The following is a 57,671-nucleotide window of genomic DNA, read 5'->3' on the forward strand; positions in this document are numbered from 1 at the left end:
TGAATCGCCCCTGGTTTTCTAGACACTTTGTTGCTGAAAAATAAACTGCCTTTCAAACTCTACCGGCGACAGCCCATCATTGGAACCATGACGCCTGATTGGGTTGTAAAACATCTCGATATAATCAAACACATCGCTGCGGGCTTCGTCTCTTGTCGCGTAAATCCTGCGCTTGATCCGCTCCCGTTTGAGCAACTGAAAGAAGCTCTCGGCGACCGCGTTGTCGTGACAGTTACCCCGTCGGCTCATGCTGCAACGCAGGTTGTGGGCCTTCAGAAAGTCCTGCCATTCACCACCGGTAAACTGGCTGCCCTGATCCGAATGCACCAGTACCGGCTGCTTGGGTTTACGCCGCCAGACGGCCATCAATAACGCATCAACCGCCAAGTCTGCCGTCATGCGTGACTTCATCGCCCAGCCGACGATCTGGCGAGAGAACAGGTCGAGCACCACCGCCAGGTACAGCCACCCTTCTTGAGTGCGAATGTAGGTAATGTCAGTCACCCAGGTGATGTTGGGGGCTGGCACCTTAAACTGACGTGCCAGCGTGTTTGGGGCAGCTTGCGTGCTCTTGCCTCCATAATGCCCCTTGCGGCGTTGATAGCCCGTTTGCGAACGCAGTCCCTCCCGCTTCATTAATTTGGCCACACGGTGCTTGCCGCAGGCTTCCCCTGCGTCACGAAGGTCGCGATGGATCTTGCGATAACCGTAGACAGCACCACTTTCCAGCCAGGATTGCTTGACCAATCCGGTCAGTCGTTCGTCCTCCTGCTGTCGTGGCGATGTGGGCTGTTTCAACCACGCGTAGAAGCCACTTCGGTGAACCCCCAGGGTTTGGCACAGGGTAACGACACTGTACCGGTCGAGTCGGGAGGTTATGAACGCGTACCTTTCCTTGACTCGCTGGCAAAGTACGCGGCGGCCTCCTTTAGAATATTGCGCTCCTCGGTGACCTGGCGCAGTTCAGTTTTCAGGCGGCGGATCTCGGCTTGCAAGGCAGACTCTTCTATTTGCTGGTCAGCAGGCTTACCGTACTGCTTGAGCCATGCATACAGGCTGTGGCTGGATACCCCGATGGCACGTGCAACGTCAGCCACCGGCCGCCCGCGCTCGGTGATTTGTTTAACGGCTTCGATTTTGAATGTTTCTGGATAACGCTGACGGGTCATAACACCTCCAATAGTTGCCTCATTTTAAGGCTGTGAGGTGTCTAGGGAACTGAGAGCGATTCAGTCGCCATGAGTTCCATCATCGGCGATTACGATGACGCAGACCTGGTACCGGAATGGCAATGGGTCAAGCAAATGGCCTCCCATGAACATGTCGGCGTGAAGGATGACTCCACCTACGAGCACACCCTGAACCTGGCCATGGCTCTCGATACGATCCCGCCAGCGCTGCAACCCTTGATCACTGCAGCCCAGCTGGTCGGTGTGAACTACATCCTGTTTTACAACGGCTAGCCACCGCGACCATCTCATCACTCATCAACAAACAACATAAAGGGCCAGCCCTCACAGGCTGGCCCTTTGCATCATTGGAGTCACCGAACATGACCCGTTTTATCACAGGGCTCGAGGTGCATCGCTATGCCCCCGAGCTTAACAAGCTGCATCTGCGCAACCGGCAGACGTTACCCGCTCCCGGAATCACCACAATCAAAGAGGCGAAAGCCCGCCTGTTTAGCCGCTGGCTGCCTGGGCATCAGGTGACCATCAACGTGAGCCATCCCGACTACGTCAACCTATCCCGGATCTACCGAGGGCGGCTGGCAAGCCTGACAGACCTCCCCGAGCACCTGGCCAGACTACGCCAGCGCTACAACGTGCCAGGCACCATTATCGACATTCAACTGAGGTATAGTCGAGCATGACCCACACGGCATTTCTGCTGTACCGACAGAGCCAGCTTTATCGGTGAGTGGTGCGCAAAAGAGATTGGCAGACTTGGCAATGTTTTCCGACCATCATCAACACGCTGGAGAACAAGCAGCTGACCGTTTGAAATCAACAGGGAAACAACTCGGCCCCCTCCGGTTTCATCTATGAATGTTCACATTGATGTGAACTACATGGATCAGCTCTTCACTTGTATGCTTGTGGCTACTCACATACGCCCATTTCATCGGGTGGTCATTCGTCTTTCCTTGTTGAAACACAGGAAAGTCTTCATCAGCTTTATTACGAAGCTTAACCACGATGTTGGAAATTCCTGGTTTTTTTACATATTCGACAACATAACCACGGCTTTGCCGTCCCGTGGAATATCGAGAAATCAATTGGTCGATAGCTTTTGCATGATAACTCGGTCCTGAATATAACTTTGCCTCTGCCAAACGCCGCTGGGGGAATTTAATACTCTCAGATTTGATTGTTAGATCGACTCGCCCATTGCTGTAGCCTTCGCGAACAACAGAAAGTCCGGGTATGCTTAACGCCGCAGCCAGAAAAGCAGAGAGCTTTTCTTCGCAGTCTCCCTGTAAATGATGTGCTTCGGCCTCCATTCGCTGGACAGACTCCTCAAAATGGCGATCAAGAAATTCGTCAAATGCCTTAGCAGTCCTCGCCTCGAAAAGCCTCCTTAGAACCGGAAACCAAACAAACAACGTTTTCAGACTATCACCCATGTACGTAACCCTGTGTTTTAGACAGCGTCCAACGGATAGACACCCGCTCAGCCCAATCATGTTCCGTCTGCATTTCTGCGCTCATCCGCAGCACCTCGTCAAAATTGATTGCGCATTGCGTACTAGATAGAAACTCACGATGTAACAAACCGACGTCATCAGCGGACAATAGATTTAAGACTGGGAATAAGATATGGCTGACAGAGAGCCCACTTTTTCTCTCAATTATTGCCAGGTCAGAAAGACCAATGCTGCACCCATTCACAGTCAACTGGTCTAGTAAATGGCTTACCGCGTTTGACCATATCTGCGCCTCCCCGAATCTGTCACGAACCACGACCTGTGCTCGCTTCTTTAATTCATCACCAACTCGCTGCTCAGACTGATTCTTCTGGTAGGTCACATCAAAAACCATGTCGGTCAACCAGCGCTTGAAATTCTGGTTATCGCTGAACTGCTTAAATAATTCTGTGTGATCAGACAGAAGTTCAAGCACAACGCGGTGGAGTGCCTTGTCATGCTCAAGCCGAGCGTTTTGCTTGTCAGAATTAGCCTGCGCATTCTGGTAGGCCTTATCACGAGCAACTCGTGCCGGGATTTCCTCGATAAGGACCTTACGAACCTGATCTTCATTTTTCCAGTCGATATTACCGAACAGGTCGTTGAAGGTTTTGATGATCGCGGAGAGCTTGTCGATTTCTACCTCGCCCTTGCCGCCACCGCCGCCCTGCGGCACTGGCTCAACAGTGGCATCGGCGTCGACCATCCCCATCTTCAGCGCCGCTTTGACCTCCACCCTGTAGCTGTCCATGTCGATGGTCTCCAGCACCCCTTTGGAATAGTCTTCCTCTTTGGGGGCGGGCAGCTTGGGGATGAGGAAGTTCAGGAAGATAGACAGCTTCTCCCACGTCGGATAGCCGTAGCTCAGGATAGCGGCGAGAAAGCCGTAGCTGCGAACAAAGGCCTTGGCTGTGCCTTTGAACTTGACCTGATCATCCTCGCCGAGCGAGTCTGTGTATTCGGCCACGCAAGTATCGAGGATGGGATCGAGCTTGTCCCGGTCTGCGCCACCCAAGTACAGCGCAACCAAGTCTTCTACCTGCTGCCAGCTATACACCTGCTGCCCATCGAGTTCGGCCTTCAGATCGTGCAGCTTGTTGGCGTCGGTTTCGCCGGTCTGGATCGTGGCGCGGTAGTAGTCCTGGAACGCCGCCTTCACCGCCTCGGCGTTGTCGGCGAAGTCGAGCACGAAAGTGTCGTGCTTCTGCGGATGTGCCCGGTTTAAGCGTGATAGGGTTTGAACCGCGAGCACGCCCGCCAGCGGCTTGTCCACGTACATCGTGTGCAACAAGGGCTCATCGAAGCCGGTGACGAACTTGTTGGCGACAATGAGGAATCGATAAGGATCCTGCTTGAATTTCGCCGGAATGTCCTTGCTAGGGAATTTGTTCAAGTCAGCTTCGTTCTTCTTCTCGCCTGCGATCTCGAAGTCACCCGAGTACGCCACGATGGCCTTATACGGGCTCTTGATCTGTGCGAGGTAGCCCGATACCTCACGCCAGTAGTCGATAGCTCGCGCGATGCCGTTGCACACGACCATTGCCCGCGCCTTGCCACCAATCTTCTGCTTACCCACCACCTGTGCAATGAAGTGGTCAACCATGATCTCGGCCTTGCGGCGGATGGCCTTGTCGTGTGATTCGACGTAGTGGCGGATTTTCTTCAGCGCCTTCACCTTGTCGAATTCCGGATCGTCAGCCACCGTCTTGGCCACTTGGTAGAAGCTGTTATAGGTGGTGTAGTTCTCAACCACGTCGAGAATGAATTTCTCCTGGATAGCCTGCTTGGTGGTGTAGGTCAGTTCCTCCGGCGAGCGGAACTGCACCTTGTCGCCGACCAGCGTCTTCTCGCCGAACAACTCCAGCGTCTTGTTCTTGGGGGTGGCTGTGAACGCGAAGTAACTGGCGTTGGCCAGCAGCTTGCGAGAGGCGATGCGCTTCTCGATTTCCGCGTTGACCGCATCCTGCGTGCTGTCTTCCTCGAATTCCTCCTCGGAAACCTTGTCGGTTGTGACTGTATCGGTGGTTTTGCCGCCGAGGGCTTCGTGCATCCGCGCAGTGGTCTTGCCACCTTGACTGGAATGAGCCTCGTCGATCAACAGCGCGAAGCGCTTGCCAGACAAGTCGCCCAGCTCATCGAGGATGAACGGGAACTTCTGCACCGTGGTGACGATGATCTTCTTGCCCTTCTGCAAGAATCCTCGCAGCTCCTGCGCGTTGTCGGAGTGGCCGAAGATCGCCGCTACGTGGTCATAACCCTTGATGGTGCGGGCGATCTGCGTGTCCAACGCACGTCGGTCGGTGATGACAATGATGGAGTCGAACTGCACCGCCAATGGGTCGTCCTTGCAACGCAACTCCACTAACTGGTGCGCCAGCCAGGCGATGGTGTTGCTCTTTCCGCTGCCTGCTGAATGCTGGATCAGATAACGCTTGCCCACGCCGTCGTTGTGGGCTCGGCGTAGCAGGGCTCGTACCGTACGCAACTGGTGGAAACGCGGGAAGATCTGTTTGCGCTTCTTGCGTTTCTTGCCGCTGGCACCGGTTTCTTCTTCCTCCACCACCTGCGCGTAGCTCTCGATGATGTTGGCCAGCGACTTCCGAGTCAGCACCTGCTTCCACAGGTAATCTGTCTTCAGACCATCCGGGTTGGGCGGGTTGCCCGCACCACTGTTCCAGCCCTGGTTGAACGGCAGGAACCACGACGCTTTGCCCTTCAGCTCCGTGCAGAATGCGGCCTCCACGTCATCGACCGCGATGTGCGCCACACAACGTCCCAACTGGAACAGTAGCTCCTGCGGGCTGCGCGTGGTCTGGTACTGAACGATGGCGTCGGCCAGGGTCTGCTTGGTCAGCGAGTTCTTTAACTCGAAGGTCAGCACTGGCAGACCGTTGATGAAGATGCCCAAGTCCAGTTCGTTGCCGGAAGCGTTGCTGTAGCGCAGTTGTCGGGTGACGCTGAAGATGTTCTTGGCAAAGTTTTCCGCTGCGGCAGCATTGCCCGGCGTGGGCAGCAGCTTGTAGAGATCGACGTGTACCGGCCCGTGACTCACGCCCTTGCGCAGCACGTCCACCACACCGCGCTTGGTGATCTCGCCTTGCAGGCGGTGCAGGAACTGGGTGCGCTTGATGCCATCCGTTGCCAGTTCCAGCGTTTCCACCGCCTTGGGCTGGGTGGCCTGCAAGAAGGCCAGCAACTGAACCACATCCAGCGCCACGTCGCGGTTGTAGTCGGTGGGCTTGCCTTGCACGTAGCCGTTGTGGGTGGCAGCGAAGTCCGTGGGGGTCAGCTCATGGCTGTACTCCGGCTGCGGCACACCAGTCAGGCCACGCACCACGCGCGCCTCGAACCAGCGCTCACTGGTGTCACTCTTCGCCATCGCCATCCTCCTCTTCAGTCATTCCCTCTTGGTCATCACCCAACGCGGCCAACGCCGCGTCATCCACGACATCCTCCAGACTGGGCTGCCAGCCGCGCACGTCCACTTGGCCGGTGACCACATCGGCAATCAGGCGGTCGCGGTATTCGCGGATCAAGGCGATTTCCTTTTCTATCTCTCGGCGCACCGATAGTTCTTCGTAGTAGAAGTTGGAAACTTCACGTTGCAGATGCAGCGGCGGAACCGGAACCTTCTCTTTCAACAGCGAGCGAGGATTCAACGGGCGGTTACGCCCAGCAGCGCCGCGTGAATGATGGTTGAGAATTAGGTCGCCAGCCTTGCCCAAGAAGAATGTGTAGAGATACTCCGGCGTGACGGCATCACATTTACATTTAGCAATCGGGTAGCGATGGGATGCAATGCACCCCTCATCTTCATCGCTGGCAACGGCTACCGCACCTTCCCAGGCAAACTGACCGCTAAATATTAGGTCTCTTTTTTCTATGCGGAAGAAGGTCGAATCTCCAAGATGTTTTCCTTCTGTAGGCAGCTTGTGGAAAATGCCACGACCACGATTGAACATGCCAATCGGCGTGTAGGTTACTTCCGGCTCTCTGGCGATAGGTGTTGCCAAAAGCGAAACGACCCGGTCAAGTCGAAGGTATTGGGTTTCCGAAGATGAAATGGCCCTCTCTGCAAGAACACCACGTTGCTCTGCCATCAGCGCGATCAACTCGCGCTTGGCCTTGATAAAGCGAGCGATGTGCGCGTCCTGCGCGCGCAAGTAGGCTACGATCTGGTCTTGCTCGGGGCGTGGTGGTTGGATCAACGCGATGTCGAGGAACTGATTTGGATACAGGCGCAGGCGCGAGGATTGAATACCGGTCGACCGCCCAATGTATTCGGCAACGTAGGCTCGAGTACGGAGCAGGTAGTCCAAGTACGCAGGGTTGAAGCTGTCGGCACTGTGTGGACGGTACACGCCATACGCGGGACTAACGATACCCACGTGCCTACTCGCACCAAGTGCCGCCATCCACGCCCATAGCGTGTTGATGACGATGTCACCAGGTTGACACAGCTTGGAGCCGACGTAGCTCGCCGCCTTGAACATCGTGACCTTCTTCTGGCTGCGCGGGGTAACGCCGGTAAGGTGAGACACCGACAGCAGCTCTTCCTGCCCGGTCTTCGAGCGCTCATCTACCTCGCGGAAAAAGGTCTTGGCGCGTTGCTCGTTCCAGTGTTCCGGTACTGCGGGCAACCAGCGCATCTTCGGCTGCCTGTAGTTCGGGTACGCGCTTGTCACCGTCATTGCGCGCCCCCCACGATTTTTTGCAGCAACCCCTCGCTCTGCTGTTCCAGCGCGAGGATGTCGGCACGGATTTCGGCAAGCGTGCGCAGTGGTGCGGGTTTGTAGAAGTAGCGAGCGAAGGAAATCTCGTAACCGATCTGGGTCTTGTCCATGGCGATCCAGGCGTCTGGCGTATGAGGAAGTACTTCACGCTCGAAAAAGGCGTCAATACCACCTTTTTCCTTCAGTGGCACCTGTTCAGTGTCGCGCAGCTCGCTGTCTGGCTCGTACTCGACAATGAAGCGATCCTTGCCCACCGTTTCTAAATATGCACCGTCGTAGCCAGGCTCAAAGTATTCGTTTTTAGTGATCTTGCTACGCTTGGCGATGACCGGCGGCGCCGCATCGTCGCGCCAGCTCACCGCCTTGTAAATGACCTTCTTCTCGGGCGCGCTGAGCTTTTCGCCCTCTGCCTTCAACGCAGCATCGAAGCAAGTACGAAACTCGTTGTGGTCGTCGTATATGGTGCTACCTAGCCTCTTTTGCACCCGTTGCGCCATTTCCATCAAAGACTTGTCGCGCAGCCAGGTCGCTGCATCGAGCAGCTTCTTGCGGCGCTTGGCAGGTACAGCCTTGCGCGCAGTGGGTGCTTCGCTGTCATCGTCACTGTCTTGACTGTCGTCATCCTCGTTCTCATCTTCGCCTTTCAACCATGCCTCAATGGCCGGTTTGTGCTTGGCGAACTCGGTATAGAGTGCCTCGCCGTGGGTGGCGTAGATCTCGGCTCGCAGCGCCTCGTCACCAGACGCAAAGCGCAGGGGCTCGATGCGTTTGTCAGAGAGCTGGCTTTTCAGGCGCAGTGGGCGTTCGACAGTGATTTTCCAGTAGCCGAAGTCCTGGGTGTCAAACCACTTTGATTCAGCCGTTTCCTGCTCGCCGTCCAGATAGAGGTCAAGGATCCGGGCAATATCGGCCTCACTCAGTTCGCAGTTCTTCTTGCCGAGGTTGCGGCGTAGCGGCTGGAACCAACCACTTGCATCGATCAATTGCACTTTGCCACGACGGGCTTCGGCCTTCTTATTGGCCAGCACCCAGACGTAGGTGGCGATGCCGGTGTTGTAGAAGATGTTGAGCGGCAGGGCGATGATGGCTTCCAACCAGTCGTTTTCCAATACCCAGCGGCGGATGTTGCTCTCGCCTTGGCCTGCATCGCCCGTAAACAACGCGGAACCGTTATGCACCAGCGCGATGCGGCTGCCCAGCGGCGTGTTGTGCTTCATCTTTTGCAGCTTGTTCACCAGGAACATGAGCTGCCCGTCACTGGAACGAGTCAGGAGTTTGAATTCTGCATTGCCCGCGTGGTTGACGATGAAGCGCGGGTCGTTGAATTCCTTCTTGCCACCCATGCGATCCAGATCGGTCTTCCAACTCTTGCCGTAAGGCGGGTTGGAGATCATGAAATCGAATTCGCGCGAACGGAACTGGTCGGCGGACAGGGTGGATTTGTCAGCACCACCGACGATGTTCTCTGCCTCTTCGCCTTCCCCCTTCAAGAGCAGGTCGGCTTTGCAAATGGCGTAAGTTTCGTCGCTTATTTCTTGGCCGAAAAGGTGGATGGAGACGTCCTTGCTGTGCTCCTCAGCCAGCCCCAGCAAGGTTTCTTCGGCAACGGTTAGCATCCCCCCCGTACCACAGGAGCCGTCGTAGAGGGAATAGGTGCTGGACTCAATTCGGTCGGCCACCGGCAGGAACAGTAGCTTGGCCATAAGCTGCACCACGTCGCGCGGGGTATAGTGCTCACCAGCTTCAAGGTTATTGTCTTCATTGAAACGACGGATCAGCTCCTCGAATACGGTACCCATGCCATGGTTATCCAATGCCGGAAACTTGATGCGTCCGTCAGTATCCTTGACCGGCAGTGGCGAAAGGTTGATCTCGGGATCGAGAAAGTCCTCGATCAAATATCCAAGCACCTCAGAATCAACGAGCTTCTGGATCTGATTACGAAAGTTGAAATTAGCGAGGATCTCCTGAACGTTGGGCGAGAAACCGTCCAGATATACAATGAAGTCATCTCGCAAACGTTGGCCTGCCGCACTGGCCTTCAGCTTAGCTAGGGTGAATTCTGAAACATTGTAAAAGGCTTGGCCTGCCGCCATGCGCAGCGCGCCGTCCTGTTCGGCCACCTTGTGGGTGTCAAGGAACGTCTTGCGAGCCAGCACAGCTTCCTTCGTGGATTCCAATACGGAATCCAGGCGTCGCAGCACCGTAAATGGAAGGATGACGTCGCGATACTTGCCTCGCACGTACACATCGCGCAAACGGTTATCGGCAATATTCCAAATAAAGTCAGACACCCATTTGATCTGGCTTTGGTCTTGTTGTCTCTTTTGCATTAAATCGTTCCTCAACTCGCCGCCAAGCTCGTAGCAACTTCGTCAGTGACAGCGAGATTCCAATGTTCTTTGAGTACGCCTATAAGGCGTAGTTGGCGTGTAGCCAAAATCGCGGGCGTCCACTCGTCTTCTGATCTGGCTTCTTGGGTTAGCACGAATGGAGACGCTATACCTTTTCCCTTGAAGTAAATGTTCTTCTTGGTTGCAAAGTCATAGTTGCTGGCAGCTGGGTTCTTGCGGATATGCAAAGGTACCAGATTAGCGAGACGATGTGTCCAATTGTCTCGCTCATCATCGTCAGGAAACCAGCTAAGCCACTCTGAAGCTGGTGGCGGGTTCTGGGGAAGAACATGCTCCAGAGAGAGGTGGTCGAACGCCTGCTTTTTACTGCCATCACTGACCAGCGCTTCGAGGCGGAGGGTAAGCGCCATTCGAGCCTTTGTTAGTTTGCGGTAAATGTCACCATCAAGTGCCGTGAGAAATTCTTTCTTTTGAGCGTCTGTCAGGTCTAGCGTCTTGACGTCGGCAAGCTCTCCCTTAAAGCCCTCCGGTTCGATCTCTTTAATTAGTGCGGCGTAAGTCTCAATACGCTCATTAATCCCTACCTTAGTGACAAGCAGGAAATAGGTCAGACGTTCCAGTGCTTGGAAAAAGAGGGCAAGCCTTTGGGGCTGCTGTCTGAAACGTTTGAAATAGACCAAGGCCGGAGGGACCCAATCTTTGAAATCCACGCGGTTGAGCCACGAAAGGTATTCATTGATCGTCTCAGCGTGTTCAGTTGCCTCAAAATCTGCATTGCGCACAAAGTTCCACATTTCTGCATAGGGCTTAATGACGTAGTCAATCAACACCATAGGGCTCTTATATTCGGGAACATGCTCCTGAAACTCTTTGACCAGGGTATATTTTTGTTTCTTCTTGGCATAAATGCTACGGATGTGGCCAAACAGGTCGCCAAAAGCATCACGCCCCAACGAGCTTTCAATGCGACTCCACTCCTTGGCATAGATACGACTCTGAGTTTCACCTTCTATTGAACGGATAAGTCCGAGCACTTGTGCTTTGATGATATCGATGGGAGCTAGATCGAGCCCCCTGTTGTTAAGCACAGAAAAGATACGGTACGCAGCATCGAGGTCTGGCGTTGAAATGACAACCAACGAGCAGTCGTTGGCGAGAAATTTCCACAGGGCAATAAGGTCAGCTGGTGGCAGCACCTTGGCCTTATCGAGGAGTAGGATGGCGTTTTCACGGTACCTCAGGCGACTATCTTCTAGTTTATCTGTGCTGGCGACTAGCTGTGAAATACCACCTGGCTCCTGAATATAGGAGCGAAAGAAATCTGCGTCTTCTTCGCGGGCAATCAACCGATACTCGTTTTTCTCACCCAGACTGGCCTTTCCCCTCTTGTAGAGGAAATCAGTGATATCATCTGCTGCCTCTGGCATTACTGTGCGAAGCACAGCGAACAGCATAGTCAGTGTGGACAAACGTTGTTGACCATCAACCACGAAGGATTTCGGTTCTCGATCGTTCTTGATCAGAACAATGCTACCTAGAAAATACTGACTGCTAGCCCCAGAGATACGCGCATCCTGCATTGCCGAGTACAAGTCATCGAACAGCTCTGTGGCCTGCTCGGTTGTCCAAGCGTAGGGACGCTGATAGTCCGGTATCGAGAACTGATAACTGCCTTCGAAGATCTCACGTATCAACTTATCATGGGCTTCAAGTGTCTTGGCCATTTGCTTTCATTCCTGTATTTCCTTCGAGCCGTTCAGGGCTTGGCTACCGGATACCTGTTTGGCACACCCAGTGCCGTACAGCGTCAGCGGGATCGCACGATCATCGGTAGTGCTGTTTGTCTTGAGGCTGGTGAGAGCTCCACACTTCAGCACAACAGCATGAAACTAAAAATTGCCGAAGAGTTTACCCAATTGGCCCCGCAGCAACCACGCCTGACATCACACCAGTGGGCTATGCTCGAGTCGTTTGCTGTAAAAGCCATCATTTACCTTCGAACAAAGCTGGATACATGCTCTCGCTGCTGTATTTGAGTTGCCTCAATGCGTTGGTTCGATAGGCGGTGCCATCGGAGTTGTGCAGGATACCGAGACTATTTTTATACCAAGTCACTTGCTCGTAGGTTTTGAGGTTACTGCCGCGTCTATTGTGCTAGCCAAGGCATCTACGTGATAAGTGCAACTAGCCAACTAGCCAACTAGCCAACTAGCCAACAGGCCACGCAGGCGCCAGTCTCTCCACTTCGACTCGCTCTGGCTGCGCCTTGGGCGCGCAGGTTGTGGCTTATCACATCTCATTGTCTGCAACTGATGTGTTATCAACTGAGGCCATGCTCCGCCTGACTGGCTAACAGGGCTTGCGTTGCTTCAAGGAAGGTACGCTATAATTACTGTATATAAATACAGGTGTCGTTATCATGAAGCTGTTAACCCCAGACCCATCACCCGCCGAGGTGACCATCCCGCTGTTCTTGCACCGCGCTTCTTGTGGCTTTCCCAGCCCAGCCAGCGACTATCTGGAAGGGAAGTTGGACCTCAACACCCACTGCGTGCCGCACCCTGCAGCAACCTTCTATCTGCGTGCCGAGGGGGAGAGCATGACCGGGGTCGGCATCTTTCCCGGTGACTTGCTGGTGGTCGATAAGAGCATGACCCCGCGCCATGGTGATGTGGTGATTGCACTACTCGATGGCGGCTTCACGGTAAAGACCTTGCAGCTCAAGCCAAGGTTGCGGCTGTTGCCAGCCAATCCGGCGTTCGCGCCTATCGACCCTTGTATGAGCCTCTCCCTGGAGTTGTTCGGAGTGGTCACCCATGTGATTGGCAATCTGAGGCAGCGTGATGGCTATAGCGCTCGTTGATGCAAACAACTTCTACGCCAGCTGTGAGCGGCTGTTTCGCCCTGAGCTGCGTGGCCGCCCGATCGTGGTGCTCTCCAATAACGATGGATGCGTGGTGTCGCGCAGCCCCGAAGCCAAGGCGATGGGTATCAAGATGGCCGGGCCCTACTTCAAGATCCGCGAGCAGTTCGAGGCGCATGGCGGTGTGGCATTCAGCTCCAACTACGCGCTCTATGGAGATATGTCTAGCAGGGTGATGAGCACGTTGGAGACCATGGCTCCCGAGCTGGAGGTCTACTCCATCGATGAAGCATTCCTGTCACTGTCGGAGTCGTTTGCCGGGGACCTGACAGCCTATGGGCAACAGATCCGGCAGCGAGTGTGGCAGTGGACCGGCCTAACGGTAGGGGTTGGGATCGGCCCCACCAAGACCCTCGCCAAGCTGGCCAACTATGCAGCCAAGAAGTGGCCTGCCACTGGCGGCGTAGTGGACTTGCGTGACGAGCTGCGCCGTGCCCGGCTGATGGCTATCACCCCGGTGTATGAGGTGTGGGGCATAGGACGGCGCTTGGGGGCCAAGTTGGTGGCACAAGGTATCAACACCGTAGCAGACCTGGTGGCCAGTGATGCCAAAGGGTTGCGTTCGCAATACGGCGTGGTGGTCGAGCGGATCGTACTGGAGCTGCGTGGCCTGCCTTGCGCAGAGCTGACCGTTGAGCCGGTGGCGAAGCAGCAGATCCTTTCGAGCCGTTCCTTTTGTGAGCGCGTGACCGACAGTGAGGAAATGGCCCAAGCGTTGTCAGGCTTTATGGCTCGCGCAGCCGAGAAGCTGCGGGGCGAGGGGATGTGTTGCCAGCGGGTGCACCTGTTCGTGCGGACCAGCCCCTTTGACGAACGAGCCCCTTACTACAGTGAGCAGGCTGGAGTTCGGTTGGTCTGCCCTAGCGATGACACCCGGTTGCTGCTGCAGCAAGTGAACGTGCTGCTACCGCAGATTTGGCGCGACGGCCACCGCTATCAAAAAGGTGGGGTCATGTTGAGTGAGTTCACCCCCAAGGGGCAGCAACAGGCCGACCTGTTTGCCCCGCCATCAGCTCAATCTGATGCGCTGATGGCAGTGATGGACCAGATCAAAGCCAAGGGATTGGGGCGCGTAGATTTTGCCAGCCAAGGCACGGGATCGCCTGAGTGGATGATGCGACAAGAGCACCTGAGCCCTTGTTACACCACCCGCTGGGAGGACCTGCCGGTAGCGAGGTAAGTGGATACAGTAATGTTCCTACCGTTTGCTAGATGTGGTACCCCACGTGGTACCCCAAGCCAAAAAACACAAATGGCTAGCTTCAATGAGAAGCTAACCATTTGTTTTATATGGTGCCGATAAGGGGAATCGAACTCCTGACCTTCGCATTACGAATGCGCTGCTCTACCAACTGAGCTATACCGGCGGTTTGATGTTCAGAGTCGTGAAAAAAGTCGGACAAGTCAATTGAGCCAACTCGATTTTATGAGTTGGCTCATGATGTTAAGGCATATCAGAGGTCAACGAACTCCGGGATGTGAGCACGGCCGCGGCTCTCGAGAAAATCGAGCAGGGCACGGGGAGAGCGGGCCAGGATCCGCTCATGTGGGAAGTTGGCTTCGGTGACCAGACGATGGCAGTGATCAAAGTCGCCGAGGCTGAATGCCACGTGGGAGTCGGAGCCGAAAGTGAGGTAGGCACCCAGATCGCGCGCCGCCTCGACGATGGCGCGGCAGTTGCTTTCGCTGCCTGCACGGGAGTGGCTGAACGAGGAGTTGTTGACCTCCAGTGCCACTCGATACTCTGCCGCTGCCTTGACCACCGCCTGAATATCGATGGGGAAGGCGGGATTGCCGGGGTGGCTTATCATGTCGACCCGACCACTTCGAATGGCGTTGATCATGGCCTGGGTGTGGGTCGCCTGATCGCAGGGGGGGAACACCGGTTCGTGAAAGCCCGCCATGATCATGTCGAGCCGCGATTCGTAGCGCTCGGGGAAGTCTATTTCACCGTCGATGTTCTTGATGTTGGCTTCGATGCCGCGCAGGATACCGACCCCGTCCACAACCCTGGGCAACACGTGCAGATTGACGAAATGCCAGTAATGCGGGGCATCTGCCATGTCCGGGCCATGGTCCGTGGTGGCGAACAGCTTGATCCCCTTGGCTTTGGCGATGGGCAGGTAATCGTGAATGGTGCTGTAGGCGTGGGTGCTGGCGACGGTGTGCGTGTGGGTATCGACCGTATACTTCATCTTCTCTCCCCTCTGGCATGAGGCGACAGCATAGCAAGATTGGCGAAGCCGGGCCATGTGGCTGGTTGCCATACTTTGTCACAATTTGGGTCTGTGCTGACAAAGTCTGATGACGTTTCACTGCGAGGATGGCGACATCGATGCAAGCCTGAACACCCATCGATGGGTCGACACTGGATGGTCAGACCCGTTTTCCCCGCCGTCGCCCCTGCGACGGTTTTTTTTGGTTCTCTGTCGGCGCATCGGGTGACGGCAGGACAAAAAAATGCCCAACTAGCATGACGCAGGTTGGGCGAGACTTAATGTTTAATTGCAGTGGCATAGATATAGAGTGCCGTCTCGCCGCGAAGTTCCCGCCATCTTCCCTCTTTTTTGATTAAAAACATTTAGCCAACACTTGTTCACATTCTCTTGACATGGGTGGGCGTGAAACGTACTTTTTAAACATTCGTTTAAGTGAGGTGTCCAGTGAGTAAAATCGATACCAAGAACCGTATTCTCGACGCCGCCGAGGTGCTGTTTGCCGAGCGGGGGTTCGCCGATACCTCGTTGCGTCTGATCACCAGCGAGGCCGATGTGAACCTGGCTTCGGTCAATTATCACTTCGGCTCCAAGAAGGAGCTTATCCAGGCGGTGCTCGACCGCTATCTGAGCCTCTTCATGCCGGCACTGGACGGGCGGTTGCAGACGTTGATGGCGCAGGATCAGCTGACCCTGTTGCAGGTGTTCGAGAGCTTTGTCGAACCCCTGATGAAACTCTCGGCCGTCAGGGCGAATGGCCCGGCGCTCTTCATGCAGTTGCTGGGGCGCGGCTATATCGACAGTCAGGGCCACCTGCGCCGCTTTATAACCACCCATTATGGGGCGACCCTGCACGGGATCACCCAGGCCATCTCCAAGGCCAATCCGGATTTGTCGCCAGCGGATCTCTTCTGGCGCCTGCACTTCACCCTGGGCACCGTCGTCTTCACCATGGCCTCGGCCGATGCCCTGCGTGACATCGCCCAGGCCGATTTTGGCCAGCAGCTCGATGTGGAAGGGCTGGTGCGCAACGTTATTCCTTATCTGGCGTCCGGTGTCGGGGCGCCCGTGGAGTCGACCAGGCTCTCCCTGGCCGTGTAACACCTAACAATAATCAACGGAAACAGTGAAATAGAAGGAACTTCGGTATGATCACATTGCTTGTCCTGCTGGTGCTGGCGATAGCCGTGGTGCTCGGTGTCCCCGCCATCCGTAAAAAGGTGGTGACCCGCCCCGTGTTCGGCATCTTCAAGAAGATACTGCCGCCCCTGTCGGCCACCGAGCGGGAGGCCATGGAGGCCGGCTCCGTCTGGTGGGACGGGGAGCTGTTTCGCGGCAACCCGGACTGGAAGAAACTGCACGGCTACGGCAAGGCCGAGTTGAGCGCAGAAGAGCAGGCCTTTATCGACAACCAGGTCGAAACCCTGCTCGCCATGGTGGACGACTTCAAGATCGTCAACGAGACCAAGGACCTGCCGGAGCCGGTGTGGGACTATCTGAAGAAAGAAGGCTTCTTCTCCCTGATCATCCCGAAATCCTACGGCGGCCGCGAGTTCTCGGCGATTGCCAACTCCACCATCGTCACCCGTATCGCCACCAAGAGCCTGAGCGTTGCGGTCACCGTCATGGTGCCCAACTCCCTCGGCCCGGGCGAGCTGCTGATGCATTACGGCACCCAGGCCCAGAAAGATTTCTGGCTGCCGGGGCTGGCCAACGGCAAGGAGGTACCCTGCTTCGCCCTGACCGGGCCGGAAGCGGGCTCCGATGCGGGCGCCATCCCGGACAAGGGGATCGTCTGCAAGGGGATGCACAAGGGGGAAGAGGTGCTGGGCATTCGCCTGAACTGGAACAAGCGCTACATCACCCTGGCGCCGCGCGCCACCGTGCTGGGGCTGGCGTTCAAGCTCTATGACCCGGAAAAACTGCTGGGTGACAAGGAAGAGATCGGCATCACCTGTGCGCTGATCCCGACCAGTCACCCTGGCGTGCGCGTTGGCGATCGCCACTACCCCATGGGGTTGGCGTTCCTGAATGGCCCGACCTTCGGCAAGGATGTGTTCATTCCGCTCGACTGGATCATCGGTGGCCCGGATTACGCCGGCCGCGGCTGGCGCATGCTGGTGGAGTGCCTCTCCGCCGGTCGCGGCATCTCGCTGCCAGCCCTTGGCACCGCCTGCGGTCACATGGCGAGCCGCACCGTGGGCGCCTACTCCTATGTGCGCAAGCAGTTCGGCATGTCCATCGGCAAGTTTGAAGGGGTGCAGGAAGCGCTGGCCCGCATTGGCGGCCTCACCTATCAGCTGGAAGGGGCTCGTCGCATGACCGCAGGTTCCCTGGACTTGGGTCAGGCACCGGCCATCGTCACTGCGATTTCCAAGTACCACATGACCGAGATGGCCCGCCAGGTGATGGATGACTCCATGGACATCCACGCCGGTCGCGCCATCCAGCTGGGCCCGAAAAACTACACCGGCTACGCCTACATGGGCATCCCGGTAGCCATCACGGTGGAAGGGGCCAACATCCTGACCCGCAACCTGATGATCTTCGGGCAAGGGGCCACCCGCTGCCATCCGTATGTGTTTGCAGAGCTGGAAGCGGCGGCCGACACCGATGTGGAGCGCGGTCTCGAGAAGTTTGACGCCCTGTTGATGAAACACATCGCCTTCGGTACCGGCAACTTCTTCGGTGCCCTGTTCCAGGGGCTGACCCTGGGCCAGTTCAACAGCGCGCCGGTAGCTGGCGAAACCGCCCGCTACTACAAGCAGCTCTCTCGCATGAGTAAAGGGCTGGCCCTGTGCGCCGACGTCTCCATGCTGATGCTGGGCGGGGATCTCAAGCGCAAGGAGATGATCTCTGCCCGTCTGGGTGACGTGCTGAGCCATCTCTACCTGGCCTCCGCCACCCTCAAGCATTACGAGGATCAGGGCCGCATGGTCTCTGACCTGCCGTTCGTGCAGTACGCGGTGGAGCGCAACCTCTACCTGATTGGCAAGGCGTTCGAGGGCTTCTTCCAGAACTTCCCGAACAAGGTGGTGGGGGCCGTACTCAAGCGGGTGGTGTTCCCGTTCGGCGTCGGTTACAAGATGCCGGCGGACGATCGCTGCCATGCCATCTGTCTGGCCATGATGACGCCGGGCGAGTTCCGGGATCGTCTTACCGCGCTCTGTTATGTGGGCAAGGACGAGGCGGATCCGGTGGGGCTGATGGAGCGTGCCTTCCAGGCCATGGTCTCGGTGCAGCCCATCGAGAAGAAGCTGGTGCAGGCCCAGAAAGAGGGCAGACTGCCCCGCAAGCTGGCGCTGCCTGAGCTGGTGGCTGCGGCCCTGTCCCAGTCCATCCTCGGCAAGGAGGAGGCGGACAAGCTGCTGGCCGCCGATGCCCTGCGCTACGAGGCTATCCAGGTGGACAACTTCGCTCCTGGCGAGCTGGAAGGATTGTCTCAACCGAACCCGGTCGAGCATGCAGCCTGACCCCGAGCGTAAACCGACAACCGGCCCTAGTGGCCGGTTTTTTTTGTTGTTTAACCAGGCATTTACAAGGTCGATTAATTCCAGTTTAATGCAATGGCCCCCACCCTTGGGGCAGGAAGCAAGGCCATCGGAATGGCCGATAACAACAACTCAGGAAGAGTGAATGAACCTCGCCAAAACGGCGATCGAACGCCCCATCTGGGTGGCGGTCTCGGTCGTGCTGATTTTTTTGCTGGGCCTGCTCAGCATCCGGGGACTGCCCGTCCAGCTGTTTCCCGACATAGACCGTCCTCACCTCAATATCACGGTGGACTGGCGCTCGGCCTCGCCCCAGGAGATGGAGTCGGAGATAACCGATCCCATCGAGCAGGAGATGCAGGGGGTACAGGGGCTCAAGAGTCTCAGCAGCAACAGCTACCCCGGCTTCACCGAAATCGACATGGAGTTTGCTCTCGGCACCGACATGCAGCGGGCCCAGCTTGACGTCATCTCCCGCCTGAACCGGGTCTCGGGGCTGCCGGACAACATCGGTGGTCCTTACGTCAACAACTACAGCAGCAACGACACCCTGACCTTCTTCTTCATCCAGCAACTGCCCGGCGCCAAGGGGGAGATAGACGATCACCAGGCGCTGATCGAGGCGAGGGTCAAGCCCGAGCTGGAGCGGATCCCCGGGGTGTCCACGGTCGACATCGAGGGGATCAACGAGCGCCAGATCCAGATCCGCTTCGACCCTTACCGCGCCGCCGAGCTTGGGGTGGAGATCCCGGTGCTCGCCAGCCGGGCAACGACGGGCTGGGATGTGTCGGCCGGGACCCTCGACATTGGACGCTGGGAGTACAAGCTGCGCTTTGCCGGTCGCTATGACGTGGCGGCCCTGGGGGACAAGGTGGTGGACTGGCGTGACGGCCTGCCCATCTATCTGCGGGACGTTGCCGAGATCAGAGTGGCCCGGGAGGAGAACCCGGTGCTGCGCATCCAGAACGGCAACACCGCCATCGCGGCGCAGATCTTCAAGGAGAGCGGCGCCAATGCCCTGGCGGCGCTCGAGGGGATCAAGGCCAAGGTCGGGGAGCTCAACCGGGAGGTGCTGGAGCCGGTCGGCCTGCACATGGAGCAGTCGTTTGACGCTTCCCTCTACATCAACCGGGCGGTGAGCATGGTGACCGCCAACCTGGGGCTCGGGGTGCTGCTCTCCTGCGCCATCCTCTGGGTCTTTCTACGCCAGCTCAAGGCGACCCTGATGATTGCGATCGCCATCCCCATCAGCATCATGCTCACCTTCTGCCTGCTCAAGGTGATGGGGCGGACCCTCAATATCATCTCCCTTGCGGGCATTGCGTTTGCGGTCGGCATGGTGCTCGACGCCGCCATCGTGGTGCTGGAGAGCATCTACCGGCGCCATGAGCGGGGTGACATCAGCAAGGGAGAGGCGGCGCTGGAGGGCACCCGCCGGGTGTGGACCGCTCTGGTGGCGTCCACCCTGACCACGGTCGCCATCTTCCTGCCTGTGCTCCTGCTCAACGACGTGGAAGGGCAGTTGTTTGCCGATCTTGCGCTCACCATCGCCTGCGCGGTGACCGTCTCCATGGTGGTGGCGGTGACTGTGTTGCCTGCGGTGGCGGCGCGCTGGATGGGGCACGAGCGGCTGATTGATCCCTTTGAGCGCCTGTGGTGCCGCGTCACCCGTCATGTGATCCGCTGGACTGCCACCGCCCCCAGGCGCTGGGCCATCATCGTCCTGATGATGACGGGGCCTGTGCTGGTGAGCTGGTTGATGTTACCCAAGATGAACTACCTGCCGGATGTGAAGCGGGACGCCATCGACGTCTGGATGAGTTTCACCCCCGGGGTCAATCTCAAGGCCCAGCGGGAGGAGGTGATCGATACCCTGATTGCCCGCCTCGACCCCTATATGAAAGGGGAGAAGGAGCCTGTCCTCAAGAACTACTACATCCTGCGCTACCCGGGCGGTGCCCAGATCGGGGTGCGGCCAAAGGAGGATAACCAGATCAAGGTGCTGGAGCAGCTCTTGATGAAGCAATTGCTGGTGGGCATTCCCGACACCCGGGTGTTTGGCGGTCAGGGGTCCCTGTTTGGCGGTTTTGACAGTGAAAACAGCATCTCCCTGCTGATCCAGGGGGGTGGGCTACCCGAACTCTATCAGGCGGCCAGGGAGAGCATGACCATAGTGCAGCGGGACTTGCCCGGCGCCCAGGTCAGGCCAGAGCCCGGACTCGATTTCACCGCTCCCGAGCTTCGGCTGGTGCCCCAGGACAGGCGCCTGGCCGAGGTGGGCTGGGATCGCTCCCCCATGCCCGCCATCATCCAGACCTTTGGCGATGGTCTGCGGGTCGGCGAATATTTCGACGGGGATGAGCGGCTCGACATCCTGCTGATGGGGCAGGCCTCCGCCAACCCAGACGAGCTCAAGGCGGTGCCGCTTGCTACCCCGTCCGGGCGCATCGTTCCCCTTGGGGAACTGCTGCGGGTGGAGCCGCAACTCGGGCCTGAGAGCATCTTCCGATCCGATGGGCGGCGCAGCATCAGCCTGCAGATTTCCCCCCCTGCGGGGATGAGCATGGAGCAGGTGCTCGACACCCTGCAGCACAAGAGCTTTGCCGCCATCCGGCCGTTGCTGCCGGCCGGGGGGGAGCTGCGGGTCGCCGGCAATGCCGACAGCCTGCAGCAGGCGCTCGGCAACCTCGGCAGCATCTTCCTGTTCGCCGTGATGATACTGCTCATTCTGTTGTGGGGGGTCTTCGCCTCCCTCAAGGATGCCGTGCTGGTGCTGCTCACCTTGCCGCTCGCCACCGTCGGCGGCGTGCTGGCGCTGCACCTGAGCGGTCTGGTGGCGCCGCTGCCGATGGACTTGCTCACCATCATCGGCTTCGTCATCCTGCTCGGGTTGGTGGTCAACAACGCCATTCTGCTGGTGCACCAGACCAGGATGGCCGAGCGGGAGGGGATGAGCCGACAGTCGGCAGTCACCGATGCTCTGCAAAGCCGGATGCGTCCCATCGCCATGACCAGCCTCACCAGCATCTTCGGCATGCTGCCCCTGATGCTGAGTCCGAGCGAGGGGAGCGAAATCTACCGGGGGCTGGCCACCGTCATCGTCGGCGGCATGAGTTGCAGCACCCTCTTCACCCTGATCCTGTTGCCCGCCTTCCTGCGGTTGGGGGAGCAGACCGACATACCGCACGCCCTTCGGCAGCGTGCCTGAGCAAGGAGCTCATCGATGACACAAGGTTTCACAAGGATAGTGGTGGGGGCTCTGCTGCTGGCTGGCGGGCTGCCTGCGCTTGCACAAAGCAAGATGGTGACGCTGGCGGAGGTGGCCCAGGGAGAGGCGGGGGCCAGCATCTGGGTCAGCGGAACGGTGGCAAGCCGCCAGCAGGCGGCGCTCAGCGCCGAAGTGAGCGGTCGGGTGGAGTGGATAGCCGAGTTTGGCAGCCGGGTGAAGACGGGGGACGAGTTGCTGCGCCTGGACAGCGCGACCCTGCGCCTCTCGCTGGAGCAGGCGAGGGCGGAACAAGCCAGAGAGGGGAGCAACCTGCGTTACGCTCGCGCCGAGTTCCAGCGCCTGGATCGTTTGCACCAGCAAAAGAGTGCCTCCCAGAGCCAGTATGACAAGGCGCGCTATGACGTGGAGCAGGCTGAGCTGGCCGATCAGCTGGCGCGGGTGCAGGTGCGCCAGATTGAGGAGCAGCTGCGCAGAACCCGCATCTTTGCCCCGTTTGACGGAGTGGTGAATGAACACTTCATCCAGCCGGGGGAGCATGTGGATGCGGGCGAACAGGCGCTTGAGCTGGTCAATCCGGACCAGCCGGACATCCGGTTGCGTGCGCCTATTGCCTGGGCCCGGCAACTGGCCACCCAGGCCCGGTTGCGGGTGGAAGGGGAGCAGCTCAGCAGCCACGCCATCTATTACCAGCGGGCGGCGAGCGCCGATCCCAAGTCCCGGCTCATCGAGCTGCGCCTCAAGCCGGAAGCGGGTACCTTCATCATCGGCTCGCCGGTGCGGGTGGCGCTGCCGATGGGAGAGCAGCACACCATGCTGCTGCCACGGGATGCCCTGGTGCTCGGCACCGAGGGAAGCGTGGTCTATCAGGTGGAGCAGCACGGCGAGGCGCTCACGGTGAACCGGGTGCCGGTCACCGTGCTGTTCGGGGACAGCCGGGAGGTGGCGGTGAGTGGCGCCCTCAAGCAGGGAGACAAGGTGGTGGTGCGCGGCGCCGGCAGCCTGCAGGATGGGGACAAGGTGGAGCTGTTTCGCGGTTGAACCTGGGGCTGATCCCATAAAAAAACGGCTCCCGCGGGAGCCGTTTTTGTTGCAGGGAGGAGGGGCGATTACTCGACCATCATCACCTTGCAGGTGTTGGTGCTGCCGACGGTCTCCATCTTGTCGCCGTGGGTGAGCAATACCATGTCGCCGCTTTGCAGCAGTCCCTTGGCCTTGAGCACGTCCAGCGCGTCGCGGCACACCTCGTAGACCGGTTTGGTCTCGTCGCCATCAAACAGCACGGGGGTGACGCCGCGGTAGAGGTTGGCCCAGGCCAGGGTCTTGTTGTGAGGAGACATGGCGAAGATGGGCAGGCCGGAGCTGATGCGGGACATCAGCAGCGGGGTGGTGCCCGACTCGGTCAGCGCCACGATCGCCTTGACCCCTTCCAGGTGGTTGGCCGCATACATGGTGGACATGGCCACCGCCTCTTCCACCGAGGTGAAGGTGTAGCTCATGCGGTGGTTGGAGACGTTCAGGCTCGGGTGCTTCTCGGCGCCCACACAGACGCTGGCCATGGAGGTCACGGTCTCGATGGGGAACTGGCCGGCGGCGGTCTCGGCGGAGAGCATCACCGCATCGGTACCGTCCAGCACGGCGTTGGCCACGTCCATGACTTCGGCACGGGTCGGGAGAGGCGCGTTGATCATGGACTCCATCATCTGGGTCGCGGTGATGACCACGCGATTCAGGCGGCGGGAGTGGCGAATGAGCTTCTTCTGCACACCCACCAGTTCGGGGTCGCCGATTTCGACACCCAGGTCACCACGGGCCACCATGACGGCATCGGAGCCGAGGATGATGTCTTCCATCGCCTCGTCGCTGGCGACGGTCTCGGCGCGCTCGACCTTGGCCACGATCTTGGCGTTGGAGCCGGCTTCGCGGGCCAGTTCGCGGGCGTAGCGCAGATCATCGCCGCTGCGGGGGAAGGAGACCGCCAGGTAGTCCACGTTCATGCGGGCGGCGGTCTTGATGTCTTCCTTGTCCTTCTCGGTCAAGGCCGGGGCGGAGAGGCCGCCACCTTTCTTGTTGATGCCCTTGTTGTTGGAGAGAGGGCCGGCCACGGTCACCGTGGTGTGGATGCGGGTGCCTTCGACCTGTTCGACCTTCAGTTGCACGCGGCCATCGTCCAGCAGCAGGATGTCACCGGATACCACGTCCTGCGGCAGGCTCTTGTAGTCGATGCCGACCTGCTCCTGGCAGCCTTCGCCCTTGCCGAGGGCGGCATCGAGAATGAACTTGTCACCGATGGCGAGGTAGATCTTGCCATCCTTGAAGGTGGAGACGCGGATCTTGGGGCCTTGCAGATCGCCCATGATGGCCACGTGGCGGCCCAGCTTGGCGGCGATGTCACGCACCTGGTTGGCGCGCTGGATATGATCTTCAGGAGTGCCGTGGGAGAAGTTCATCCGCACCATGTCGGCACCGGCGCGAATGATCCCCTCGAGAATGCCGTCGCGATCGGTCGCCGGACCGAGTGTGGTAACAATCTTTGTACGTCTTGGCATGAAAGACTCCAATGTGAAGTTGATATGACTTGAAATACTGCCCCGTCAAGCATGTGGCATGGCGCCAACTGGCAGGCCATCTGGGTGGCCTTGTTTGATTGAATTTCGATACTACACCAAGCCCGTTGGCATAGACAGTCGGGGGCGGACCCCCGAATGATCAGGAGGAGTGCGGGGTATCAAAGCGGGATTCGCGCAAACCTTCTTTGACTTTCTTCAGGTTTTCGCGAAATTTCATGCCACGGCGCAGGGTGAAACCGGTGGCCAGCACGTCCACCAGGGCGAGCTGGGCGATGCGCGAGGCCATGGGCATGTAGACGTCGGTGTCTTCCGGCACGTCCATGGAGAGCACCAGGTTGCATTCGCGGGCCAGGGGAGAGTCCTTGGCGGTCATGCCGATGACGGTGGCATCGTTTTCCCGGGCCAGCGCGGCAATTTCCACCAGGGCCTTGGTGCGGCCGGTGTGGGAGATGAGGACCACCACGTCCCCTTCACTGCTGTTGATGCAGCTCATGCGCATCATGACGATGTCATCGAAGCTCACCACCGGGATATTGAAGCGGAAGAACTTGTTCTGGGCATCCCGGGCGACGGCGGAGGAGGCGCCCAGACCAAAGAAGCTGATCTTCTTGGACTGGGTCAGAATATCGACGCAGCGGTTGATGGCCGAGATGTCCAGGCTGTTCTTGGCGGCATCAAGGCAGGCCATGGTGGATTCGAAGATCTTGGCGGTATAGGTATCCGGGCCGTCTTCCGCTTCCACGTGGCGGTTCACATAAGGGGTGCCGTTGGCCAGGCTCTGGGCCAGGTGCAGCTTGAAATCGGGGAAACCCTTGGTATCGAGGCGACGGCAGAAACGGTTGACGGTCGGTTCGCTCACATCGGCCAGCTTGGCCAGGGTAGCAATGCTGGAGTGAATGGCGGTCTGGGGTGAGGCCAGGATCACTTCAGCCACCTTACGCTCTGATTTACTGAAACTTTCCAGATTGTTCGTAATTTTATCGAGGGTATTCATCATTACCACCAGGCATTTTTGTAATTTAACTTCAGTGTCTGTGCACTAAATTCACAGCTCAAGCAGGTTTCCAGTCTCCGCGATGACTATACAAGACAAGCGCTTATCGGAACTAATCTCGGCCCTGCAAAGTATGACTCATGTCTAATTATTTCGTGTTTTTAGTTGCAAACTTCCATTTGCGTCTTGAAAACGCTTACAAATGTTGCAAAGCAACAACACTGTGAGCGGGCGCACACTTGTCTGCATAAATCGCGCAGCTCGGCTGCGGGCTCGAGTAGTATTGCAGCCAAATAATAATGTCGGGACGGTAAGGGCCGCCCCGAGTCGGTAACGAAGGAGTTTGTTATGCAGCATACCCATGCGCTGGTGGGCGACGTTGGCGGTACCAATGCCCGGCTGGCCCTCTGCGAACTGGCGACGGGCGCCATTTCCCAGGCAAAAACCTATTCGGGGCTGGCCCATCCCAGCCTGGAGGCAGTGGTGCGCCTCTATCTCGAAGAGCACGATGCCACCGTGGGCGAGGCGTGCATCGCCATCGCCTGTCCCATCAACGGTGACTGGGTCGCCATGACCAACCACAGCTGGGAGTTCTCCATCCGCGAGATGCAGGCCAACCTCGGCCTGGCGCGCCTGCAGGTGATCAACGATTTCACTGCCGTCTCCATGGCGGTGCCCGTGCTCGGCGAGAGCGATCGCATCCAGCTCGGGGGCGCGGCTCCGGTAGCCGGCAAGCCCATCGCCATCTATGGCGCAGGGACCGGCCTTGGGGTCGCCCACCTGGTGCAGGCCGGTGAGCAGTGGCTGAGCCTGCCAGGTGAGGGCGGTCACGTAGACTTCGCCGCCAACACGGAAGAGGAAGATGCGGTGCTGCAGGTGATGCGCGGCGAGCTGGGCCATGTGTCGGCAGAGCGTTTCCTCTCGGGCCCCGGGCTCGTCAATCTCTATCGCGGCCTGGTCAAATCCGATGGCCGCGAGCCCGAACCCTTTGCCCCCAAGGACATCACCGAGCGCGCGCTGGCGGGGGATTGCCTCGATTGCCGTCGCACCTTGAGCCTGTTCTGCGTGCTCATGGGTCGCTTTGCCGGCAACCTGGCCCTCAACATGGGCACCTTCGGCGGTGTCTACATCGCCGGTGGCATAGTGCCGCGCTTCCAGGAGTTCTTCATCGGATCGGGCTTTCGGGTCGCCTTCGAGGACAAGGGGCGCTTCAAGCCTTATCTAAAAGACATTCCGGTCTTCCTCATCACCCATGAAGGGCCGGGGCTGCTCGGGGCGGGAGCCTATCTGCGCCAGTCGCTTGGGATCCGTCTCTGAGCCTTGCCAGGGTGAACATGGTTCAGTCCCGATTCAGTGACTAGGGCGTAAAGTGAACCTACGTACTCAAGAGGACGGGGCTTCATAGGGAATTGAAACCGGTCTTCATCCGCTGGGTGCGCATTGTCACCTGACAAGCCTGAACTGTTTTACCGGCCCTCGCGGCCGGTTTTTTTATGCCTGTCGTTTCTGCGCGAGCATGGGGCTGAGGGGAGCGGCAGGCCAGCTTCTGATGGGGGAGCAAGCTCGTCAGCCTCGCTGCCATGTGCTTGGCCTGGTCGAAGCATAAGGAGTGAGGCGTGAGACAGAGAAAGCACCGGGATGGCAATGTCCGAATGCGGCAGGAGCCAGGTACTGGCTCCTGCGCTGTCAGGGGAGGGTGATGTGGAATCTCGCGCCGCCGAGCGGGGAGTCATCCACCCGGATCTCGCCGCCGTAGCTGTGCACGATTTCGGTCACCACGGCGAGGCCAATCCCCTGGCCGGGGGAGCTGTCAGCCCGCACGCCGCGCTGGAAGATCTGTTGCGATTTGCCGGGGGCGATGCCGGGGCCGTCGTCTTCCACCACGATGAGCAGACCGCTCTCCCGGTGGCGGACATGAACCCGGATCTCGCTGATGGCGAACTTGCAGGCGTTGTCCAGCAGGTTGCCCATCAGCTCCATCAGATCGCCCTGCTCGCCGTGAAAGAAGACATCGTCGTCAAACTGGAAGCCGGTCTGCAGCTTCTTGTGGCGATAGACCTTGGCGAGGCTGGCCAGCAGCTTCTCGATGAGGGGAACCGGTTCGGTGCCCTTGCTCGCGAGGCGCTTTCGCCCGGTGACGGCGCGGCGCAACTGGTACTGGATGATCTGATCCATGGTGGTGATCTGTTCATTGATGTTGTCATGGATGTCGTGGCCGAGCTTGAGCTCCTGGGCGGTGATCTGGATGAGCGCCAGCCGGGTTTTCAGGCTGTGGGCGAGATCGTTGAGGGCGTGCTGGTAGCGCTGGGTCTGCTGGCGTTCGTTCTCCAGCAACTGGTTGACCGAGCTTGTCAGGGGAGTCAGTTCGCGCTCGTAGTCGTTTGACAGTGCCTCTCGCGTACCGGCGCGGATCTCGTCAATCTGGCGCGCCATGGTACGCAGGGAGGAGAGGCTCCAGAAACTGGTGAGCAGCAACAGAGCGCCCAGCAGACAGTAGGCGAGCAGCGCCTGGCGAATGCAGCGGTAGAGGTAATCGCGGGTCTGGGCCTGATAGCGCCTGGCGGAATCGACCATCACCACGTAGTAGGTGGTGGGGCCGGCGCCATGATTGCGCAGGAAACGCAGGCTGTAGATGAAGTAGCTCTCGCCGTTCTTGATGGTATGCAGCTTGAAGAAATAGTCCTGATCCAGTCCCCCTAGGTATCTCATCAGATCCCGGCAGATGGTCTCCTTGATGGAGACCACCTCCGGCATGTGCAGGCTGGACCAGCTCAGCTCCCCGTCGGCGCGGCAGATCAGGGTGTCGAGATTGGGATCGATGGCATCCGGGGTGAGCTTGCCAAGATCCGTCATGGCATGGGGCTCCGGCTGCTTGGACGAGAACAGCTTGGAGAGGTTCTCCTGCATGCGGACACTGGCTTTCTGGGCCTGCTCCTCGGCATGGCCGAGGTAGAGTATGTAGACGGAGAAGGCCATGATGAGCGCGATGACCAGCATGGCACTCAGCATCAGCTTGAGGTGCAGGGAGCGGCGGATCAGGGTCAGGGGATGCAACATGGCAAGGCGCATCAGCTGCAGGCGAGGTTGAAGATGTAGCCTTGGCGGCGGATGGTGGAGATGGGCTGGATGCTCCCTTCCGGATCCAGTTTTTTGCGAAGCCGGCTCACCATCACCTCGATGGTGTTGGGATCCCCTTCACCATCCCCATAGAGCTGATCCAGCAACTGCTGTTTGGAGACCACCTGACGGGCATTTCGCATCAGGTATTCCAGGATCAGATATTCGAAACTGGTCAGCACAGTGACCTCGCCGGCGATGGTCAGCTCCTTGCGGGAGAGATCCAGCTCGTAGTCACCCGCCTTCACTCTGGGGGAGATGAAGCCGGCGCTGCGGCGTACCAGCGCATTGAGGCGGGCCAGCAGCTCGTCCTTCTGGAAGGGTTTGACCAGGTAGTCGTCCGCCCCGGCCTCCAGTCCTTCCACCTTGTCCTGCCAGTTGCCTCTGGCCGTCAGCACAATGATGGGAAAGGGGATCTGCTGCTCGCGCAGGCGGGTGATGAGCTGAAGGCCATCCATGTCAGGCAGGCCCAGATCGATGATGGCGACATCGATGGGGTAGTCGGCCGCATAGTGCTGCGCCACCTGGGCATTGTCCGTGCTATAAACCTGGTTCTGGGCCTCGGTCAACAGGGTGGAGAGGTGGTGATTGAGCAGCTTGTCGTCTTCAACCAGTAGGATTTTCATAAGATGCATGATGATGAGGGTCCAGGCTGCAATTAGAGGGTCAACAAGAGGGATAGTCAATCCGGATCCTACCTGACCCCGCTGTATCGGGACTGAATCATCCCTGTCTTCTTTCCTCATGCATTTCCCATGATGCAACGCTGTGTCATCAGCCTCGTGTTCAGGCTCGCTATCCGTGCCTGCCGGTTTCTGGGTGTTGAGGGTCAGAGCCGGTGCAGGGGCTGGTCGCGACCATTCTTATCGCACAAGCGGCTTGCCGCTTTCAGCCTGCCGGTACACAGGGGCGGGGGGCCTTGTTGGCGTCAGGCCATCCCCGAGTGCCTGCAAGCGCTTGAGGTATGAATTTAATTGTTTGAAATTAAACATGTTTACATTGCCTTGCCTGGATGCTGGAACAAAGCAGGGCAATCCCCGGCAACGGCTGAGTGGATTCATGGAGGGCGGTATCACATGAATGGTTTTTTTTGAATCCTGATTTCAATAGGCGCTTTCCTATTGTTTTGACTGTTCATCTTTGGGTTAAACAAGATAGAATCTGACCCCGAATCGGGTTTGGGGCGCAGATTGCCCAAGATGTGAGCAATGCAGGCTGTGGACTGCCTGGGTGTGCAATGTAATGCGACAACATTGTTAAACATCAATCAAAACAAGAAGCTGGAGGATGTGATGGCCAACAGCACGGACAATCAGGTTAAAAGCAGCATGTTGGGAGCTGTAACCCAAGGGCGGTAGCATAAGCCTTGTTCACCTTCTGGGCTGACAACGGCATAATCTGCGTTTCCATCAATGTTGTTTTTCCACGCTCCTGAAATAATGCGCCAACCTGCTGAAGTCAATGGATACACTCGACTCCAGCCATTGCGCCATTACACATCATACGCTTGTTCATAATGAGATGTGACGGCATATGGTCGCCAACCATAGCCAGAAATCTCTTTTCCATTTAATCAGATTGCAATCGGGAACCTTTCAATGAAGATCCTCGTGACTGGTGGTGCCGGTTTTATCGGCTCTGCCGTTGTTCGTCATATCATCCGGCATACCCAAGATTCAGTGGTCAACCTCGATAAGTTGACCTATGCGGGCAACCTGGAATCCTTGGCGGCTGTCTCTGCTAGCGACCGCTATGCGTTTGAACAAGTTGACATCTGCAACCGCGCCGAATTGGATCGGGTGTTTGCTACCCATCAACCCGATGCCGTGATGCACCTGGCCGCCGAGAGTCACGTTGATCGATCCATCACCGGCCCTGCCGATTTTATAGAAACCAATATCGTCGGCACCTATATGTTGCTGGAAGCGGCACGTGCCTATTGGAACGGTCTGGATGAGATACGCAAGGCGGCCTTCCGCTTCCACCACATCTCCACCGACGAGGTGTATGGGGATCTGCCCCATCCGGATGAAGTCGCCGCTGGTGAGCCATTGCCACTCTTTACCGAAACCACCCCTTACGCCCCCAGCAGCCCCTATTCTGCCTCCAAGGCCTCCAGTGACCATCTGGTTCGCGCCTGGCGCCGTACCTACGGCCTGCCGACCATTGTCACCAACTGCTCCAACAACTACGGTCCTTACCACTTCCCTGAGAAGCTGATCCCGCTGGTGATCCTCAATGCGCTGGATGGCAAGCCGCTGCCGGTTTATGGCAAGGGCGACCAGATCCGCGATTGGCTCTATGTTGAGGATCATGCGCGTGCACTCTATACCGTGGTCACTACAGGCGTGATCGGCGAGACCTACAACATTGGCGGTCATAACGAGAAACAGAATCTGGACGTCGTTCATACCATCTGCGATCTGCTCGACGAGATGGTACCTCTGTCTCCCTCGCACCTTGGGGGAGAGGGCCGGGGTGAGGGGAGAAGCTACCGCGATCAAATCACCTATGTGGCCGATCGCCCCGGTCACGATCGCCGTTATGCCATCGACGCCAGCAAGATGAGCGCCGAACTCGCCTGGCAACCGCAAGAGACCTTCGAGTCCGGTATCCGCAAGACGGTGCAGTGGTATCTGGATAACCAGCAGTGGGTCAGCAACGTCAAGAGCGGCGCCTACCAATCCTGGATTGAGCAGAACTACGGGGAGCGTACCTGATGCATATTCTGCTGTTTGGCAAAAACGGTCAGGTAGGTTGGGAGCTGCAACGCGCATTGGTGCCGCTGGGTCGTATCACTGCCGTCGATTTTGACTCAACCGATTATTGCGGTGACTTCAGCAAGCCGGCCGGCGTGGCGGAGACTGTTCGCCTGGTGAAGCCTGATGTCATCGTGAACGCAGCAGCCCACACTGCGGTAGACAAAGCCGAGAGCGAGCGGGAGTTTGCCGAATTGCTCAACGCCACCAGTGTGGCCGCTATCGCCAAAGAAGCGGAAGCATTGGGTGCTTGGTTTGTGCATTACTCCACCGATTATGTGTTCGATGGCAGTGGCGAGCTTCCCTGGCTGGAAACCGACACAACGGCACCGCTCAACGTCTACGGTGAGACCAAGCTGGCGGGTGAGCAAGGGGCTGCGTTTTGTTCCCGTCATCTGATCTTCCGCACCAGTTGGGTCTACGCCGCCCGCGGCGCCAACTTTGCCAAGACCATGCTGCGCTTTGGCAAAGAACGTAGCGAGATGTCAGTCATTAATGACCAGTTCGGCGCCCCGACCGGTGCCGAGTTGCTGGCCGATTGCACCGCCCATGCGATCCGCGTGGCGCAGAGCAAACCCGAGGTTGCCGGGCTGTATCATCTGATTGCCTCCGGCACCACCACCTGGTTTGACTACGCCCAGCTGGTGTTTGCCAAAGCCAGAGAGGCCGGGGTTGAACTAGCAGTCACGCAACTTAATGCGGTGCCGACCAGTGCCTTCCCGACCCCTGCCAAACGTCCTCACAACTCTCGTCTTGATACCACTAAATTCCAGTGCACCTTCGATCTGGTGCTGCCGGACTGGAAGGTCGGCGTGGAGCGGATGTTGACCGAGATCCTCGGCAAGTAAATCACTGGCCAAGGGATAAAGTTTAAAAAGTGTGGCCGCAAGCCACCCTTTTCTTTGCAATTTAAAAATAAGAAACAAGCATCATGACCAAACGTAAAGGCATTATTCTGGCCGGTGGCTCTGGCACTCGTCTCTATCCAGTCACCATGGCGGTGAGCAAGCAACTGCTGCCCATATATGACAAGCCGATGATCTACTACCCGCTCAGCACCCTGATGCTGGCAGGTATTCGCGATATTTTGATCATCAGTACGCCACAAGATACTCCCCGTTTTGAGCAATTGCTGGGTGATGGCAGCCAGTGGGGCCTGAATTTGCAATACAAGGTACAGCCAAGCCCGGACGGGTTGGCACAAGCCTTTATTCTGGGTGAAGAATTTATTGGTTCGGATCCCTGTGCGCTGGTGTTGGGCGACAACATCTTCTATGGCCATGATTTGCAGAAACAACTGGAAACTGCAGCAAGTAAAGATAGTGGAGCTACCGTTTTTGCCTACCACGTGCATGACCCTGAGCGTTATGGGGTGGTGGAATTTGATAAAGAGGGCACAGCTATTTCACTGGAAGAGAAGCCACTGGAGCCTAAGAGCAACTATGCGGTCACAGGCCTCTATTTCTACGACAACAGTGTGGTGGAGATTGCCAAGAGTCTGAAGCCATCGCCCCGTGGTGAGCTGGAAATCACCGATGTGAACCGTATCTACCTGGAACAAGGAAATTTATCGGTTGCGATGATGGGCCGTGGTTATGCTTGGCTTGATACCGGTACCCATGAAAGCATGATTGAAGCGAGCAACTTTATTCAGACCATCGAGACGCGCCAGGGGTTGAAGGTGGCCTGCCCAGAAGAGATTGCCTATCGCCAGAAATTTATCAATGCTGACCAAGTTCGTGAACTTGCTGCACCGCTGGCAAAGAATGCGTATGGGCAATATTTGTTCAGAATGGTTACCAAAGCCTGATGTGATATGGGGGAGGGAATATGCTCCTCCCCATAAAAATTGAATTTCATATGGATAGACAGATGAACATAATCAAGACAGCGATTCCTGATGTACTGATATTTGAGCCAAAAGTATTTGGTGATGAGCGTGGTTTTTTCTTTGAGAGCTTCAACCACAAGTTGTTTGAAGAGGCAGTAGGATATCCGGTTACCTTTGTGCAGGATAATCACTCCAAATCCTCGAAAGGGGTACTGCGTGGCTTACACTACCAGCTACAACCACATGCTCAGGGAAAGCTGGTACGGTGTGTTGCTGGTGAAGTGTTCGATGTGGCGGTCGATATCCGCAAAAGCTCACCGACTTTCGGGCAATGGGTTGGAGTTCACCTTTCAGGGGAAAACAAGCGGCAGTTGTGGATCCCGGAAGGGTTTGCTCATGGGTTTGTAACTCTGAGCGAGAGTGCAGAGTTTCTGTATAAGACAACCAGTTATTATTCACCGCAGAGTGAAGGCTCAATTCGGTGGGATGATCCGCAAGTAGCAATTGAGTGGCCTTTTGAAGGCGAGGTCAGTTTATCTAAGAAAGACCAAGAAGCGGTATATTTTAGTTCAGCACTTATGTTCAATTAATACTCTTGATGTCAATAAGATAAAGCAAGCCATGTGAGTTTTTATTATGTGAATACGGGGTGGCTATTGATAAAAACACTCTTGCCAATATAAAAGTTGGAATGAATGACGAACTCAAATAACAATCGACGTATTTTTAAGAATACACTGTTCCTTTATTTTAGAATGCTGTTAACCCTCGGAGTGACGCTATACACCTCGCGAGTGGTCCTCAACAATTTGGGGGTAGAGGATTTTGGCATTTATAACGTAGTCGGTGGGGTTGTAACCATGATGGCGTTTTTAAGTGGTGCAATGTCTTCTGCCTCTCAACGCTTTTTGGCGTTTGAATTGGGGAAAAATAACCTTGAGCAGTTAGCCAAGGTGTTTAAGATGAGCTTAAACATTCATTGGTTGATTATGCTCATTGTTATTTTGGTGGCGCAAACTTTGGGGTTGTGGTTTATCAATACTGAATTGGTGATCCCGCCAGACCGCTTAGCTGCCGCTAATTGGGTTTTTCAGTGCGCCTTATTCTCATTTAGCTGTACTGTGTTGGGAGTACCCTATAACGCAGCGATTATCGCTCATGAGAAGATGAGTGCGTTTGCTTATATTAGCATTGTCGATGTATTGCTTAAATTAACAGTGGTTACCCTATTAGCGGCATACGATGGAGACAAGCTGCAACTATATGCGTTGTTGCTGGCCGCGGTAAGTCTGTTGACCTTGATTTGTTATTATGCCTATGCCCGCTGGCAGTTCACGGTAACTAGATTCAGTTGGTATTGGAATACCAGTTTATTTAAAACCTTGTTTAGTTATACCGGTTGGAATTTATTTGGTAATGTAGCAGCAGTAGCAACTAACCAAGGAATTAACATTTTACTGAATCTATTTTTTGGTGCAACGGTCAATGCAGCGAGAGCAATTGCTTTCCAAGTTAACAGTGCTGTTACCGGTTTTGTAAGTAGCTTACAGATGTCAATTAATCCTCAGATCATCAAGTCATATGCTACTGACAACCATAATTATATGTTGCAACTGGTCTTTTCTGGGGCTAGATATTGTTTCTTTTTATTATATTTCTTGTCTGTTCCATTTTTGTTACAGGCGGAGACAATATTAAACATCTGGCTAGGTGTGTTACCTGATCATTCAGCTATGTTTTGTCGTTTAGTTATAATTGATTCATTAATTATCTCATTATCTGGTACATTAATGACTGCATTTCAAGCGACCGGAAGAATAAAATCATACCAGATGGTCGTCGGAGGGTTAATACTGTGTAACTTACCTTTGTCATACCTGTTCTTAAGCTTGGGGTATAATGCACAAGTGACAATGTGGATCAGCATCATAGTATCTCTTGTGGCCTTGTTTGTTCGTGTTTTTTTACTGTCCAGAGTCTTTCCTGGGGTGTTGGCTAAGTTTAAGGGTTTATTTTATAAAGTCATAACAGTTTTCGGGTTCTCCTTGTCTTTAGCAAATATGATTCCAGCCATGTATGAAAATATCATTATAAACTTTGTCGTTAGCTGTATATTACATTGGCTTGTGATTGTTTTATTTATACTTACAATAGGCATTGATGGCCAAGAACGAAAATTTGTTTTTAATAAGATTAAAAATATTCTAAATTAATTAGGTGGGTGAATGAATGAATAGCAATGCTATGATAAAAGCTGTGGTCGAAAATGATATGTGTATCGGTTGTGGTATGTGTGCGACACAATGTAAGACCGGCGCTATTAGAATGAAGATGAATGACTTCGGTTTTTATAATGCAAATGTTAATGATTTGCAAGAGGTAGATGAAAATGCTATCAAAGTTTGCCCATTTAATCCTAAGCCAGATGACAAAGTTAAAACGGAAAATGAAATTTCCGAATTGTTTTTAACCCAAGCTAATAATCAACATAATAAAATAGGTCGTTATATTAGTACCTATGCAGGTTATTCAGTTGATCATCGTTTAACTTCGTCCTCTGGTGGTATTGCCACTTACACGTTAACGGAATTAATGCGCCGTGGTGAAGTTCAGCATGTAATTTCCGTCAAAACTGGACAAGCGACGGAGCATTATCAATATGCTATTATCAGTTCAATTGCTGAGTTAGGTGATTCTGCCAAGACTAAATATTATCCAGTTACTCTTGCTGATGCGCTTAAGGACATAGGAAAATTAAATGGTAAGGTTGCTATTGTTGGGGTAGCATGCTTCATTAAAGCCATTCGTCTTGCGCAATTTTACGATCCTGTTTTTAATGATAAAGTTGGTTTTATCATAGGTATTATTTGTGGGGGAGTAAAAAGTGCTTTCTTTGCGGAATATTTAGCCAGTAAAGCTGGTGTTTCAGTAAATGACTTTAGTAAGCCTGAATTCAGAATTAAAGACCGTCACAGTACCGCTTCAGATTATGCATATGGTTGTTTAGATAGAAATAACAGCCAACACACTATTAAAATGCGTGATGTTGGCGATATGTGGGGTACTGGTTTATTTAAAGCTAACGCTTGTGATTTCTGTGATGATGTGACAACAGAGCTAGCCGATTTATCTGTTGGTGATGCTTGGTTAGAGCCATATGTACGAGATGGTCGTGGACATAATGTACTCGTAACGCGTTCATTACTAGCGGATGATATCATTAAATCTGGCATGATCGATGGTGCTTTAGTGATAGAAGTGTTGGCTGAAAGTACATTTTTAGCTTCACAGCAAGGTAGTTATAATCATCGACATGATGGTTTGTCGTATAGAATAAAATATGGTAGAACTGATAAAGGTGCCATACCACCCAAAAGATTTAACAAAAAACTAGTATCTCCATTGTTGATGTTAATTCAATCTTTACGGATGAACTCTCGCAGAAAGAGTCTAGAAATCTGGAAAAAAGAAAAATCGGCATCAGTTTTTGATACTAGAATGAAAAAACACTTGTTTATTTTAAGTCTTTTTACAAAGTTAAATCATTATCAGCGGGCTATAAGACGAAGAATTAATAGGATTGTAAGTTTTTAATTTAACTCATTATAGGTATTAAATTAATCACAATATAGTGTGAGGTTTAAGTGTTGAATAATAAAAAAGTTGGATTGTTAAATTTCCACTATTCAGATCATAACTACGGTGCCGTATTGCAAGCTGCCGCATTGGCCGATATCGTGACGCAACTTGGCTATAACGCAGAGCATATTAATTTCATACCTGCAAAAATCGAGCAGAAAAAAACACTGCGCCAACAATTGGTCGCTGTGCTTGCGGCGTTAGGGATTAAGTCACTTCTCAAGCGTCTATTGGGTAAAAAGGTCTACATAAAACCTCATGTTATCGGAAGTGAAGTATTTGAACAATTTCGCATAACCTGGATTCCACGCAGTGCTCAAACGTACAGCTCCGCAACCCAGCTAAATGCGATCGGTTCGATCTACGCTGCTGTAGTGGTTGGTAGTGATCAGGTATGGCGGCCGAATATGTTTGTAAACAAGCATCAGGATGTTGACGCCTACTTTTTGTCATTCTTACCTGATTCTGTCACTCGTGTTTCTTATGCTGCCAGTTTTGGTGTTGATAAATGGGAAGAAACAAGTGACTCTATACTGAGTGACCGTGTTCGTAAGGCGATGACCAAGTTCAATGCGATCTCGGTTCGTGAGCAAACTGGAGTAGCTATTTGCCGTGATCATTTTGGTGTGACTGCTCAACACGTTCTTGATCCTACGCTATTAAACGGCGTAGAATTTTTTGAACAGATAATAGTAAAGGCAGGTGTTAGCAAGCAAAATGAAAATGTGGTTTATTACAAACTGGATGTTGATACCACATTCATTCGCGCTATCAAACATATCGGGGATATTCTTCAAGCTCCGACCGAAGATATTTACTACCAAATGAGTGAGGCAGGTTATCGTTTTATCCCTGTCGCTGACTGGTTAGCCAAAATTCGTGACAGCAAGTTTGTCGTCACAGATTCGTTTCACTGTGTATGCTTGGCAATTTTATTTAATAAAGAATTCATCTGTTTTGCCAATAAAGATCGTGGTCTTACGCGTTTGCAAAGTCTGCTGGCAAGTTTAGGGATTGAAGGGCGTCTGTGTGATGAACAGCAATCACTCTCTTCATTCTTTGCTGGGTGTCAACCTATCGATTATCACAACGTTAACACTAGACTCGCCGAGTTGCGTATTGATTCACTGGCGTTTTTGAAAGATACACTTGAGTTGAGTAATACTAATGAAAACCAACGTTGATAGTGAAATCATGCTCTCGGTAATCATTCCAACGTGTAATCGTAATAATACTTTGCCAAGAGCGATATATTCGGTATTGAGTCAAAATGTGACAGGCCTAGAAGTTATCGTTGTAAATGACACTGATACTCCTGTTTCAAATGAAATACTTAATATTGCAAAATCATATCCGTTAACTTTTGCCACTAATCCTGGCAAGCATGGTGCGGCAGGTACACGTAATTATGGTGTAAGTATCGCTAAAGGTAAATACATCACTTTTCTAGATGATGATGATATATATTTGCCAGGCAGACTTAACAATATGTTGAAGGTCGTTCAAAGTGGTAACTATGTTATAGTTTCTTCTGGGAGGATCATTGAATATGACGATTTCAAAAGAATAAGTATACCGAAACATCAACTGTTTGGCGAAGTCGGTTTTAAGGATGTATTATTTGGTAACGATATAGATATTGGGTTTATGATCTCAAGAGATACTTTTTGTTCTTTGGGGGGGTTTGATACTAATTTAAATTCATTAGAGGATTGGGATTTTATTTTACGAGCGCTCAGTGATAGAAAAGGTTATAAAATTCAAAGGTTTGATTATGTTGTCAATAGGACGGCTGGTTTTACTAGAGTTTCTGCGCGTGAGTCAGAAGGTTATATTGAACTATCGAAAAAATGGAGAGACAGTACTAGTTTAAGCTGGTTATCATTTATGATATCGACCTCTTTGAGGCTTTCAAAGAAACTAACATTAATTAGTGCTTTAAAGCTATCATTAAAGTTTGCTAGTTTAATTCCTTTAAAGCAATATTTAAGTGTGAAAGTGAAAAATGATTAAGTATTTGGTGTTAAATCCATTTTTTATTATTTCTTTTTCCTTTAGCTTTTCTTACTTACTTTATCTTTTGCCATTTTCCGATAAATATTACGAGCTTGATTTGACCGGTTTATATCCTGGTTTGTATTTTATTTTTTTGAATTTTATATTTGGTTATTTATGGTCTAAATTTAAACTAAGCACTTTAGCTAAGATTGATATGTCAAGTATTTCTGTTTTTTCAAAAAAAACAAATTACTTAGGTTATATTGTTTCTTTTTTAATTTTGATAGAGTTGTTATTATATGGATTTCCTATTTTAGGGCAGATTGATTATACTGAATTTGGGGCACCGATTATTCATGTTGCATTGGTTTCATCAATGCTTGTTTTATCAATTGTTTCAAGTTTGCTTTATTCTAACAATAAAAATTTAAAGTGGTGGGTTTTTATATCCTTAGTTATTTCTTTTTTGATTCTAAATAGATTTTTAATTTTATTTGTATGTGTTTCAACAGTGTTTGTTTATCTGAGTTTGTCGAAGGTCCGCGCAAAAAATATAATTCTAGTATTATTGTTTCTTATTGCTTTTGTTTATATTTTTGGCTTGTTGGGGACATGGAGAATGTCAAACATTATGGATGTACCCTATTCGCAGGCACAAGACTATATCTTGACTGCTGGTCATGCTTCAGAACAATTTAAAAATACAGGCTTACCTGTTAGTGTGTTCTGGTTTTGGATATATATAACATCACCAATATCTAACTTCATATTGAATATATATGAAAATCAAACAGGAGACATTGCAAACATATTTAATGTTATATCTTTTGAATTGTTACCCCAGACTATTTCAAAACACCTCGGCGATTATCCGATAAATGTCTTATTATTATCTGAGAATTTAAATGTATCCTCCGCAATAACTCCAGTTTATGTTTCTCTGGGTTATTTTGGTATAACCATTTATACATTGTACTACACTAGTATTTATTTTGTTGTTGCAATGTCATTGCGTGGAATTTTCAGAAATATCACGGTAATATTGTTATCTACACTTTCTTTGTTCATGATCTTCTTTAATATTATTATTATGCCAATTTTTATTTTTTCGTTAGCAGTTGTTGTTTTAATTTCGTTAAAATACTCTGGTTTATTGCGTGGTGCTAGATGAATATCGCTATATTACTTGCTACATACAACGGTTCAAAATTTATTGAGGCGCAAATAGAATCGATTATCGCTAATGATAATTTCAATCTTATAAGCAAAATTATTGTTACAGACGATGGCTCTACCGATAACACAGTTGAGTTAGTTAAAAAGTACAAAAACGTACTGCTTATAGAAAATACGTCAACAGAACATGGACCATCAGCAAACTTTTTTAATGGGCTTAAGTATTGTAATGGTATGGACTACGTTTTTTTTTGTGACCAAGATGATATTTGGTTTAATAATAAAATATCTATTTTTGTTGAGAACATTCCAAAGTTGAAAAAGGATTTTCCTGGAGTAGTCTATTCTAATTTAGAATTAATCGATTCAACAGGGAGGTATATAGGGAGGACATTTTTTGAGAATGAGTCAATTCCTTATAATTGGAGTTGCAAGATCAATAATCTATATCTGCAGAATTGTGCACCAGGCTGTTCGATGTTAATTAATAGTGCTGCTGTTAATAGGGTTGTTGATACTTACTCAAATAAGATCGTAATGCACGATTGGTGGGTTTTATTATTTGCATCATTATATAAAAATGTAGTTGTTATTCCTGTGTGTACAGCAGGATACAGGCAACATGATAGCAATGCTGTAGGGGCAACTAAAAAGCTATCACTATTGTCAATTCCAAGCATGTTTACAAAAAGTAGAAATAATCTGAAGAAAGTGGTTCTTCAATTAAATTTATTTGAAAGGTCTTTATCGGTTGATGAAATTAAGATGCTTACACCAAAAGAAATTAAAATTATGAAATATATAGTTTCGCTCAATAAAACAGCCACCCTTATGTCTAGGATTAAATTGATTTTTTGTGTTACTAGATATAAATCCTCTATTATTAGAGATATCGTTACTCGCCTTTTTTTTATTAATATCTGATGCCCATGATTACTGGAGGAGGTAGAAACGTTAAGAGTCCATAACTATCATTCATACTTACAGAGAACTTGGTGTTAAGTTATGTATTTTTAATATATAACAATTAGAGTAATTAATACGTGATAAATAATAAGACACTAATTTTGCTTGCTGCATACAATGGCTTTAGTTCGATAGAAGAGCAACTAGACACCATTATTCAACAAGCTAATGCAACCATCGATGTAGTGATTAGTATTGATTTAAGTGATGATGATACCTTTGCGATTTGTAGTGCTTATGCAAAGAAAAACACTAATGTTAGGTTGCTGCCTTATGGTGAACGTTTTGGTGGTGCTGGAAAAAATTTTTATCGCCTACTAAAAGATGCAGAGTTAAGTGACTATGACTATATCGCCTTTAGTGATCAGGATGATGTTTGGCCAGAGAATAAATTGACCAAGGCTATCGAAAAACTTCAACTATATGATTTTTATTCTGCGAATGTTACCGCTTTTTGGGAAGGTGGTCGTGAAGTATTGATTGATAAAGCGCAACCGCAGAGAGAATGGGATTTTTTATTTGAAGCCGCCGGCCCGGGGTGTACCTACGTATTTAAGCGTAAAGTTGCAATTGAATTTAAAGCATGGCTGCTAGAACGATATCACCAAGTTTGTGATGATATTGCATTGCACGACTGGTTACTTTATGCATTTGCTCGCAGCCAGGGTTATAGCTGGTTTATCGATCCCAATCCAATGATGTTGTATCGACAACATGCTAATAATCAGGTCGGAACAAATAACAGCTTTGGAGCGGCTAAAAAACGGCTGCATATGATAAAAAGTAAGTGGTACCGTAAACAATGTACCAAGATATCTGAGCAGCTGGAGTTGCATCATTTTCCTATTGTCAAGTATGGTTTAAATAAAGGGTATGCTGGTAACTTATATTTGCTTTTTCATATCAATCAACTAAGACGTAGGCTGCGTGATCGAATTGCACTGTCGATTGCCTTATTATTTAATCTGTTTTGAATGATAGAGAACATTAATGATTCTACTAACAGGTGCCACCGGGTTTGTGGGTAATGCAGTATTAAAGCAGCTAGCGCAGCAACCAGAAGTGGCAATCCGAACTTATGGTCGCCGTGCACCGGCTGGGGTGAACGATAACCGTGCTGCCGTTACCTGTCCTCAACTGATGAGTCATGTGATGGGTGAGATTAGTGCTGCGGCGGATTATGCTCCGGCTTTGGTTGATGTTGAGGTGGTCATTCATTGTGCTGCGCAGGCACATATCAATAAAAATGCGACGAACCGCCAGAAAGAGTTTAACCATGTAAATTGTGATAGTACGTTGAAATTGGCGCGTCAAGCGATAGCGGCTGGTGTTAAGCGGTTTGTGTTTATTAGCTCAATCGGTGTTAACGGTAGCCATAATCAACAAGGGCCATTCAAGTATGATGATGTTGCTGCCCCTTGGGATGAATATACCCAATCAAAATATGCTGCAGAGTTGGGATTGCATCAGATAGCTAAAGATACTGGTCTTGAAGTGGTCATCATTCGTCCACCACTGGTCTATGGTGCTAATGCCCCAGGAAATTTTGGTAAGTTGACTCAAGCTGTAAGGTATGGTCAATGGTTACCACTTGGGGCAGTTCATAATCAGCGAAGTTTTGTTGCGTTGGATAATTTAGTTGATCTAATCATTACCTGTATTGATAACCCTAACGCTGTCAATCAGATATTTTTGGTCAGCGATGATGAGGATATCTCTACCACTCGACTGCTTGAGATGATGACTCGGGCTGCGGATAAATCGTCTCGTTTATTACCGGTACCAGTGAGTTTGTTACGACTGGTTGGTAAGCTAACGGGTAAGCAGGCGGTGATTGAGCGATTGTGTGGTAACCTACAGGTTGATATCAGCCATACTAAGGCAACATTGGGCTGGCAGCCGCCGATATCTGTGGAGGACGGGGTTAAACGCTGTTTTATTGAGGATAAAGAAGAATGTTAATTCGAACGCTTGATTTTTGTGCGGCTTTTTTTGGGTTGTTATTTCTTGGGCCTATTTTATTGGTCGTTACTCTGATTGGCCTGTTTGATACTGGTTCGCCCATTTTTATACAAGAGCGGGTTGGGCGTTACAAGAAACCATTTAAATTGATAAAATTTCGTACTATGTCAATCGATACCCAGTCGGTGGCGAGTCACTTAGCTAGCACAAGTTCCATCACCAAGCTTGGTGCGTTTTTACGCAAAACGAAAATTGATGAACTACCACAGCTTATCAATGTGCTTAAAGGGGAGATGAGCTTGGTTGGGCCGCGTCCTAATCTCTTTAATCAGGAGGAACTGATTAAAGAACGTGATGCATTGGGTGTGTATGAGGTACTACCTGGTATTACCGGTTTAGCACAGGTTAAAAATATCGATATGTCAACTCCGGCGTTGCTTGCCAAAACAGATCGGCAGATGATAGATACCCTGACGCTAGCATGCTACTTCCGCTACATCATTATGACTGCAACCGGTAGCGGTGCTGGTGATGCTGTTGGGTCTAAGTAGTGTTACCATGAGTTGTTCTGTCTGATCTTCTTCACCGTTGTTAACTAAATGGTGCCATTATGTTGAATTACTTCTTGGCTATTCCACGAGTTTATAAGCAGGCTGTTAGTATTTTTGTAGATTTATTATTACTCTGCTTGGCGTTTTGGGGAAGTTATTGGGTAAGGCTGGATGCCAATATTCCATTGCAGAGCTTATCGCATTGGCAAATGCTTACATTTTTGCTGCCAATTACCATTCTCGTATTTATGCGGTTAGGGCTTTATCGCGCGGTATTACGATATGTTGGTTTCAAGGTGTTGTGGACAGTATCTCTCGGTGTTCTCCTCTCCACCATGTCGTTGGTCATGCTGGCGTTTTTTATGGAGGTTCCGCTTCCTAGAACGGTATCGGTCATCTATTTTGCTTTTTCGGTATTGCTGGTTGGGGGGGCTAGACTGTTCTTTCGCGCACTGGTAGTTCGTGGTAAGCAACAACGAGTGGCTGTGCTGATATATGGCGCAGGCTCTTCTGGACGGCAGTTGCAATTAGCATTGAATCAAGGGCAAGAGTACTTGCCTGTGGCCTTTGTCGATGATGATCCTGCTTTGGTCAAAGCAGTGATCCAGGGAATAAACGTTTACAGTGCTGATTCTATTGAAAAGTTAATTGAAAATTTTGATATTAAGAAAATATTACTAGCCATGCCGAGTGCTCCGCGTAGTGTCAGGCAAATGGTGATCAATCGATTAGAGCAGTGCCCATGCGAAGTACTGTCAATTCCTGGTATGGCTGACTTGGTTGAGGGGCATGCTCATATCGACGAGCTGAAAGAGGTCAGCATTGAGGATTTGTTGGGGCGTGATGCGGTTGCTCCGATCCCTGAGTTGATCAATGCCAATATATCTGGTAAGCGGGTGATGGTGACGGGAGCGGGCGGCTCTATCGGCTCTGAATTGTGCCGTCAGATAATTCGTTGCAAGCCCGCGAAATTGGTGTTGTTTGAGTTGTCTGAATATGGTTTGTATGCCATTGATAAAGAGCTGCAAGAAATCAGTCAGCAAGAAGGGTTGCAGGTTGAGATCGAGCCATTGCTGGGGTCGGTGCAGCGGCAACATCGTTTGCAAGCGGTGATGAGTACCTTCCAGATCCAGACGGTTTACCATGCTGCGGCTTACAAGCATGTCCCCCTTGTTGAATACAACGTAGTTGAAGGCGTGCGCAATAATGTCTTTGGTACACTCTATTGCGCACAGGCGGCGATCAGAGCCAAGGTTGAAACCTTTGTGTTGATTTCGACTGATAAGGCTGTTCGGCCCACCAATACGATGGGTACCACCAAGCGATTGGCTGAACTTGTATTGCAATCCTTGGCTGCAGAACAAAGCCAAACTCGTTTCTGTATGGTGCGTTTTGGTAACGTGTTGGGCTCTTCAGGGTCAGTTGTGCCGCTGTTCCGCAAGCAAATCCGTGATGGTGGTCCCTTAACCTTGACCCATCCCGACATCATTCGTTATTTCATGACAATTCCTGAAGCATCGCAGCTGGTTATTCAGGCTGGTGCTATGGGGCTTGGAGGGGATGTCTTCGTCTTGGACATGGGGGAGCCGGTCAAAATCATTGATTTGGCGCACCGTATGATCCGCTTGAGTGGTCTTAAGCTTAAAAGCGATAAGTTCCCTGCCGGGGATATTGAGGTGAAGATAACGGGTTTACGTCCCGGCGAGAAGTTGTTTGAAGAGCTGCTTATTGGTGAACAGGTTGAAGGTACTGCACATCCTCGGATCATGAAAGCATCTGAGTTGATGATACCATGGTCACAACTGCGATCTTTTTTAGCCGCACTGGATGACGCTTGTTTCCGCTTTGATCATGAGCAGATCCGTCACCTGTTATTAAGCATGCCTACCGGATTTAACCCAACAGATGAAATCTGTGATCTGGTATGGAAAGCAAAAATGATGCTGCATAATGATCCGCACTTGGTAGTAGTCGATGAAATTGATTTCTTAGATTCAGAAACTCATCAACCAGTTCATTAACATTCTTGGCTGGAAGTTATCAGTCATGGCTGTCTACATAACAATAATTGAAACTATTTGTAGCCCAATATTAAGGTCCTTATCTGGCCTATATAATAACGACCTTATTTTGCCTATAAAATGTAGATTTGTTCGCTTGACCACACCAACTTTTATGCTGGTTGAAAAAATAAACACCTAGTACGATCTTCGATATGGTTGTTGAGATCCGTGATGGGCCGCTTTGTTGTCAATGGGTTGACAGGGTATTATTAGAGGAGGACTGGAGGATGTTGATCCCGCCAGGTTTTGCCCACGATTTATATGTTCAGAGCTAATGGGCCCAGGTGCTCTACAAATGCACCGATTATTACGCTCCCGAGCTGGAAGCGTCCCTTCACTGGTCGGATCCGACACTGGCTATTGAGTGGCCCCTCATGGACAATGTGCCATTACGCTTGTCGGAGAAAGACCGTCACGCCCCTCTCTGGCAATCACCTCATCTTCAGGGCCCGATATGAACAAACAAGTATTCGATAATTCAGACAGTCAGTTGCCCCAGGGTTGGCAAGCTTCTTCCGGTGATGAAATCGATCTGCGTGAGCTGATCCTGGTGCTGTGGCGCCAGAAAATACTGATCCTGCTGGTCGCAGGCGTCTTTGCCGCAGCAGGTATCGCCTATGCCCTGCTGGCCCCCCAGGTCTGGGTCAGCCAGGCCGAGATCAAGTCGCCCACCCTCAAGGAGGTGGAGTCCCTCGAGCTCAACATCAACCAGCTGGTCAATGCTCAGGTACCGGTGGCGGCTTTTACTGCCTTTGACAAGAAGGCGCTCTATGGCGACTTCGTCAACAACTTCAACAGCTTCAACAACAAGCGCCAGTTCCTGCAAGAAAGGGGTTACCTGGATGCCGAGGCCGCGCAGGCCGACGTCACAGACCCCAAAGGCAAGCGGCTGCTGCTCAAGAAGATGGCCGAGGGGATCAGCGCCAAGGCACCGGACAAATTGCGTGAAGAGGTGACGCTCTCCTTTGCCGCGGCCACGGCGGGGGAGGCCAAATCCCGGCTGGAGCAGTACATCGCCTTTATCCAGCATCAGGAGTCGGCGGCCAAGGGCAAGGAGCTGGATACCATCTGGCAGAACCGCATCAAGACGCTGCAGACCCAGTTCGAGAGTGCCAAGGCCGATACCCTCAAGCAGTTGCAAGACGATATTCTGCGTACCGAATATGGTCTGCGCATTACACAGGCGGCCGGGCTGGAGGCGCCGGTGCAGAATCTGCAGGAGCAGGGGAGCCTTCCCATCGATCTGGGGGCGCGCGCCCTCGCCGAGAAGCTCAAGATCCTCAAGGAGATCAAGAACCCCGAGTTCCTCAACCCGGCGCTGAGCGACCTGCGCCTGCAGTTGGGCAGCCTTCAGGCCATCAAGCTTGAAGCACAGCCCTTCCAGTCGTTCGCCTATCTGGCTTCGCCGAGTGAACCCCTGAGCCGCGAGCAGCCCAAGCGCCCTCTGGTCGTGGTGCTGGCTACCCTGCTCGGTGGCATGCTGGGGGTGGGCATCGTGCTGGTGCGCCATGCGTTTCGCCGACCGGAATCGGCACAAGGATGATTGAAGTGAACAAGGGGGGCTCTGCCCCCCTTCATGTATGGCGTGTCGGAAGAAAACGAGCATGAGCATGACACAACAGGGAGCAGTGACGGTGACGTCGACGACAGGGATATTGGGGGTTGTCAGCCTCCTTTACTGGTTGCTTGGCATGCATTTTTTCATGCACAACCCGGGCGGGGCAGGGCTCTATCTGCCGTTCAATGCCTGGGGTTGGATCTTCGCCAGCCTGGTGATGGCGCTGGGGCTGTGGCATGTGACCCTCAGCCAGCGACTGGTGGTCTCGCCGCTGCTGACGGCCCAGTGGCTGGGGGGCCTCTTGTTGTTGCTGCCCATGGCCTATCCGGGATTCGAGCTCCAGGACTATGCCATTCCCCGGCTGCTGGGGCTGTTTGCCGGCCTGCTGTTTCTGGCAAGCCTCTATCAGTGGCGATTCGGCCGCGAGGGGCGAGACAGGCTGCTCTATCTGCTGCTGGGGGCCGTCGCCATCGAAGCGCTGCTCGGCCTGGTGCAGTATTACCTGCTGGTGCCGGGCAACTGGATTGGGTACGACACCCAGACCAACCGCCCCTATGGCATCTTCCAGCAACCCAACGTGATGGCGAGCTTCATGGCGACCGGCCTGTCACTGGCCATCTGGCTGGAGCTGCGCGGTGATGCCAACCCCTGGCTCAAGGGGCTGCGCTATGGGGTGATCCTGGCCACTTCTCTGCTGCTGGTGGTCCTGCAATCGCGGGTCGGGCAACTGGGCGGCGTGATGGCTCTCTTGCTGCTGTCCGCCCAGCTGGGGCGTGAGCGGCGGCTGGGCCGGATGCTCGCGCTGGTGGCCCTGGGCATTCTGCTTGGGCTGGCCTCGCAATACCTGATGACCGGAGCCAGACGAGGGCTGGAGATCTACCAGTCCGGTGGCATGCGCTCCATCTACTGGCCCTACGCCGCCAAGCTGATTGCCAAGATGCCCTGGACCGGTTGGGGTTATGGCAGCTTCGAGTCGGTGTTTCTCCATCACTACATGGCCGACAAGGCGCTGAACCCGGCCATGGTGCAGATTGAGTACAACCTGGATCACCCCCACAACGAGTTTCTCTACTGGGCGGTTGAAGGGGGTCTGGCACCCATGCTGGGCATGGTGCTGATGGGCGGGGCCCTGCTGTGGCGTTTGAGTCGGGCGGGCTGGGTCAAGGGCGCCGCCTTGTTTGCGCTGGTGACCCCCATCTTGCTGCACACCCAGACCGAGTACCCCTTCTACCACGCCATCGCCCTGTGGTGGGCGCTGCTGCTGCTCCTGTATGCGATGGATGCGGAGGTGGAGGAGCAAGGCCACGGTAACTGGCGCGACCATCTGTGCCGCCCCTGGTTGCTGCTGCGCTTCATGGCCATCGCCATTCCCCTGATCGTCATCCCCTTCATGCTGACCGCCCTGCATACCGCCTGGGTGGTGACCAAGTATGAGCGGGGCGGTTACAAGCAGCCTGCGCTCCTGCTCGACATCGTCAACCCCATGGCCTGGCTGACCCGGGTGGAGTTCGACGTGAACGCGGTGCGCCTCATGGTCGGTCTGCAGGCCAACAACAAGGCGGAGCTTGAAGCGTACCTTGACTGGGGGCAGGCCTTCGTGCGCCATACCCCGAGGGCCAACATCTACGCCAACATGGTGATCGCCCTCAATGCCCTGGGGCGCACGGCGGAGGCGGACAACCTGCGGGCAAGCGCCCTGATGCTCTATCCGGGTGAGCCTTTGCTCACCGTGTCGGCCGCAAGAAAGGTGGCCGCGACCCTGGAGCGCAAGCCCTCTTCGTGAGGGCCGTTTCAATCTGTCTACCATCACGGCCGCCTTTGCGGCCGTGATGGTTTTTGTGCCCGCCTCGTTGGAGGGGGAGGGGGCTGGTTGCCAAAGAGGTTCCCGGCCATCCGTTCACCTCGCCCGCGCACCGCGGCCGTTTTGCTGTACAAGGTTGCAGCAAGGGTTTCATCGGCTCGCAAAAATGGGGTTATCTGCTGGACGGCGCAAGCGCCTTGGCTAAGATAACCGTCTTAACGTCTTGTTTGGCAAGGGAGTATGACATGGAGATAGTACTAGGCCCATTAGAGGCCCGCGTGATCGGCTGCCTGATTGAGAAAGAGATCTGCACGCCGGATCAGTACCCTCTCTCGCTCAATGCACTGGTCAATGCCTGCAACCAGAAGAGCAACCGGGAACCCGTGCTGGAGCTCGCCGAGCTGGATATTCGTGCCGTGATCGACGAGCTGATCCGCCGCCGTCTGGTGGTCAATACCGCCGGTTTCAACGCCAGGGTGCCCCGCTATCAGCATCGTTTCTGCAATACCGAGTTCGGCGAGCTGAAGTTCTCGGCCCAGGAGCTCGGCATTATCTGCGAACTCTTGCTGCGTGGTCCGCAGACCCCGGGTGAGCTGCGTTCGCGCACCAACCGGCTGTGCAGCTTTGACGATGTGACCGAGGTGGATGCGGTGCTGGCCACCCTCATCGAGCGGGGGCCCTATGTGGTCAAGCTGCCCCGTGAGCCGGGCAAGCGGGAATCCCGCTACGCGCACCTGTTCAGTGGCGAGGTGGATCTGCAGGCGCTGGCCGACGCGGCGCCTGCTGGCAACCTTGTGTCACCGGCGGCAGACAGACTGGCGGCGCTCGAAGAAGAGGTCGAGCACCTCAAGGGGCAGTTGCAGGGGCTGGAAGCCCGTCTGGCCCGGCTGGAAGGCTGAGCCAACAATCCGTTTCCAGAAGGCGCTGCGGCGCCTTTTTTGATGACCGCGCCCCTCCTGTGGCCCGTTGCCCGGTGGCAGGGACGAGTGCCCTGTCAGCCCTGTCGCTCGTGTACCCATCAAAGGCGCCAGCTTTTTTGCACTATTTCGCGCTTAAGGGTCGAGCCGCCGCCGCTTTCCCGTTAAAATTCCGCCTTTGCACTTGCCCGTGAGTTCTGATGTCAGCCTTCACCCTCTCTTCAGATTGCCATGCCCTGCTGTGCGAGCTGCAATTGCAGCGCGCCGCCAGCACTCGTTACCTGCAAGACACCCTCTATGCCCCGGGCGCACCCGGGCGTGCGCTGCTCGATACCCTCGATCAGTTGCAGCAGTGGGGGCTTGTCCGTCAACGAACGGAGCAGCAGTGGAGTCTGACGGCAGAGGGAACCCTGACCCTGATCCTGGCGGTGCGTGCGGGGGAGTGCCCCATGCCGCAGTGGTCCCGCATCCCCTCGGTCACGGGCCTGGAGCGGGCACAGGAGGTGGTGCGCGAGCTCTGTCTGGGAGACGCGGGGCAGATCCCGGCCTATTACCAGAGTGCCGAACTCCTGAGCCTCCTGGATCTCCCCGATGCTCCCCGCCTGCTGGCAGGCTCCAGCCCCGCCTGGCAGGCCCTGCTGCTCGAGCACTTCGCCCTGCAGGCCCTGCTTGACGCAGAGCCTGACGAGGGCTGGCCGCTGGCAACGCTGGTTGCCTCCTGCTCCCCGGCGCTCTCTGGCCAGATCCAGGCTCGCGCCCGCGAATGGGAGTGGCTCTGCGGCCCCTTTGGCGGAGAGGTAACCACTCACTGGCCTGCGCTGCAACAACTGGCGCAGCAAGGGGATGAGCAACCCCTGGCCGAGCGGCTGCTGGGGGCGCTTGGCCAGTGGCAGGGGCAAGAGGCGTCGCCCTGGCCCCGGATGTTCAGCGCTCTGCTCTGGCTCGGCTGGTTGCAACAGGCAGATCCGGTGCAGGGGAGCGAGCAGCGCAAGAAGTGGCAGCGCAGTCTGGGCCATCATTCCCCCCTGCTGGCCGATCTGCTGGGGCAGTGGGCCGGAGATCGCCACGGCCAGGCGGTCGGCCTGTTCGATACCCTGCAACTGCCGCTGGAGGAGCTCCACTGGGGTTACCTCTGGCTCGATCTCTGCGCCCTGGCGCGCCACGGCGAGCAGAGCCCCCAGGTGACCATCTTGCACAAGTGGGACCTCTCCCACGTGCTGGGCGCCGAGCCCCGGCATCGACTGATGGCCTTCTGCCAGGATCTGCTGCGACTCCTGCTGGGCCGGGAAGCCGCCCATTGGCCCCTGCGCGCGCTGCGTCCTGCTCAAGGGGAGGAAGAGGATGCCACCGAGGAGGAAGGCAAGGCCCCCGCCTCGGCAAGCTGGCTCAACTGGCTGCAGGGGTTGGGACGCTCGAGCGGGGTACGCAAGCCCCAGGAGCGGCTGGTCTGGCTGCTCCACGCAGAGGGGCCTGAGCTTGAGTGCAAGATCCAGAAGCAGAGCACCAAGGGGGAGTGGACCGCCGGGCGAAGGGTCGATCCGGCCCTGCTTTCCACCCAGTACGCCAGTCTGCTGGACGAGGCGGACTGGGCACTGGTGCGCACCCTGCCGCGCAACATGGGCAAGCTGCCCCGGGATGCCTGGGTGCCCCTGGCAAACCATCCTCGCCTCTTCAATGCCAAGGGGCAGAAGCTGCAACTGGCCGTCAGCGCCCCCCTGCTGCAACTGGTACAGAGCGGGGAGGGCATGAGTGCCAGACTACATCCTGCTCCCGCCGCCCGCGGTGCGCACATCGTCCCTCTGGCTCAGGATTTGTGGCAGCTTATTCTGACACCGCAGGCACTGCTGGACAGATTACCGGCCCTGGAGGCCATTCCGGCATTGCCGCCGGCCGGGCTCGAGGAGCTGCAACGCACGCTGGATGCGATCCCCGATCTCCCCTGGCACAGCCAGGTGGCGGGGCTCAGAGGCAACGCCGAGCTGGCCCCCTGGCCCGGCGTTCCCTCCGTCCTGCTCGACTGGCAGGAGGGGCAGCTCGTGGTCCAGCTGGTGACCCGGGAGGGGGACCTGCCTCCCTTGCCTCTGGGCAAGGGGGAGGCCATCGTGCGCCAGGGTATCCGGGAGTATCACTACTGGCAGCGGGATCTGGCTGCCGAGAAGGACGATGCCCAACGCCTTCGCAACCAGTTGCCCATCGGCCTGCCCGGCAACGAGTGGAAGCTGGACGGGGAGCAGGCGCTCACCCTGGTCAACGCCCTGCCCGAGCTGGTGGACGCCGGTGTGGTAGTGCACTGGCACCAGGACAGCGCCCGCCTCAAGAGCCTTGATGAGGCAGCCCTGAGCCTGCGCATCGAGCGGCGTCAGGACTGGTTCCAGGTGGAGGGGGCGCTCTCGCTGGACGAGCACCAGATCCTCGATCTTCGCCTCATCCTGCGCCAGCTGACCCCGGGCCAGCGCACGGTGCAGCTCGACGAGAAGACCAGCCTGATGCTGAGCGACAAGCTGGTGGAACGCCTCACCGTGCTCGGCGCCATGCTGGACAACGAGCAGCGCATCAACAACAAGCTGGCCTATCCGCTGGCCCGCCTGCTCTCCGTCATCACCACCGAGGGGGATGCCGCCTGGCAGAATCTCCAGCAGGAGTGGCAGCAGGAGGTGAGCTGTCCCCCTGAGCTGCTGACGGCGCTGCGGGACTATCAGAAGGAGGGGGTACGCTGGATGGCGACCCTGGCCCATCACGGCTTTGGCGCCTGTCTGGCCGATGACATGGGCCTGGGCAAGACCTTGCAGGCCCTCATCGTGTTGCGCATGCGCCAGCACCTGGGCCCGGCGCTGGTGGTGGTGCCCAAGTCAGTGGTCACCAACTGGCAGGAGGAGGTGGCCCGCTTTGCCCCCGAGCTCGAGGTGGTGGTGTTCGACCATCCCGCCGAGCGGGAGACCCTGATCCAGGGGGCCAGGGCCGGACAGATCGTCCTGGTCAACTACGGCATGCTCGGCAGTCTCTCCCAGGCGCTCAAGTCCCGCCGCTGGTCGAGCATGGTGCTGGACGAGGCACAGCAGATCAAGAATGCCGGTACCCAGCGCGCCAAGCTGCTGTTCCAGCTCGACGGGGATTTTCGCCTCGCCCTCTCCGGCACCCCCATCGAGAACCATCTGGGGGAGCTGTGGAGCCTGTTCAGCTTCATCAACCCCGGCCTGCTCGGGAGCCTCGGGGAGTTCAAGCGCCGCTTTGGCAAGGCGGTCAAGGATCCCCAGCACATGGCGATGCTGCGGGCGGTGATCAGCCCCTTCATCCTGCGCCGCCTCAAGCAACAGGTGCTGACGGAGCTGCCGGACAAGACCGAGATCATCCATCACATCAGCCTCTCCCCCGAGGAGCGTCAGCTCTACGAGGCGACCCGGCGCGAGGTGGTGCAGCAGGTGCAAAGTGCCGATGGCCGTGCCCTGATGCATGTGCTGAGCGGCCTGACCCGGCTGCGCCGACTCTGCTGCTCCCCCCAGCTGGTGATGCCGGAGTGGTCCCAGACCAGCAGCAAACTGGACGAGGCGATGGCGCTGCTGGACGAAGCCATCGATGGTGGCCACCGGGTGCTGGTGTTCAGCCAGTTTGTCGATCTGCTGAGCCTGCTGCGCAGCCGTATCGAACAGCGGCAGTGGGACTACTGCTATCTGGATGGGGGCTGCTCGGCCAAGTCCCGTCAGGAGTCCATCCTGCGTTTTCGCCACGAAGCGGTGCCACTTTTCCTCATCAGCCTCAAGGCGGGGGGCACGGGCCTCAACCTGACCCAGGCCGACACCGTGCTGCACCTCGATCCCTGGTGGAACCCGGCGGTGGAGGATCAGGCGAGCGATCGGGCACACCGCATGGGCCAGACCCAGCCGGTGACCGTCTATCGCCTGGTGTGCGAGCAGACGGTGGAGGAGAAGATAGTGGCGCTGCACGACGAGAAGCGGGCACTGGCCGACGGCCTCCTGAGCGGCCAGTCCGAGGTGAAGGGGCTGGATGTGGAGAGCCTGCGGGCACTGCTGATGAGCTGACGGCGATGGGCTGTCGCCCGATGTGACAAGGGGAGCATCCGTGATGCTCCCCTTGTCGTTTGTGGCGGTGCCGAGCCTGCGCTACCCCTGATAGAGGTAGAGGTGCAGCCGCTCTATGATGGGGTCACCGCCAATCTTGCGATCCCGGCGTGCCTGGCGCAGCTTGGGCGGGTAGTGGCCCAGATGGGTGACGGCCGGCTGGGTATCGGAGCAGAGCAGCAGGGGAAGGCTCGCCTTGATCTGCTGCTTGCGGGGCTCCCTGTCCTGCCAGAGCAGGTTGATCATGGGGTGGGTCTTGACCGGCCTGCGGATCCGCAGGGCGGCATCCGCCGGCAGGCGGCGAATGTCGTATACCTCCTGATCCACCATCTTGCTCCACTCTTCGTTGTCAAAGAGCGCCGGTACATATCGGCGGCTGCGCTCCAGCATCTCCAGTACCTGCTCCCGGCTGAGGCGGCTGATGCTCTGCTTGTCGGCCCAGGTGAAGCCCAGCGAATGCAGATCCCCCTGAAGCCAGGTCAGCTTGCGATAGACCTGCAGGGTGATGACACCGGGCAGGGCACCGTGCACCAGCTCGAACTTCTCGTCCCGCCCGCCCGCCGCCTGCACCATGGCCTTGAAGGCGAGCTTGTGCGCGTTGATCTCCTCGATGACGGGGGCCAGCTCCCTGGCGCAGGCGGCAGGAAAGCGCAGCCAGCCGGGCAGACGGTGGGTCGCCTTGGTGGAGCAGCCGGGGCGGGCGCTGTGGTCCTGAAAGGCGGCGAGGGTGGCGGCCAGGGCCGCCTCGCCAGAGAGATAGCCCACCTCGATGGCCTCGATGGGCTCATGCTCTTCCCCCTGGGCCACGGCCGGGAGGGGATAGACATGAGCCTCCAGCAGGTCGAGCTGGCCCAGTTGCCGGGCAAGGCGTGCCAGCGACGCCTCCAGCAGGGCCATCTGTTGACGCAGGGCGGCGGTGGGGGTAAAGGTGTCCATCGGCAGATCCTGTGTGTGTGCCGCTCCCCTGTTCAGCATGGTGTTGGGACAACGTGGGAAGGCAGCATGATAAACCACTGTATAAATAACCATACCAGTATGATGGCAGGGTGCCAAGTGTCCGGTGCCACCCTGACGATGGGGGTGACATGGGGGGCATCCGGTTCAGGTTGCCTGTTCGTATCTTTTTGTTAAATAACGATCTTGTTGCGATCTATTTGTTAACAAACCCTAGTGACCGAGAGTTTGCACCCTGCTGACTCACCGTCGTGCCGTGCATAGCTAGCGTGGGAAAGTGCATAGTTAGAAGTGGGTGGCGCAGGAGAAAATGCTGTCAGGCTGCCAGGGGGAAAGTTTCTGCATTATTTCATTTTAAAATCATATGGTTATGGTTATTGCCCTGGCGATATCAACCATTACTTTTACTAATGTCATGTATCAAAATTCGTCAATTGAGGCACCTCCCCGCCCTGACTAAGCTTTGCGCATCAAATCCGAGCCTTGCGCAGAACGAGAGAGAGGAGCCATATCATGGCCAACATGACTTATACCGAAGCCGGTTACCAGCATTCCAGCGAATCGAATCTGGTTGCTCGCGTCAAGATGACCGTCCTGACCTGGCTGGAACGCAGCCGCAGCCGTCGCCAGCTCTCCGAGCTGCCCGCCTACCTGCTCAAGGACATCGGTCTGAACGAAGCCGACCGCTATCAAGAGACCACCAAGCCGTTCTGGCGTGGTTGATCAGCCGGGCATGGATGCCTTGTTTTTCTGCTGATCCCAGGGGCATGCTGCCCACCCGTCTGCCGAAGGCATGCTGTCTTCACCTGCCGATACCCGTTCACCGCTTTCCCTCTCCCGTGTTTCCCCCCGCTTGATCCTGTTGCATGAGTTGTCACTCATTCTCGCCATTTTTGTATCCTTACTGTTTGAATTTGTTTAAAAACTGATTTTAAGCCCGGTTGCCTTGCGTATAATCCGGCCATGGCATTCCAGACTAAAGGGTGAGACGGATGATTCCCCAGCATGACTTTTTGGCCCTGACGCGCCGCCATGAGTGGCAGCTCGAGCCTTTCGCCTTCAATCTGACCGACGGTACCCGGGTGAGCGTGTGGGATACCGGCGTGATCTGCCTGGAACCCGCTTCCGAGGCGGGGCAACCCGGGCACAAGGACATCGTCCTCTCCTGCGGCATCCACGGCAACGAGACAGCCCCCATCGAGATCTGCAACCAGTTGCTGACCCGGTTGCTCGCAGAGGAGCTCAAGGTTCGTCACCGGGTGCTCTTCCTCTTTGGCAACCCCGCCGCCATGAACCAGGGGGTGAGGGAGGTGGAAGAGAACATGAACCGCCTCTTCTCGGGCGCCCACAGCAAGGGGGAGGGGCTGTGCAACCGGGAGCGCATCCGCGCCATGCGTCTGGAGCAGTATGTGAGCCGCTTCTTTGCCGACTCGGCCAGGCCCCGTTACCACTACGATCTCCATACCGCCATTCGCGGCTCGCGCCACGAGAAGTTTGCCGTCTATCCCTTTCCCCACGAACGCCCCCACTGTAAGGAGCAGGTACGTTTCCTCGGTGCCTGCGGCGTGCGCACCATACTGCTCTCGAGCGGCCCGACCACCACCTTCAGCTATTACAGCTCGCACCAGCACGGCGCCCATGCCTTTACGGTGGAGCTGGGCAAGGTGCGGCCCTTCGGTGAAAACGACATGACTCGCTTCATCGAGGTGCGCCAGACATTGCAGGAGCTGGTGACCCAGGATGAGGTGGCCCTCGAGCCATGGCGAGCCGATGACTTCACCCTTTTTGCCATAGATCGGGTGATCAACAAGCAGTCGGAGCAGTTCCGCTTCCTGTTTGCCAGCGATGTGGACAACTTCACCGAATTTCCCCAGGGTTTTGTGCTGGCAGAAGATGGGGATCGGCAATACAGGGTAGAGAAACCGCGGGAGGCGGTGGTCTTCCCCAACGCCAACGTGGCCATCGGGCAGCGCACCATGCTGCTGGTGGTACCCACCCGTTTGTGGGAGTGAATTGACGCCTTTTTGTCATGCTGATCCTGCGCCACGGGCGGTGGCAAGCAGCATGGCGGTGATGGGTATGATCCCGAACTCGATATGACAGGGAGCCTGAACAGGCTCCCTTCTTTGTTTATGCTCGCCGAAAATTCCGATTACCTTCGAAAATAAAAGAAGTTTCTACTGGTCTTACCTGGGTGAATCTCGTTGCCCTTTGGTTAACATGTTGTTTACATTTTAAATGTCACCTCATGGTGGTGACGCTGACAACGGCAAGGAGCCAGTTATGACCCATGTCGACATCCCCTTCCTTCGTTACCTCGATGAGGAGGGGCGCCCGGTCGCGACACTGCCGACCTGGCTGGACAAGGCGATGCTGCACACCTTCTACCGCAACATGGTGATGGTGCGCAGTTACGACAAGAAAGCGATAGCACTGCAGCGAACCGGCAAACTCGGCACCTTTCCCTCCCATCTCGGGGCGGAAGCGGTGGGGATCGGGGTCGGGCTCGCCATGCAGCCAGAGGATGTCTATGTGCCCTACTACCGGGACATGCCCACTCTCTACGTGAGGGGCGTGCCCATGGAGCAGAACCTGCAGTATTGGGGCGGCGATGAACGGGGCAGTCTCTTCTACAAGGCCGATGGCGAGTTGTCGGAAGACTTGCCCATCTGCGTTCCCATCGCCACCCAGATCACCCATGCTGCCGGCATCGCGGCCGCCTTCAAGCTGCGCAACCAGCCCAGGGTCGCCGTGGTGACCATCGGCGATGGCGGCACCTCCAAGGGAGACTTTCTCGAGGGGCTCAACTGTGCCGGTGTCTGGCATCTCCCCATGGTGATGATCATCAACAACAACCAGTGGGCCATCTCGGTGCCGCGCAAGTTGCAGTCGAGCGCGCCCACCCTGGCCCAGAAGGGCATAGGGGCCGGGGTGCGCAGCCTTCAGGTGGACGGCAATGACGTGGTGGCGGTCTATGAGGCGACCCGCGCCGCCGTCGAGCGGGCTCGCAGCGGCAAGGGGCCGACGCTCATCGAAGCCGTCAGCTACCGGCTCGGGGATCACACCACCGCCGATGATGCGACTCGCTATCGTGACGGCGCCGAGGTGGA

Annotated in this window: 43 protein-coding genes and 1 tRNA gene (1 of these 44 running past the window's edge); 31 read left to right on the forward strand and 13 right to left on the reverse strand. The window is 54.8% G+C overall.

Features of this window, described 5'->3' with window-relative positions:
* Positions 1 to 18: 18 nt before the first annotated feature.
* Positions 19 to 1,169 (reverse strand): IS3 family transposase gene (locus tag AB5Y51_RS12495; protein ID WP_319903933.1). Its coding sequence is split into 2 segments (ribosomal slippage): positions 19 to 932 and positions 932 to 1,169, totalling 1,152 coding nucleotides; the frame shifts between segments, so codons are not numbered across the junction.
* Between the two features lie 69 nt (positions 1,170 to 1,238).
* Between AB5Y51_RS12495 and AB5Y51_RS12500 the strand changes: the two genes are divergently transcribed.
* A complete protein-coding gene (locus AB5Y51_RS12500) occupies positions 1,239 to 1,463 on the forward strand; it encodes a hypothetical protein (RefSeq protein ID WP_368178524.1) in 225 nt (74 codons plus the stop codon).
* Positions 1,464 to 1,552: 89 nt separating this feature from the next.
* On the forward strand, positions 1,553 to 1,873 hold the full coding sequence (locus AB5Y51_RS12505) for a hypothetical protein (protein ID WP_368178525.1): 321 nt from the start codon (positions 1,553 to 1,555) through the stop codon (positions 1,871 to 1,873).
* Between the two features lie 165 nt (positions 1,874 to 2,038).
* On the opposite strand, the gene AB5Y51_RS12510 is transcribed toward AB5Y51_RS12505, so the two are convergent.
* From AB5Y51_RS12510 to AB5Y51_RS12530, 5 genes are read right to left on the reverse strand one after another with little or no spacing between them, the layout of a single operon-like run.
* Complete coding sequence (locus AB5Y51_RS12510) at positions 2,039 to 2,626, reverse strand: hypothetical protein (RefSeq protein WP_368178526.1); 588 nt, start codon at positions 2,624 to 2,626, stop codon at positions 2,039 to 2,041.
* Positions 2,619 to 6,065, reverse strand: a complete 3,447-nt coding sequence (locus AB5Y51_RS12515) for a type I restriction endonuclease subunit R (RefSeq protein ID WP_368178527.1) — start codon at positions 6,063 to 6,065, stop codon at positions 2,619 to 2,621. Before AB5Y51_RS12515 ends, AB5Y51_RS12510 begins: the two co-directional genes overlap by 8 nt.
* Positions 6,052 to 7,335, reverse strand: coding sequence for a hypothetical protein (locus tag AB5Y51_RS12520; protein ID WP_368178528.1), 1,284 nt, complete (start codon positions 7,333 to 7,335; stop codon positions 6,052 to 6,054). Before AB5Y51_RS12520 ends, AB5Y51_RS12515 begins: the two co-directional genes overlap by 14 nt.
* Before the next feature lie 38 nt (positions 7,336 to 7,373).
* Positions 7,374 to 9,752 carry an N-6 DNA methylase gene (locus AB5Y51_RS12525; RefSeq protein ID WP_368178529.1) on the reverse strand — a complete coding sequence of 793 codons (2,379 nt, stop codon included), beginning with the start codon at positions 9,750 to 9,752 and terminating at the stop codon, positions 7,374 to 7,376.
* 11 nt (positions 9,753 to 9,763) lie between these two features.
* A complete protein-coding gene (locus AB5Y51_RS12530) occupies positions 9,764 to 11,497 on the reverse strand; it encodes a DUF262 domain-containing protein (RefSeq protein WP_368178530.1) in 1,734 nt (577 codons plus the stop codon).
* Positions 11,498 to 12,192: 695 nt separating this feature from the next.
* On the opposite strand from AB5Y51_RS12530, the gene umuD reads away from it, so the two are divergent.
* Together umuD and umuC are read left to right on the forward strand one after the other, a co-directional pair.
* The gene (gene umuD / locus AB5Y51_RS12535) at positions 12,193 to 12,636 is read left to right on the forward strand and encodes a translesion error-prone DNA polymerase V autoproteolytic subunit (RefSeq protein ID WP_368178531.1); all 444 of its coding nucleotides are present in this window, start codon (positions 12,193 to 12,195) and stop codon (positions 12,634 to 12,636) included.
* Entirely contained in the window at positions 12,617 to 13,876 is a 1,260-nt protein-coding gene (umuC, locus tag AB5Y51_RS12540; protein WP_368178532.1) for a translesion error-prone DNA polymerase V subunit UmuC, read from the forward strand. Before umuD ends, umuC begins: the two co-directional genes overlap by 20 nt.
* A 111-nt stretch (positions 13,877 to 13,987) precedes the next feature.
* Here umuC and AB5Y51_RS12545 read toward each other — a convergent pair.
* A tRNA-Thr gene (locus AB5Y51_RS12545) sits at positions 13,988 to 14,063 on the reverse strand.
* Between the two features lie 87 nt (positions 14,064 to 14,150).
* Positions 14,151 to 14,891 (reverse strand): phosphatase, encoded by a 741-nt coding sequence (locus AB5Y51_RS12550; protein WP_005324180.1) that lies wholly within the window; start codon positions 14,889 to 14,891, stop codon positions 14,151 to 14,153.
* A gap of 468 nt (positions 14,892 to 15,359) precedes the next feature.
* On the opposite strand from AB5Y51_RS12550, the gene AB5Y51_RS12555 reads away from it, so the two are divergent.
* The 4 genes from AB5Y51_RS12555 to AB5Y51_RS12570 all read left to right on the forward strand — a co-directional run bounded on the left by AB5Y51_RS12555 (position 15,360) and on the right by AB5Y51_RS12570 (position 22,670).
* On the forward strand, positions 15,360 to 16,013 hold the full coding sequence (locus AB5Y51_RS12555) for a TetR/AcrR family transcriptional regulator (RefSeq protein ID WP_005324182.1): 654 nt from the start codon (positions 15,360 to 15,362) through the stop codon (positions 16,011 to 16,013).
* A 47-nt stretch (positions 16,014 to 16,060) separates the two neighbouring features.
* On the forward strand, positions 16,061 to 18,385 hold the full coding sequence (locus AB5Y51_RS12560; protein WP_041213197.1) for an acyl-CoA dehydrogenase: 2,325 nt from the start codon (positions 16,061 to 16,063) through the stop codon (positions 18,383 to 18,385).
* Between the two features lie 163 nt (positions 18,386 to 18,548).
* Positions 18,549 to 21,611, forward strand: a complete 3,063-nt coding sequence (locus AB5Y51_RS12565) for an efflux RND transporter permease subunit (RefSeq protein WP_042017492.1) — start codon at positions 18,549 to 18,551, stop codon at positions 21,609 to 21,611.
* A gap of 15 nt (positions 21,612 to 21,626) precedes the next feature.
* On the forward strand, positions 21,627 to 22,670 hold the full coding sequence (locus AB5Y51_RS12570) for an efflux RND transporter periplasmic adaptor subunit (RefSeq protein WP_368178533.1): 1,044 nt from the start codon (positions 21,627 to 21,629) through the stop codon (positions 22,668 to 22,670).
* Between the two features lie 68 nt (positions 22,671 to 22,738).
* On the opposite strand, the gene pyk is transcribed toward AB5Y51_RS12570, so the two are convergent.
* Both pyk and AB5Y51_RS12580 read right to left on the reverse strand, forming a co-directional pair.
* Entirely contained in the window at positions 22,739 to 24,178 is a 1,440-nt protein-coding gene (gene pyk / locus AB5Y51_RS12575; protein WP_041214849.1) for a pyruvate kinase, read from the reverse strand.
* A gap of 160 nt (positions 24,179 to 24,338) precedes the next feature.
* Positions 24,339 to 25,193 carry a MurR/RpiR family transcriptional regulator gene (locus AB5Y51_RS12580; RefSeq protein ID WP_029314760.1) on the reverse strand — a complete coding sequence of 285 codons (855 nt, stop codon included), beginning with the start codon at positions 25,191 to 25,193 and terminating at the stop codon, positions 24,339 to 24,341.
* Positions 25,194 to 25,541: 348 nt separating this feature from the next.
* On the opposite strand from AB5Y51_RS12580, the gene glk reads away from it, so the two are divergent.
* The gene (gene glk, locus AB5Y51_RS12585; RefSeq protein WP_039041241.1) at positions 25,542 to 26,510 is read left to right on the forward strand and encodes a glucokinase; all 969 of its coding nucleotides are present in this window, start codon (positions 25,542 to 25,544) and stop codon (positions 26,508 to 26,510) included.
* Between the two features lie 369 nt (positions 26,511 to 26,879).
* Here glk and AB5Y51_RS12590 read toward each other — a convergent pair whose 3' ends face one another.
* Entirely contained in the window at positions 26,880 to 28,262 is a 1,383-nt protein-coding gene (locus AB5Y51_RS12590; protein WP_182721663.1) for an ATP-binding protein, read from the reverse strand.
* The gene (locus AB5Y51_RS12595; RefSeq protein WP_162540546.1) at positions 28,262 to 28,936 is read right to left on the reverse strand and encodes a response regulator; all 675 of its coding nucleotides are present in this window, start codon (positions 28,934 to 28,936) and stop codon (positions 28,262 to 28,264) included. The genes AB5Y51_RS12590 and AB5Y51_RS12595 overlap by 1 nt, the downstream gene beginning before the upstream one ends.
* A gap of 972 nt (positions 28,937 to 29,908) precedes the next feature.
* Here AB5Y51_RS12595 and rfbB point away from each other — a divergent pair.
* The 19 genes from rfbB to AB5Y51_RS12690 all read left to right on the forward strand — a co-directional run bounded on the left by rfbB (position 29,909) and on the right by AB5Y51_RS12690 (position 53,568).
* Positions 29,909 to 31,030, forward strand: a complete 1,122-nt coding sequence (gene rfbB / locus AB5Y51_RS12600; RefSeq protein WP_368178534.1) for a dTDP-glucose 4,6-dehydratase — start codon at positions 29,909 to 29,911, stop codon at positions 31,028 to 31,030.
* Positions 31,030 to 31,917, forward strand: coding sequence for a dTDP-4-dehydrorhamnose reductase (rfbD, locus tag AB5Y51_RS12605; protein WP_368178535.1), 888 nt, complete (start codon positions 31,030 to 31,032; stop codon positions 31,915 to 31,917). The genes rfbB and rfbD overlap by 1 nt, the downstream gene beginning before the upstream one ends.
* A gap of 83 nt (positions 31,918 to 32,000) precedes the next feature.
* Complete coding sequence (gene rfbA / locus AB5Y51_RS12610; protein WP_201888413.1) at positions 32,001 to 32,879, forward strand: glucose-1-phosphate thymidylyltransferase RfbA; 879 nt, start codon at positions 32,001 to 32,003, stop codon at positions 32,877 to 32,879.
* A 62-nt stretch (positions 32,880 to 32,941) separates the two neighbouring features.
* Positions 32,942 to 33,490, forward strand: a complete 549-nt coding sequence (gene rfbC, locus AB5Y51_RS12615; protein WP_201888412.1) for a dTDP-4-dehydrorhamnose 3,5-epimerase — start codon at positions 32,942 to 32,944, stop codon at positions 33,488 to 33,490.
* Between the two features lie 105 nt (positions 33,491 to 33,595).
* Entirely contained in the window at positions 33,596 to 35,113 is a 1,518-nt protein-coding gene (locus tag AB5Y51_RS12620; RefSeq protein ID WP_368178536.1) for a hypothetical protein, read from the forward strand.
* Between the two features lie 16 nt (positions 35,114 to 35,129).
* Positions 35,130 to 36,494 carry a Coenzyme F420 hydrogenase/dehydrogenase, beta subunit C-terminal domain gene (locus AB5Y51_RS12625; RefSeq protein ID WP_201888410.1) on the forward strand — a complete coding sequence of 455 codons (1,365 nt, stop codon included), beginning with the start codon at positions 35,130 to 35,132 and terminating at the stop codon, positions 36,492 to 36,494.
* A gap of 50 nt (positions 36,495 to 36,544) precedes the next feature.
* Positions 36,545 to 37,723, forward strand: coding sequence for a polysaccharide pyruvyl transferase family protein (locus tag AB5Y51_RS12630; RefSeq protein ID WP_368178537.1), 1,179 nt, complete (start codon positions 36,545 to 36,547; stop codon positions 37,721 to 37,723).
* A complete protein-coding gene (locus AB5Y51_RS12635; protein WP_368178538.1) occupies positions 37,707 to 38,552 on the forward strand; it encodes a glycosyltransferase family 2 protein in 846 nt (281 codons plus the stop codon). The genes AB5Y51_RS12630 and AB5Y51_RS12635 overlap by 17 nt, the downstream gene beginning before the upstream one ends.
* On the forward strand, positions 38,545 to 39,708 hold the full coding sequence (locus tag AB5Y51_RS12640; protein WP_368178539.1) for a hypothetical protein: 1,164 nt from the start codon (positions 38,545 to 38,547) through the stop codon (positions 39,706 to 39,708). The genes AB5Y51_RS12635 and AB5Y51_RS12640 overlap by 8 nt, the downstream gene beginning before the upstream one ends.
* Entirely contained in the window at positions 39,705 to 40,637 is a 933-nt protein-coding gene (locus tag AB5Y51_RS12645; RefSeq protein WP_368178540.1) for a glycosyltransferase family 2 protein, read from the forward strand. Before AB5Y51_RS12640 ends, AB5Y51_RS12645 begins: the two co-directional genes overlap by 4 nt.
* A gap of 119 nt (positions 40,638 to 40,756) precedes the next feature.
* On the forward strand, positions 40,757 to 41,653 hold the full coding sequence (locus AB5Y51_RS12650; protein WP_368178541.1) for a glycosyltransferase: 897 nt from the start codon (positions 40,757 to 40,759) through the stop codon (positions 41,651 to 41,653).
* Positions 41,654 to 41,669: 16 nt separating this feature from the next.
* Entirely contained in the window at positions 41,670 to 42,641 is a 972-nt protein-coding gene (locus AB5Y51_RS12655; protein ID WP_368178542.1) for an NAD-dependent epimerase/dehydratase family protein, read from the forward strand.
* Complete coding sequence (locus AB5Y51_RS12660) at positions 42,635 to 43,192, forward strand: sugar transferase (protein ID WP_201888403.1); 558 nt, start codon at positions 42,635 to 42,637, stop codon at positions 43,190 to 43,192. The genes AB5Y51_RS12655 and AB5Y51_RS12660 overlap by 7 nt, the downstream gene beginning before the upstream one ends.
* A gap of 59 nt (positions 43,193 to 43,251) precedes the next feature.
* Positions 43,252 to 45,213: a nucleoside-diphosphate sugar epimerase/dehydratase gene (locus tag AB5Y51_RS12665; protein ID WP_201888402.1), complete on the forward strand. Its 1,962-nt coding sequence runs from the start codon at positions 43,252 to 43,254 to the stop codon at positions 45,211 to 45,213.
* A gap of 326 nt (positions 45,214 to 45,539) precedes the next feature.
* On the forward strand, positions 45,540 to 45,713 hold the full coding sequence (locus AB5Y51_RS12670) for a dTDP-4-dehydrorhamnose 3,5-epimerase family protein (RefSeq protein ID WP_368178543.1): 174 nt from the start codon (positions 45,540 to 45,542) through the stop codon (positions 45,711 to 45,713).
* Positions 45,710 to 46,798 carry an LPS O-antigen chain length determinant protein WzzB gene (locus AB5Y51_RS12675; protein WP_368178544.1) on the forward strand — a complete coding sequence of 363 codons (1,089 nt, stop codon included), beginning with the start codon at positions 45,710 to 45,712 and terminating at the stop codon, positions 46,796 to 46,798. Before AB5Y51_RS12670 ends, AB5Y51_RS12675 begins: the two co-directional genes overlap by 4 nt.
* Before the next feature lie 148 nt (positions 46,799 to 46,946).
* The gene (locus AB5Y51_RS12680) at positions 46,947 to 48,596 is read left to right on the forward strand and encodes a Wzy polymerase domain-containing protein (RefSeq protein WP_368178545.1); all 1,650 of its coding nucleotides are present in this window, start codon (positions 46,947 to 46,949) and stop codon (positions 48,594 to 48,596) included.
* 263 nt (positions 48,597 to 48,859) lie between these two features.
* Positions 48,860 to 49,513: a YceH family protein gene (locus tag AB5Y51_RS12685; protein ID WP_039040218.1), complete on the forward strand. Its 654-nt coding sequence runs from the start codon at positions 48,860 to 48,862 to the stop codon at positions 49,511 to 49,513.
* Between the two features lie 218 nt (positions 49,514 to 49,731).
* The gene (locus AB5Y51_RS12690) at positions 49,732 to 53,568 is read left to right on the forward strand and encodes a DEAD/DEAH box helicase (RefSeq protein ID WP_368178546.1); all 3,837 of its coding nucleotides are present in this window, start codon (positions 49,732 to 49,734) and stop codon (positions 53,566 to 53,568) included.
* Between the two features lie 81 nt (positions 53,569 to 53,649).
* Here AB5Y51_RS12690 and AB5Y51_RS12695 read toward each other — a convergent pair whose 3' ends face one another.
* Positions 53,650 to 54,543 (reverse strand): DNA replication terminus site-binding protein, encoded by an 894-nt coding sequence (locus AB5Y51_RS12695; RefSeq protein ID WP_039040220.1) that lies wholly within the window; start codon positions 54,541 to 54,543, stop codon positions 53,650 to 53,652.
* Between the two features lie 531 nt (positions 54,544 to 55,074).
* Between AB5Y51_RS12695 and AB5Y51_RS12700 the strand changes: the two genes are divergently transcribed.
* The 3 genes from AB5Y51_RS12700 to pdhA all read left to right on the forward strand — a co-directional run.
* Positions 55,075 to 55,284 (forward strand): DUF1127 domain-containing protein, encoded by a 210-nt coding sequence (locus AB5Y51_RS12700; RefSeq protein ID WP_010675316.1) that lies wholly within the window; start codon positions 55,075 to 55,077, stop codon positions 55,282 to 55,284.
* A gap of 269 nt (positions 55,285 to 55,553) precedes the next feature.
* A complete protein-coding gene (gene astE, locus AB5Y51_RS12705) occupies positions 55,554 to 56,573 on the forward strand; it encodes a succinylglutamate desuccinylase (RefSeq protein ID WP_048207984.1) in 1,020 nt (339 codons plus the stop codon).
* Between the two features lie 271 nt (positions 56,574 to 56,844).
* Positions 56,845 to 57,671, forward strand: partial view of a pyruvate dehydrogenase (acetyl-transferring) E1 component subunit alpha gene (pdhA, locus tag AB5Y51_RS12710; RefSeq protein ID WP_319903967.1) — the 5' portion only. The gene runs 262 nt beyond the window's last position; only the first 827 of its 1,089 coding nucleotides appear in the window; the start codon lies at positions 56,845 to 56,847; its stop codon lies beyond the right edge, outside the window.

Source organism: Aeromonas sp. R7-1, from assembly GCF_040908115.1.
Lineage (GTDB): Bacteria > Pseudomonadota > Gammaproteobacteria > Enterobacterales > Aeromonadaceae > Aeromonas > Aeromonas caviae.

Coding starts and splice junctions, on each gene's coding strand:
- AB5Y51_RS12625 (WP_201888410.1), top strand. CDS start 35,130: ATGAATAGCAATGCTATGATAAAAGCTGTGGTCGAAAATGATATGTGT.
- pyk (WP_041214849.1), bottom strand. CDS start 24,178: ATGCCAAGACGTACAAAGATTGTTACCACACTCGGTCCGGCGACCGAT.
- AB5Y51_RS12690 (WP_368178546.1), top strand. CDS start 49,732: ATGTCAGCCTTCACCCTCTCTTCAGATTGCCATGCCCTGCTGTGCGAG.
- glk (WP_039041241.1), top strand. CDS start 25,542: ATGCAGCATACCCATGCGCTGGTGGGCGACGTTGGCGGTACCAATGCC.
- AB5Y51_RS12560 (WP_041213197.1), top strand. CDS start 16,061: ATGATCACATTGCTTGTCCTGCTGGTGCTGGCGATAGCCGTGGTGCTC.
- AB5Y51_RS12580 (WP_029314760.1), bottom strand. CDS start 25,193: ATGAATACCCTCGATAAAATTACGAACAATCTGGAAAGTTTCAGTAAA.
- AB5Y51_RS12565 (WP_042017492.1), top strand. CDS start 18,549: ATGAACCTCGCCAAAACGGCGATCGAACGCCCCATCTGGGTGGCGGTC.
- AB5Y51_RS12505 (WP_368178525.1), top strand. CDS start 1,553: ATGACCCGTTTTATCACAGGGCTCGAGGTGCATCGCTATGCCCCCGAG.
- AB5Y51_RS12635 (WP_368178538.1), top strand. CDS start 37,707: ATGAAAACCAACGTTGATAGTGAAATCATGCTCTCGGTAATCATTCCA.
- astE (WP_048207984.1), top strand. CDS start 55,554: ATGATTCCCCAGCATGACTTTTTGGCCCTGACGCGCCGCCATGAGTGG.
- rfbB (WP_368178534.1), top strand. CDS start 29,909: ATGAAGATCCTCGTGACTGGTGGTGCCGGTTTTATCGGCTCTGCCGTT.
- AB5Y51_RS12500 (WP_368178524.1), top strand. CDS start 1,239: ATGAGTTCCATCATCGGCGATTACGATGACGCAGACCTGGTACCGGAA.
- AB5Y51_RS12665 (WP_201888402.1), top strand. CDS start 43,252: ATGTTGAATTACTTCTTGGCTATTCCACGAGTTTATAAGCAGGCTGTT.
- AB5Y51_RS12510 (WP_368178526.1), bottom strand. CDS start 2,626: ATGGGTGATAGTCTGAAAACGTTGTTTGTTTGGTTTCCGGTTCTAAGG.
- AB5Y51_RS12640 (WP_368178539.1), top strand. CDS start 38,545: ATGATTAAGTATTTGGTGTTAAATCCATTTTTTATTATTTCTTTTTCC.
- umuC (WP_368178532.1), top strand. CDS start 12,617: ATGGCTATAGCGCTCGTTGATGCAAACAACTTCTACGCCAGCTGTGAG.
- AB5Y51_RS12695 (WP_039040220.1), bottom strand. CDS start 54,543: ATGGACACCTTTACCCCCACCGCCGCCCTGCGTCAACAGATGGCCCTG.
- AB5Y51_RS12700 (WP_010675316.1), top strand. CDS start 55,075: ATGGCCAACATGACTTATACCGAAGCCGGTTACCAGCATTCCAGCGAA.
- AB5Y51_RS12590 (WP_182721663.1), bottom strand. CDS start 28,262: ATGCGCCTTGCCATGTTGCATCCCCTGACCCTGATCCGCCGCTCCCTG.
- AB5Y51_RS12570 (WP_368178533.1), top strand. CDS start 21,627: ATGACACAAGGTTTCACAAGGATAGTGGTGGGGGCTCTGCTGCTGGCT.
- AB5Y51_RS12645 (WP_368178540.1), top strand. CDS start 39,705: ATGAATATCGCTATATTACTTGCTACATACAACGGTTCAAAATTTATT.
- rfbC (WP_201888412.1), top strand. CDS start 32,942: ATGAACATAATCAAGACAGCGATTCCTGATGTACTGATATTTGAGCCA.
- AB5Y51_RS12685 (WP_039040218.1), top strand. CDS start 48,860: ATGGAGATAGTACTAGGCCCATTAGAGGCCCGCGTGATCGGCTGCCTG.
- umuD (WP_368178531.1), top strand. CDS start 12,193: ATGAAGCTGTTAACCCCAGACCCATCACCCGCCGAGGTGACCATCCCG.
- AB5Y51_RS12620 (WP_368178536.1), top strand. CDS start 33,596: ATGACGAACTCAAATAACAATCGACGTATTTTTAAGAATACACTGTTC.
- AB5Y51_RS12675 (WP_368178544.1), top strand. CDS start 45,710: ATGAACAAACAAGTATTCGATAATTCAGACAGTCAGTTGCCCCAGGGT.
- AB5Y51_RS12520 (WP_368178528.1), bottom strand. CDS start 7,335: ATGCGCTGGTTGCCCGCAGTACCGGAACACTGGAACGAGCAACGCGCC.
- AB5Y51_RS12680 (WP_368178545.1), top strand. CDS start 46,947: ATGCATTTTTTCATGCACAACCCGGGCGGGGCAGGGCTCTATCTGCCG.
- AB5Y51_RS12660 (WP_201888403.1), top strand. CDS start 42,635: ATGTTAATTCGAACGCTTGATTTTTGTGCGGCTTTTTTTGGGTTGTTA.
- AB5Y51_RS12530 (WP_368178530.1), bottom strand. CDS start 11,497: ATGGCCAAGACACTTGAAGCCCATGATAAGTTGATACGTGAGATCTTC.
- AB5Y51_RS12550 (WP_005324180.1), bottom strand. CDS start 14,891: ATGAAGTATACGGTCGATACCCACACGCACACCGTCGCCAGCACCCAC.
- rfbD (WP_368178535.1), top strand. CDS start 31,030: ATGCATATTCTGCTGTTTGGCAAAAACGGTCAGGTAGGTTGGGAGCTG.
- rfbA (WP_201888413.1), top strand. CDS start 32,001: ATGACCAAACGTAAAGGCATTATTCTGGCCGGTGGCTCTGGCACTCGT.
- AB5Y51_RS12515 (WP_368178527.1), bottom strand. CDS start 6,065: ATGGCGAAGAGTGACACCAGTGAGCGCTGGTTCGAGGCGCGCGTGGTG.
- AB5Y51_RS12655 (WP_368178542.1), top strand. CDS start 41,670: ATGATTCTACTAACAGGTGCCACCGGGTTTGTGGGTAATGCAGTATTA.
- AB5Y51_RS12595 (WP_162540546.1), bottom strand. CDS start 28,936: ATGAAAATCCTACTGGTTGAAGACGACAAGCTGCTCAATCACCACCTC.
- AB5Y51_RS12525 (WP_368178529.1), bottom strand. CDS start 9,752: ATGCAAAAGAGACAACAAGACCAAAGCCAGATCAAATGGGTGTCTGAC.